This is a genomic window from Methylorubrum extorquens, from assembly GCF_024169925.1.
Classification (GTDB): Bacteria; Pseudomonadota; Alphaproteobacteria; order Rhizobiales; family Beijerinckiaceae; genus Methylobacterium; species Methylobacterium extorquens_A.
The window spans coordinates 3,894,082-3,948,957 of the sequence record NZ_JALJXF010000001.1 but is presented as its reverse complement, the minus strand read 5'-3'; the positions used below and the strand labels follow the sequence as shown (position 1 = coordinate 3,948,957).

Below are 54,876 nucleotides of genomic sequence, written 5' to 3'. Positions count from 1 at the left end.
CGTCCTGTTGTGGCGGTCCGACGAGAGCGGGCAGCACAACTCCCTCAACGAGGCTTGGCTCGCCTATACCGGCCAGACCCTGCAGCAATCGCAGGTCGGCGGCTGGCTCGAAGCGGTCCACCCCGACGACCGCGACGCGGCGCGCGAGGCCTTCCGCTCAGGACGCGAGCAGCAGCGGTTGATCGAGGTGCAGCAGCGCATCCGCCATCACGACGGGCGGTACCGCTGGTTCCTCGTGCGGCAGGCGCCGATCCTCGACACAGAGGGGCAGGTTACGCAGTGGATCGGTGCCGCCATGGACATCCACGATCTGCACGATCTGCAGGAGCGCCAGACCGTTCTCGTCGCCGAGCTGCAGCACCGCACCCGCAACCTGCTCGGCGTCGTGCGCTCCATCGCCCACCAGACCATGGCGCAGACCGGCCCGACGGAGCGCTTCCGCGAGCAGTTCAACGACCGGCTCGCCGCCCTGTCGCGGGTCCAGGGGTTGCTGTCGCGCTCGGAGCAGGAGCCGATCACCCTGCGCAGCCTGATCCAGACCGAGTTGGACGCTCTCGGGGGCGGCGACGACGCCGACCGGATCCATGTCGCCGGCCCGCCGGTGCGCCTGCATAAGGCGTCGGTGCAGACCCTGGCGCTTGCCGTGCACGAGCTGGCCACCAATGCCCGCAAGTATGGTGCTCTGACGACCGAGCACGGCCGCCTCTCGGTGACATGGCGCGCCGACCGGGACGACCAGGGCGGAGGAAACCTGCTGATCGAGTGGATCGAAGAGGGCATCCGCCGGCCGCGCGAGGAACAGCGCCCGACGCGGCGCGGCTATGGACGCGAGTTGATCGAGCAGGCGATGCCCTACGCGCTCAACGCCAAGACCCGCTACGAACTCGGGGAGACGCGGCTGCGCTGCGCCATCGAACTGCCGCTGGACGAGCGATTCGGGCAGATAAGTACGGCCTAACGCTCTAAGGTCAGGCGGCGAGCGCCGTCAGCACCGCGCTGCCTGCCGGGCTTGCCTCGTAACGGGTGCGCTGGGTGCGGCCGTCACGGGCGGTCACGGTTAGGAGCGCTTCACCGGTCAGAACCTCCACCGCGCGCAGCACCAGGGCGTGCTCAACGCCGAAGATGCGGGCAAAGCTCCGGCTGTCGGCCGCCAGCCCGAGATGGAGGCCGGCGAGGAGGCCGGCTTCCAGGAGGCTCAGTTCGGGACGCAGGGCCGCGATCGTGTCGGTCGCGGCGAGAAAGGTCTCGGCGTCGGCGGCGGGTTCGCTCACGCGGCCGTTCTCCCTGCTCACGCGGCTTTGCCCACGGCGTTCGCGGCACGGGCCCGCACTTGAACCAGCACCGACTTCGAGGTCGGGGTGTCCGAGAACTCGCCGAAGGCCGAGAGCGGCACCAGCACGTTGAGTTCCGGATAGTAGCCGGCGAGCGCGCCGCGCGGCATGTCGAAGGGCACGAGGCGGAAATCCTCCGCCACCCGCTCGACGCCGTCCTCGGCATGGACGCAGATCAGATCGACCCGCTCGCCCGCCCGCGCCTTCAACTCGGCGAGGTCGTCCGGGTTGGCAAACACGACGCGGCGCTCGCCGTAGACGCCGCGGTAGCGGTCATCGAGCCCGTAGATCGTGGTGTTGTACTGGTCGTGGCTGCGGAAGGTCTGCAGCACGAACGTGTCGCCCTGCGCGCGCGCGCGCTGGTGCTCGGTCGCTACCGGCAGCGGGCCGCTGGAGAAACCCGCCCGACCGGTCGCGGTCTCGAACACCCGCTCGGCCGCGAGATTGCGCAGCATGAAGCCGCGGGGCCGGCGCACCCGGGTGTTGAAGCCGGAGAACCCCGGAATCGTCCGCTCGATGCGATCGCGGATGAGATCGTAATCGTCGGCGAGCGCGGCCCAATCGATCCGCTCCGAACCCACGGTGGCCGCGGCCATGCCGGCGATGATGCCGATCTCCGAGCGGAGGTGCGGGGAAGCCGGCTTGTTGATGCCGCCCGAGCCGTGGACCATGCTCATCGAATCCTCGACGGTCACGATCTGAACCTTGGCCCGGCTGTTGCGGTCGATCTCGGTGCGCCCGAGGCAGGGTAGCAGGTAGGAGACCCGGCCCGGCACGAGATGCGAGTGGTTGAGCTTCGTCGCGATGTGGACGGTGAGTTCGCAACCGGCGAGCGCCCTCTCCACCAGACGCGTGTCCGGCGTCGCGCGCACGAAGTTGCCGCCGAGCCCGATGAAGGCATTGGCCGAGCCGTCGAGCATCGCGCCGATGGCGCCGAGCACGTTGTGGCCGTGCTTGCGTGGCACGGCGAGGCCGAACTCTCTGTCCAGGGCTTCGAGCAGGGCCAGCGGCGGCTTCTCGTTGATGCCGACGGTGCGGTCGCCCTGCACGTTGGAATGGCCGCGCACTGGGCACAAGCCTGCGCCGGGCCGACCGATATGGCCGCGCAGGAACAGGAGGTTGGCGATCTCGCGGATCGTCGCGACCGAGTGGCGGTGCTGGGTCACGCCCATCGCCCAGGTCGCGATCACCTTGTCGGCGCCGAGATAGACGTCGGCCGCGGTCTCGATCTCCTCGCGGGTCAGGCCGGACTGGTCGAGGATCGCATCCCACTCCGTTGCCTCGACCGCAGCGCGGTAATCGGCGAAGGCGCTGGTATGGGCGGCGAGGAAGGCGTGGTCGAGGAGCGAAGCCTTGCCCGCCTCGATCGCCGCCGCATCACGGGCGAAGACGACCTTGGCGATGCCGCGGAAGGCGGCCATGTCGCCGCCGGGCTTCGGCTGGTAGTAGTGGCTGGCGATCGGGCGGCTGGCGCCGCGCAGCATCTCGACGCTGTTCTGCGGGTCGGCGAAGCGCTCCAGCCCGCGCTCGCGCACGGGGTTGAGCACGACCACCCGCGCGCCGCGCTCGGCGGCCCGGCGCAGGTCGCCCAGCATGCGCGGATGGTTGGTGCCGGGGTTCTGGCCGACGACGAAGATCGCGTCCGCCTTCTCGAAGTCTTCCAGCAGCACCGTGCCCTTGCCGATGCCGATGGCCTGGACGAGGGCGATGCCGCTCGCCTCATGGCACATGTTCGAGCAATCGGGGAAGTTGTTGGTGCCGTAGGCGCGGGCGAAGAGCTGGTAGAGGTAGGCCGCCTCGTTGGAGGCGCGGCCGGAGGTGTAGAACTCGACGCGGTCGGGATGGTCGAGGCCGCGCAGGGTCGCGCCGATCTCGGCGAACGCCTCCTCCCACTCCACGGCGCGGTAGGTGTCGCTCTGCGCATCGTAGCGCATCGGATGGGTAAGGCGGCCCTCGCTCTCCAGCGCGTAATCGGTCCAGCCGCGCAGCTCCGAGACCGGATGCTTGGCAAAGAAACGCGGCGTCGCGCGCTTGTCGGTGGCCTCCCAGGAGACCGCCTTCACGCCATTCTCGCAGAACTCGAACGACGAACCGTGAGCCGGGTCACCCCAGGCGCAGCCGGGGCAGTCGAAGCCGTCGGGCTGGTTGGCGCTGAGCAGGGCGCGCGCGCCGGAGAGCGGCGCGCGACTCCCCAACAGGAACTTGCCGCAGCTCTTCAGCGCACCCCACCCACCCGCGGCGGAAGAACGCTTGGGTAAGCCTTGCGAACGATCCATCCGAGAGCCCGGTCTTCGCGATGTGGGAGATGTGTTCGACGATCCCCGCCCGTCACTTCGCCCCCTGGCGGGTGAGCGGTCTCAGATGTCGTGACCGGGAAATAACATCTCGCAGATGCGAGTTGATGAGTGGTCGATGATGGGGGAGGCATTCGTCGCACGCAGGGCAGTTTAATCCGATTCCAGAAGGTGCCTGTTTCTGGAATGGCTCGAAGCTAAATCAGCACGGGAGCTAAGGCTGACCAGCGGAACTTTGATGCATTGCATCAAAGTTCTCATTGTATGAAATTGCGCTGCCAGCCGGTTCATCCAAACGGCTGGCTCCCTTGTAGATCAGATCCGATTTCGCGGTGCGGGCCGAATGGAAGGCGAGACCGGCAGCCGTCGCGAGGTCGGATCACGTCACGGACGCGTGCGGTGACAGTCGGAACTGGACCCGCTCCATCATGGCAAGGCGGGGCCAACTCAATCAAAGCGCCGAGCCCATCGAACACGCCGCGCGATTGCGTGGCGTTAAGTCAGGCGTTCCGAGCGAGGGCGGCCGCGTCCCGCCCGACGACCGGGGCGAGGCTCGTCAGACCCTCCGCCCGCAGCCGTTGGCTCAAGCCGCGCTTGATCGTGCCGACCAGCCCCGGCCCCTCGTAGACGAGGGCGGAGTAGAGCTGGACGAGGCGCGCACCCGCGCGGATCTTGGTCCAAGCGGCCTCCGCCGAATCGATGCCGCCGACGCCGATCAGCGGGATCCGGTCGCCGACGCGCAGGTAGGTCTCGGCCAGGAGCCGCGTCGACGGGCCGAACAGTGGCCGTCCGGACAGGCCGCCGGTCTCCTTCGCGACGGAGGAGTCCGTGAGTGATGCCGGCCGCGCGATCGTGGTGTTCGAGACGACGAGGCCCTGGATGCCGCGCCGAAGCGCCGTCGCCGTCATGGCGTCGAGTCCTTCGAGGGCGATGTCGGGCGCGATCTTGAGCAGCACGGCTGCGCTCGATCCGCTGGCATCGCGGGCGGCGACGACGCGGGCGAGCAGGTCGTCGAGGAAGGCCTCACCCTGAAGGTCGCGCAGGCCCGGCGTGTTGGGCGAGGAGACGTTGACGGTGATGAAGGCGACATGCGGCGCGAGCCGCGCGGTGCAGGCGACGTAGTCGGCGAGCCGGTCCGCCGATTCCTTGTTGGCCCCGATGTTGACGCCGACGATCCCCTCGCGTCCGGCGCGGGCCTTGAGTCGGTCGGCCACCGCGTCGAGCCCCTCGCTGTTGAGGCCGAAGCGGTTGATCACCGCCCGGTCGCCGGGAAGCCGGAACACCCGCGGGCGCGGATTGCCGGGCTGCGGCTGCGGCACGACTCCGCCGACCTCGACGAAACCGAAGCCGAGACCCAGCAGCGCGTCGGCCACCCGCGCGCCCTTGTCGAAGCCGGCGGCGAGGCCGACGGGGTTGGGAAAGCGTTGCCCGAACATCTCGACGGCAAGCGACGCGTCGTCGGCCGGCGGCCGGCGCGGCGGCAGCAGCGAGAGGCCGCGAATCGTCAGGTCGTGCGCCGTCTCGGCGTCGAGCCCGTGCAGCAGCGGCCGGGCGAGGGGAAAGAGCGCGTCGATCATGCCTGCGGGATCTCCGCCGGGAATACGTGCCGCCCGTCCGCCCCCAGGGGGATGACGGTCACGGAGCGCACGGCGCTCAAGGGAAGGTTGCCGTAGAGGTGCGGGAACAGCGCGCCACCCCGCGACGGCTCGAACCGCAGGGCCGGCCCGAGATCGTCGCCCTCGATCGCCACGAGGAGCAGATCGTCCTGACCGGAAAAGTGGCGGGCGGCGGTCTCGGCGACCTGTTCCGCGGTCGAGAAGTGGATGAAGCCGTCGGCGTGGTCGACGGGCGCGCCGGTGAAGCGGCCGAGCGCTTCGGCCTCCTGCCAGAGGCCGCGCGGACAGATCTTGTAGACGAGGGCCATCCGGTCTCCAGGGGTCAATCGTCCGGAGCGATAGAACGCGCGCTTCCCCGCGGCAACCGATGCCGGATACGGGGTGCCACGTCTTCACCGCTTGCCGTTCAGATGCGACACTCGCCTCTCCGGATGCTCCGATTGCGTCCAGGGTCAGCGGGTTCTAGTTTCCTAACTTTAGGCCGTATGTCTCAACGGCACACGCGCCGGTTTGAGGCCGCCATGCTGTCGCACGAGCAGATCTGGACTGCGATCGACCGGTTGGCCGAGCGCCACGGCTTCTCCGCCTCGGGGCTCGCCCGGCGTGCCGGCCTCGATGCCACGAGCTTCAACCGCTCGAAGCGCGTCGGCCCCGACGGGCGCAAGCGCTGGCCCTCCACCGAGTCGATCGCGAAGGTGCTCGCCGCCACCGGCGCCAGCCTCGACGACTTCCTGCGGCTGGTCGATTCCCATCAAGGGCCGGCCCGGACCATGGTGCCGCTGATCGGTCTGACCCAGGCTGGGTCCGGCCGCCTGTTCACGGACGAGGGCATTCCGACCGGCGGGCCTGGCTGGGAGGAGATCGAGTTTCCCGATCTCGGCGGTGACCGCGCCTTCGCGCTGGAGGTGCAGGGCGATTCGATGCTGCCGCTCTACCGCGACGGCGACGTGCTGATCGTCGCCCCGAATGCCAGCATCCGCAAGGGCGACCGGATCGTCGCGCGGCTCAGCAACGGTGAGGTGCTGGCCAAGGAACTGCGCCGCCGCACCGCCCGCACCATCGAACTCGCCTCGCTCAACCCCGACCACGAGGACCGCATGGTGCCGCTCGCCGAGGTCGCCTGGATGGCTCGCGTGATGTGGGTGCGGCAGTAGAAGGCGCCGGCTACAGCCCGGCCAGCCGGTGGGCCATGCCGAGGGCGATCTGGCCCGAGAGCAGGCTCCAGCCGCAGGCGATCATCGTCGCGATCATCACGAAGGGGATCGGCCGGCGCTCGATGCGCCGACCCCGCAGGGTGTTGCGCAGGATGATGAAGGGCGCGACCACTGCGATCATCGGCAGCGCGGCCAAAGCGGTGACGCCGCCGGCTTCCAGCAGGCGAAAGCTCGCCCGCCGGTTCGTGGCGTATTCGAAGGCGCTCGCGAGCAGCCCCGCCAGAGCGAGGCCGACGATGAGCGCCTGGATGGATTCGACGGAAGACGGGCTCACGGTCATGACGCGCTCGACGCTCCTTCTCAGGACATGACGCGCAGTCTGACCGATCGTTTACGTGTTGTTAAGAAAGACGTTTCGTTAACGCTAACGCCGCCCACAGGCGCGACGCCAAAGGTGGGCGCCGAGCTCGGAGCGGCGCTGCCGGCCCAGACGAAGGCCGGCTAGCGACTTCATGCCAAATTCCGTTGATCCCGTCGGGATGGCGGATTTGGTCTTCGCTCAATCGCCGCGCGGGCTGAGCGATTCGCATCCCGCTTTCACCAAGCGGGATCCGTATCAGGCGTCTTCTTCGAGATCGATGTCGAGGATCGCCATGCGGAAGGTGAAGGAATCGTCGCCGTCTTCCTTGTCGTCCGCAAGGACACCGATCGACTCCTCGCCGATGAACACCTCGGCGGAATCACCGGTCTTCATCGCCACGACGCGGATGCTGGCATTGGCGAACTTGCGGCGCAGGTAATCCTGCAGCTTGGCGACTTCGGTCTTGGTCACGCCGTCAACCTTCTTGCGAGGCGGTGCGTGCCGGGACGTGCGGTCCCGGCGGCAGCGCTGAGGGGCTTGTGATGGTGGCCGGCGGCTTGCCACGTCGGGGGAGGGCAGGCAACCCGCCGGGCGCGGAGAGCGGCTTCAGATCCCGCCGGCGATATCGATGAACTCGCTCATCGCCACGAGCTGGTCCATCGATCGGGCGGGCTCGGCGCAGCCGGCCGCACCGACGACGCGTGCCGGCACGCCGACGACGGTGGTGTGGGCCGGCACCGACCGGAGCACGACCGAGCCGGCTGCGACCCGGGCACAGGCCCCGACCTCGATGTTGCCGAGGATCTTGGCGCCCGCGCCGATCATCACGCCACGGCGGATCTTGGGGTGGCGGTCGCCGCCATGCTTGCCCGTGCCGCCGAGCGTCACCGCGTGCAGGATCGACACATCGTCCTCGATCACCGCGGTGGAGCCGATCACGACCCCAGTGGCGTGGTCGAAGAACACCCCGCGCCCGATCCGGGCGGCCGGGTGGATGTCGGTCTGGAACACCTCCGACGACCGGCTCTGGAGGTAGAGCGCGAGGTCGCGCCGGCCCTGGCCCCAGTACCAGTGGGCAAGCCGATGCGCCTGGATCGCGTGGAAACCCTTGAAGTAGAGCAGCGGCTCGAGCGCCCGGGTCGTCGCCGGGTCGCGGTCCATCACCGCGAGGATGTCGGCGCGCATGCTTTGGCCGATGCGGGCATCGTCCTGAAGCGCTTCGTGGAAGCCGTGGGCGACGAGTTCGGACGAGAGCGAGGCATGGCCGAGGCGTGTGGCGACGCGGTGCGCCACCGCCGCCTCCAGGGTCGGATGGTTGAGGATGGTCGCAACGAAGAACGAGGCGAGCTGCGGCTCGTCGCGCACTACCGTTTCCGCCTCGGAGCGCACGCGCGTCCAGAGCGGATCGACGATGCCGGCGATGCCTTCGCGCCCGGAGGCCGGACTGAGCGACGGACTGGCGGACATGCATTCCTCCTCGACAGCACGGGCTGTCCATCCGGCTTGCGGTCACAACGGGCCCGCTTCCGGGAGCGTGTTCGCGCCGCCCCGCATGCCTTGCCGAGGCGGCCCGCGAGACGGGTTGTACCGCCGCGTGGGGCCTGAGGTTACGACGCGTATCGCGAAAACCGCCCAGGAGAGAAGCGTCTTCGCCCGCGCCGGGTCAAGCCCTACAGCTTGGGGCGATCCCGCGGCGCATCAAGAGGTCGTGTGTCACCCTGCGGCAGATGGCGCCGCGCAAGCCGCAGTCACGCGGCCGGGCGTCGGCCGCCGGTGTCGTTGCCGCTGAAGCGGGACTCGATCACTTCGATCAGACGCTCGGACATGGTCTCGACCGGTACGTCGGAGGTGTCCACGACGGCGGAGGCGCGGGCGTAGAGAGGCTCGCGGCTGAGCAGCACCGCGCGCAGATCCTCCAGCACCGAGGCCGGATCGCCCTTGCCTTCGACATGGCCCTGGTCACGCACCCGCTGCAGGTGCTCCTCGGGCCGGGCCTGAAGCCAGATCGTGTAGAAGGAGGAGAGCAGCAGGTCGTAGGTCAGCGGCTCGGCGACGATGCTGCCGCCCGTGGCGAGCACCATCGGCCCCGGCTGCTCGGCGAGGCCGCGTAGGGCCTTCTGCTCCAGCCGGCGGTAGCCTTCCTGACCGTAGATCGCGAAGATCTCGCGCACGGACAGGCCGTTCTCGCGCTCGATTTCCGTGTTGAGCTCCACGAAACGCCAGCCGAGATGGGCCGCCGCCATCCGGCCCAGCGTCGACTTGCCGGCGCCGCGCAGACCCACCAGCGCCACGCGCCGCCGGACCGTGCGCGCTTCCGCGCCGGTCGAGCCTGCGAGCGCCGACTTTGCCAGGGCGATCTGGTCCGGGCTCGCCTGATCGAGCAGGTCGCGGATGACGCGCCAGTCGGACGAAGCTTCCTGGGTCGCGACGAGATCGTCGAGCCGCATCCCCATCGCGTTGGCGACGCGCCGCAGCAGGATGATGGAGACGTTGCCCTGGCCGCTTTCGAGCTGGGCGATGTAGCGCTCGGACAGGCCGGAGGCCTGCGAGAGCAGCTTGCGTGACAGCCCGCGCACCGTCCGCGCGTGGCGAACGCGGCGGCCGAGTTCGTTCAGGAAACCGGCTTCTTGATCGGCCGCGTCGGTCATGGCCCCACTCACCTCATCGTCCTTTCCGACGCCCGCCTCAATCCGAATAAAGGTCGAATAGCTCCGGCGGGGCCTCGCCCGCAGGATACCATCCGCTCGCCCGGAGAGCCGAGCGAGAAACGCCCGCTGCAACGCGCGGGCCAAAGCACGCGGAGACGGCGGGGAAGGCGCACATCTGGCGACTGGCAGGCTGCGGTGCAACCCGTCGCGCGAGCGTGGCATCCATGCGAACTCACCGGTGGATAATATATGATATCTCGCAACGCGAGAGATATGGCGCTGCAAAACACTACTCCGCCAACGTCACCCCCTCGAGCGGGATGCGCCCGAGCGGGTCCGTCCGGAAGCCGCGTACCGTGCGTCGGGCTACCATGTGGATGATGGAGTGGGCGAGCGGCACCCAGGGAACGGCATCGCGGAAGCGGGTCTGCGCCTCCCGCTGCCGCCGCCCGGCAGCCGAGCAGCACGTTCATGACGTTGTCCGGGTCGCCGTTGTCGCGGGTCCAGCCGTAGAGCATCATCGTCGGTGCGCCGCCGCAGGGAGCTGCGCGGTAGGCGTTCCAGTCGCGGGTGGTCGGCCGGGCGCGGATGCCGATGCGGGCGAGGTCGGCGCGGACGAGGCGTCTCATCGTGCCTCCGCCCCGGAGGGCCGGCGCGCTGTGCCCGGTCGCTCGGAGCCGCCGGGCGCCCGGGGGAATTCCAGGCGCACGAGGGTGCCCCGGCCCGGGTCGCTCTCAATGGCGATGCGGCCCTGGAGTTTGGCCGTGACGAGGTTGTGCACGATGTGCATGCCGAGCCCGGTGCTGCCGCGGGAGCGGGCGGTGGTGAAGAACGGGTCGAAGATGCGCCCGAGATGCTCCGGCACGATGCCGCCGCCGTCGTCGCTCACCTCCAACCGAACGAGCGCTCCGGGCGCCGAGACCCGCACCGTGATGGTTCCGGGTCGCTCGGCGCCGGCGAACCCGTGCACGACGGCGTTGGCGACCAGATTGGTGACGACCTGCGCGAGCACGCCGGGATAGGTGTCGACAACGATGCCGGGCGGGACCTCACGCCGAATCCGGTGGCCGCCCTTGCGCAGCATCGGCTGCAGGCTCGCCAGAAGTTCGCCGAGCCAGACATCGAGGTCGAAGCTGCGGCGCTCGTCGCTCGCCCGGTCCACCGCCACCTGCTTGAAGCCGTGGACGAGGTCGGCGGCGCGGGTCAGGTTCGCGCAGAGCAGTTGCGTTCCCTCGCCAACCCGATCGACGAAATGGGTCAGGCGCGAGCGCGAGAGCGTGCCCGCTGCGACCAGGCCCTGGAAGGTCCGCGTCTCGTCGCGCACCAGCGTCGCGGTGGTCAGCGCGATGCCGAGCGGCGTGTTGATCTCGTGGGCGACGCCGGCCACGAGTTGTCCCAGCGAGGCGAGTTTTTCCGCGCGGATCAAGTCGTCCTGGGCTTGGCGGAGATCGTGCAGTGCGGTGTCCGCCTGATCCTTGGCCCGCCGCAGCGCCCGTTCGCGCCGGCCGATCTCCGTCACGAAGAAGTTCGTGGCGCGGGCGATGTCGCCGAGTTCGTCCGTGCGCTGCGTGCCCGAGAGCCCCTCTGCCTTCGGGTCGGCGGCGAGCGCGATCATGTCGCCCTGAAGCTGGCGCAGCGGCACGAGGATCGAGCGGGCCACCGCCAGGGCGACCAGGGCTCCGAGCAGCAGGCCGATGGCCGCCCCGGCGAGGAGGAGCCGGCCGAGGAAGGTGCCGAACCGGTCGGCATCCTCGACCGCGTCGTCATTGAGGGCGCGGGCGGCCTCGCTCAAGGTCGCGGCGAGGCCATCCATCTCGGCGATCATCGCGTTCTGGCGCTTGAGCCCGTCGATGGTGGTAGCAAGCCGCGCGCGCCATCCGTCGATGGCCTCGATCATGTCGGATTGGATCAGCGGCGAGATCGGCAGGGCGGCGGCGCTGGCCGAGAGCCGCTCGCCCTCACCGAGCATGGCGGAGACGGCCTCCGCATCCCGGCGGGCCAGCGCCTCGGCGGTGCGCTGGCCGAGCTTGAGCGTGGCGATACCGATATTCTGCGTCGCCTGCTCGGTCGCGTTGGCCTCGCTCGCGTAGGCGAGGAGCTGCGCCACGGCGTCGTCGAGCGTGCGCTGCTCGGAGGTCACGATCTTGAGCCAGCGCTCACCCCACTCGGTCAGCCGGTCGCCGGGGGGCGGCTCCGAGGCGGTCAGCCTCTCGGCCTCCGTCGCTTCGGTCTCGCGCGAGGTGGCGCGCAGGGCCGCGGCGAGGTCTCGGCCGGCATGGACGAGGCGGGTGCGCTCAGGGCGCGCGGCTTCCTCGCCGCGTTGCCGGGTCAGCCTGTCTTGCCACGCGGCGGCCAGCATGGCGTTGAGCCCTGCCACGACGTCGCGGGTCGCGCGCAGCCGGTTCACCTTTCCCGTCATCGTCCAGGCGAGATCGACGTTGGAGGCCTGCTGGCGCTGGCGTGCCTGCTCGGCAAGGTCGGTCAGGCGGTTCGCGCGCTGGCCCATCTCGGCGGTGAGGCCGTCATTCTCGCGGGCGACCGCCGAGAAATCCTGCATTCGCGCCACGTAGCGGTCGAGGGATCGGCGCGCCGCGCCGGCCCGCTCGGCCTGGCTCCGGGTGCGGGCCTGATTCTGAATCGCCTCCAGACCTTGGCCGGCCCTGCTAGTCAGGTCGAAAAACCGCGTCTCGATCGCAGCGCGCGCGTCGGCGCGGGCGGCGATGGAATCGTCGCGGACCATCCGCGCCAGGATGAGGTCGTGATAGACGCGGGCGGCGAGCAGGGCACCGACCCGGGCCCGCTCTCCTTCCGCGAGCAGGAACCAGCCCGCCGCCGCGATGGCTGCGGCAACGAGGATCGGGACACCGCCGACCAGGGCAATCTTCCGGCCGACCCGCATCCTCGCCCCGTGGCGGGCTCCCTCGGGAGCGTCCTTCGTCGGAGCGGGATCGTCGCCGGAAACGCGTCGCCCGACAAGGGGCTCGCGCCGGTCTCTATGGGGATGGCGGGCCGGGCCGCCCTCACGCACCCGCCGGGGCCGTGTGGCGCCGTTTGCGCACTGGAATCCCCCGGCCGCCGGAGGTGCCGAAGCGCCCTTCCTTGGTCGGCGTCGTTGGGACCGGCCGGCCGTCGCGCCCGCCCAGCTGGCGCCCGTGCAGGATCTCCCGCAGGGTGGCCAGCGTCTCCGCCGACGCGTCCAGGGCGTCCTTCGAGAAATGCGGCATGGCGGCCCTCCTCAACGCCCGGTGAGAGCGATGATGCGGACCTTGCGCCCGTCGTCGGCGCAGGCCGCCGGACGGTAGGGCCACGCGGCGGCACAGGGGGCGGTCGTCGATGGTTCGCCTTTGAGTGCCGTCGCCTCGGGTGTTGCCCCTTTGGGGGGTGCCGCCTTGGGCGCCACGGCGGCGGGCGCCTCGATGGGTGCCGCGGACCGCACCGGCCTCGGGCCGGCGGCGGCATCCGCCGCGGCCAAGCCGGCAACGAGGCCGGCGGACAAAACCGCGCTCGCGGCGATCATCGAGACCAATCCCTGCATGACATCCCCCCTCGCGGCCTTGCCGTCGTCGATGGCGATGGTTGTAGGCAGGGGGCATGTCCGGCATTTTGCGTCGCCGGTCACAGGATCACGGGATCAGAGGGTGATTGTTGCGTCCCGGAGCCGCCGACGAAACATTCGGCGGCGAATGCACCCTCAGTCGCCTTCGGGCCGGAAGATGTAGCCGAGGCCACGCACGGTGCGGATGTAGCGCGGGTTGGCCGGGTCCGGCTCCACCTTCTTGCGGATGCGGTTGATTCGCACGTCGATCGCCCGGTCGAACGCGTCCGGATCGCGGGCGTCGGCGAGGTCGAGCAGCCGCTCGCGCGACAGGGCCCGCTTCGGATGGTCGGCAAAGGCCTTGAGCAGATCGAATTCCGAGCGGGTGAGCGGCTGCTCCACGCCCGCATCGTCGCGCAGGCGCAGGGCATCCAGTTCGAGCCACTTCGTTCCGAACCGGACGGTTCGCGCCGGTGCCGCGACTTCGGGGGCCGGTGCCGATGGAGATGCCGTCGCGCCCTGCGCCCGCCGCAGCACCGAGCGCACCCGGGCGACGAGTTCGCGCAACTCGCAGGGCTTGGGCAGGTAATCGTCCGCGCCGAGTTCGAGCCCCACCACCCGGTCGATCGGGCTGGCGGTCGCCGTCAGCATGATGATCGGGATCGGGCTGCGCGCCTTCAGGTCCCGGACGATGGAGAGGCCGTCCTCCTCGGGCATGTTGAGATCGAGCACGATCAGGTCCGGCGTGCGGATCCGAAGATGCGCCCGCAGCGCCCGTCCGCCCTCGCACAGGGCCACGTCGAAGCCGTGCAGGCGCAGATAGTCCCCGACCATGGCGCGGGCATCCGCCTCGTCATCCACGACGGCAATGTGGGGGCCGGTCGCAGTCATGAGTCGGCGCCTGTGAAGTCCGGCGAAGAGAATTGGATCGGCACCGCGATTGTCCTTCGAATCGAAAGGGCACCCAAAGGCGTCCTCAGCCGGACTCAACAGCTTTCGCCCTCACCATGCCCGATCCGTCCGAGCTTGGCGACGCCGCCGGGCGCGCGATCAACGGATCTTGTCGGGCGATCCGTACCGGATTTGGGCGCGATCATTGAAGCGGACCGACGCGGGGCGGCGGGATATGCGTTGAGACCACGCGCCTTTCGAAAAGATTTCGTCACAGGATTTCGCTAAGCATCGCGGTGTGTGCTTTCGAACGGTGCAACTGCTGGCGCCGCTTCATCAAGGGCGGCGCGGGAGCACGCGTTACGCTGATTCGGTCGGCGGATGCGTGCGGGTGACTTAGAGGACCTCGGGAAGGCCTTCACGCGATGAACGACGCGACCGACGACGACTGGCTCGACCTCATCCCCGACGAAGCGGCGGAGGCGCCGGCCCGAGCCGGCACATGGACCATCGCGGTGGTCGATGACGACCCGGCCGTACACGAGGGCACCCGCTACGCGCTCGCCGGCTACAGCCTCGACGGGCGGGGCCTCGAGATCCTCTCCGCCCATTCGGGCCAGGAGGCGCGGGCGCTGCTCGCCGAGCGGCGCGACGTCGCCATCGTGCTGCTCGACGTGGTGATGGAGACCGACGATGCCGGGCTGAGGCTCGTCGACTACATCCGCCGCGACCTGAAGGAGGAGACCGTCCGCATCATCCTGCGCACCGGCCAGCCGGGTCAGGCGCCGGAGCGGCGCGTCATCGTCGATTACGACATCAACGACTACAAGGCGAAGACCGAACTCACCGCCGACAAGCTCTTCACCAGCCTCACCGCGGCGCTCCGGGCCTACCAGCAGCTCCGGCGGCTCGACGAGACCCGGCGGGGGCTGGAGATCATCATCGACGCCGCGCCGATGCTGCTCGACCACAAGTCGATGCAGCGTCTGGCCGAAGGCGTGCTGACTCAGGTCGCCTCGCTCCTCAACGTCGATTGCGCCGGCATCCTCGTTCTGCGCGAGGATGAGAGTGCCGCCGACCGGCGGGAGGGTGGCTTCTGCGTGCTGGCGGGCTCGGGGCTCTATGGCGGCTATGTCGGGCGCGACCCCGGCTGGCCGCTCGATCCCGGCATCCAGCCGCTGGTCGAGCAGGCCTTCGCGGCACGCCGCCACAGCTTCGGCGACGGCCTCTCCACGCTCTACGTCCAGACCGCGAGCGGCAGCGAGATCGTCGCGCTGATCGACACCGACCGCCCGCTCTCCGACACCGACCGGGCGCTGATCACCCTGTTGGCGGGGCGCCTCTCGGTCGCCTTCGACAATGTGATTCTCTACGAGCGGCTACAGCGCGCCAACGTCACCCTGGAGCAGCGGGTGGTCGAGCGCACCGCCGAGCTGATCCGCGCCAACCGCCGCCTCGACATGCAGCGCTCGGATCTGCGCCGGGCCAACAGCCTCAAGACCGAGATTCTGGGCACCATCGCCCACGACCTGAAGAACCCGCTCTCGGTGATCCTCGGCCGCTCCGAGATGCTGACCGACCTGATCGGCCTCGATCAGGGGGATGCGTCCGGCGCGGAGAAGGCGCGGGCGGCGATGCGGACCCAGGTCGAGCACATCCGTACCTCCGCGACCCGTCTGATCGAGATGATCGACAGCCTCATGGCCGATGCCATGAACGACGCCCTCGACATCACCCTGCGGCGGGAGCCCGTCGATCTCCCTGGCCTCGCTCGCGAGGTCTGCGAGGCCAACCGGCCGCTCGCCGAATCGAAGGGCCAGAGCCTGGTGACGGATCTGCCCGCCCCGCTCTCTCTCTGCGGCGATGCCGAGCGGCTGCGCGAAGCGCTCGACAACCTCGTCTCGAACGCGATCAAGTACTCCTTTCCCGGCGGCGCGATTACGGTGAGCGTGCGGGAGGAGGGGGGAGACCTCATCTGCGCCGTGGCCGACCAGGGCCCCGGTCTGTCGCCGGAAGATGCCGGCCGCCTGTTCGGGCGCTTCCAGCGCCTCTCGGCCAAGCCCACCGGCGGCGAGGGCTCGACGGGGCTGGGCCTTTCCATCGTCAAGCGCATCGCCGAGTTGCACGGCGGCCGTGCCGAGGCGTTTTCCGATGGGCCGGGCCAGGGCGCCGTGTTCGCGATGCGGTTCCCGAAGGAGGCGGTGGTGGGAGCTTGAGGGCGAAACCGGGCAGCTTGACCGGGCGAGGCATGGCTCCTGGCCGCGCGCGGACCTCCACGAGATCCGCGTGACTGCGTCCCACAACACCGCTTGCCATGGCTGACCCGCTTAGAAGCGCCGTTTTGAATCGTTGTTTGGCGTCAAGCGAGCAGAAGAATCCGAATATCTCTGCATTCTTCAATGATGGTGAGTTATTTTCTCTGCGGTGCGCCGACGGTAATTATCATTTCTGCGGCGTGAAGCTGATGCAGTCGTTGTTCATCGACAGCTGTAGCGCCTCGGCGAGTTGCATCGGGCGTCCTGTCAAGTAACCCTGCACCCTCGTCACTCCAAGATCGCGCAGAACCTCATACTCGGTGACGGTCTCGACACCCTCGGCGACAACCTGACAGCCGATGTCGCGGCTGTAGCGCGTGATCGCAGCGGCCAGAGCGCGTCGCGATGTATCGGTGTCGATGCCGTGGATCAGACTCTTGTCGAGCTTGATGAATTCGGGGGCGAGATCGAGCACGTGACGAAACGAGGAATGGCCCGCCCCGACGTCATCGATCGCCAGGCGCAGACCGGCTGCACGCAGCGGGGCCAGTGCGGTACGCAGAGGGGCATAGTCCGCAACGGCGGCGTTCTCCGTCAGCTCCAGGACGAGGCGGTCGAGGGGCACATCTCTGAGCGCCTCTGCCAAGCGCGGGCTCTCGACGTAGGCCGGTGAGAGGTTGGCCGTGAGCTTGATGCCAGGATCGAGTTCGCCCAGTGCCGCCACGGCCAACCGTAAAGCCAGCAGTTCGAGATCCTTACCACGCCCGACGCTGGCGGCTTCGGCAAACCAAGCATCGGGCGGCCGATAAGGCTCACCGGAAAAGCGGGCGAGCGCCTCGAAGGCGGCAAGCCGCCCGTCCGCCGTGCGATAGATCGGCTGGTAGACGACGTGCAGCGACTGACGTTCGATCGCGGTGGCGATACGTGCGCGCCGCGATGCGAGGTCGATATCCCTCTGGCACTCCTTCTGCAGTGCGGCTCCCACCACGTCCGCGCACAACCGGAGCACGCCGAGGTCTCGGGCGGTCAGGCTGTGATCGGGCTTGAAGCTGAAGCAGCACACCGTGCCGAACGACACCCCATCCGGATTGTGGAGCGGTACGCTCAGGTAGGATCCGACTGGTAAGCTTTGTGTCAGGGGAAGCCCTGCCGTCACCGGATGCTGGTTCGCATCGAGTATAAGACCGGGCATCAGCCCCTTGGCAACGTAATGGCAGAAGCTCTTTTCGAGTGGATCCCTCGCGCCGACCGGCAGCGGGTTGCGCATGACCTCGCCGTCCGAGTAACGCACGACACGGTCGCCGTCGATGAACTCAGAAATGAAGCCCACATCCATCGCAAGGTGGCGGCGAACGGCGCGGAGAATACTTTGAACCTGTTCTGCCGTGCCTCCCGTTCGATCCTCGAACAGCGCAGACAGTGACATTACTTGCCCCATTATGCTTATCGTAACGCAAGCTCAGAGCAATGCTAGCCCATTCAGTATCAATGTATCAAGTGTGACGAAGCGACACTCGCCTAATACAAATCGTGATAAAACCCCCAGTTTGAATAAAATATAAGAAATTTTTAAGTGCACTCAGCCTATCTGGTTGTCATTCGCTCGAATGTTCTGGCTTGTCCTGGGTATCGAAACTTGATTCAAAATCGCAGTAGATTTTCTTGAAATCAAATGGTCTGAATTTTGAGGTTGGTTGAGCGATTTATTCGCGTCCGTACAAGAGCGCAATCTGCCAAGGCGTTGCAGGTCGAACCGTCATAGTGTGTTGCACCGGGCAGCCAGTTCTCAAGCTGAAACTGAACAGCGAGGAGAGGCGCACGGCCGCTCTGTGGCAAGCCGACCGAGACGTCCGGGTCGCCTCAGCGAAGGCCGGCAAAGACCTCGAACGAAGCGCGGATGCGGGCCTCCTCGATCCCGTCCACGATGAAGACGAGGCGGGAGGTGCGCGGACCGTCCGGCCAAGCCGCCATATGCGTCGGCGGATGGACGAGGTGCTGCACGCCGTGGACGGCGACCGGCCGTTCCTCTCCGGCGAGGTCGAGGATGCCCTTGACCCTCAGGATGCGGTGGCCGTGGCGGTTGAGCAGCATCGACAGCCAGATGCCAAAACCGGTCCAGTCGATCGGCCGGTCGAGCGTGACGGCAAACGAGCGGATCGTCGCGCCGTGCCGGTTGGGATCGTGTCGGTGATGCGCGTGGCCGGCATGGTCCTCGCCAGCCTCCGCGGGCATGCGAACCGGGGCGAGCCCCGCCGTCTCGACCATCAGCCAAGTCGCATCCCAACCCCCGTCATGGACGTCCACCACGGTCGCCGCCGGGTTCAGCGCGGCAAGGCGGAGGACGAGCGTGTCCCGCGCCTCCGGGCCCACGAGGTCGCCCTTCGTCACGACGATCCGGTCGGCGGCCGCGACCTGCTGGGTCATCTCCGGCCGGCGCGCGATCTGATCGTCGGCGTTCACGGCATCCACCGTCGCCACGATGCTGCCGGGGGCAAGGTGATGGGACAGCACGGGGTCGGCCCGCAGCGTCGAGAGGATCGGGAACGGGTCGGCGAGTCCGGTCGATTCGATCACGAGCCGGTCGAAGGCCGGCACGAGGCCGCGCGCCCGCTTCGACAACAGGTCGCGCAGGGCCTCCGACAACTCGCCCCGGATGGTGCAGCAGACGCAGCCCGATTGCAGCAGCACCATCGTCTCGTCGATGCGCTCGACGAGGTGGTGGTCGAGGCCGACTTCGCCGAACTCGTTGATGAGGACGGCGGCCCCCGCGAGGGCCGGATCGGACAGGAGCCGGCGCAGCAGCGTGGTCTTGCCCGAGCCGAGGAAGCCGGTCAGCAGGTTGACCGGCAGGAGGGCGGGCGCCGTCATGCCGTGCGGTGCATGTGGGCGAGAAGCCCCTCGTCGAGCGGGTCGAAGGCCCGTCCGGAGAGCCGCTCCGCCGTCGGCCAGAGATGGGCGAGGGTGTCGATCATCTCGACCTTCCCGGTCGCCGTGGCGAGCATGTAGGCGCGTCCCTGGAAGTCGGAGAGGGTCAGCCGATGGGCGGACAGGATCCGGTTGGCGAGGCGGATCCGCCTCGTCCGTTCCAGTCGGCGCTCGCGGGCGGTGTCGTTGCGCGAGTAGGTGCCGGGGCGTGCGACCGCATCCGTCCAGTGCGTCTCGATGCCGAGCACGCCGCAAAGCGAGCACATGGCGGTTCCTCGGTCCCCGGTCAGAATTGGCGCGGAAAACGCCGGGCGAAGTCGTCGGCCATCTCGTTCATGGTCACGAACCGCACGCCTTCATGGCCCTTCATGTAGTCGAACAGGCGCTCCAGCATCAGCAGCACCTGCGGCCGGCCGGCGACGTCCGGATGGATCGTCATCGGGAAGACGGCGTAGTCCATCTCGCGGTAGACCCAGTCGAACTGGTCGCGCCACATCTGCTCGATGTCGCGCGGGTTGACGAAGCCGTGGCTGTTGGGCGCCTTCTTGATGAACATCATCGGCGGCAGGTCGTCGAGATACCAGTTGGCCGGGATCTCGATGAGGCCGGTCTCCTGTCCGCGCTTCAGCGGCACCATCCAGTCGGCCGGCTTTCCGGCGTAATCGATCTTCGTCCACTGGTCGCCGACGCGCACGTAGTAGGGCGTGAAGTCGTCGTGCATCAGCGAGTGGTCGTACTTGATGCCGCGTTCGAGCAGGAGTTCGTTGGTGACGTTGGAGAACTCCCACCACGGGGCGACGTAGCCCGTCGGGCGCCGTCCGGAGAGCCGTTCGACGAGGTCGATGCACTTGTCGAGAACCTCGGTCTCCTGCTCGCGCGTCATGGCGATCGGGTTCTCGTGGCTGTAGCCGTGGATGCCGATCTCGTGGCCGGCATCGGCGACCGCCCGCATCTGCTCGGGGAAGGTCTCGATCGAGTGGCCGGGGATGAACCAGGTCGTACGGATGTCGAGGCGCTTGAACAGCTTCACGAGGCGCGGTGCGCCCACCTCACCGGCGAAGAGGCCGCGCGAGATGTCGTCCGGCGAATCCTCGCCGCCGTAGGAGCCGAGCCAGCCCGCGACCGCATCGACGTCGATGCCGAAACCGCACAGAATGTCCTTTGCCATCGTCGCGTGTCCCCATGTCGTTCCGGGCGAGATAAGGCGCCGGGATCGAACGGCGATGGCCGGCGCGTCGCGTCGGACGTCCTCACTCGGGCGATGGGGCCGGGCTCTTCCGGAACGGACCGATCAAGCGCTCGTACGCGGCTTCGGCGGGACCGTAGCTGTTTCCGGCGAGGTCGCACAGCATCCCGCGGTCGCGGACGGTGACCAGAGCCCGCTTGGCCTGGATCGCGCCGTAGCCTTCGAGCGCCTGGATCGCCAGCGTCACGGTCGAGCGCTGCGTCGCCAGCATGATCGACAGGAAATCGTGCGTGAGCGAGAGATCGTTGCCGTCCAGACGGTCGTGTGTCATCAGGATCCAGCGGGCCAGCCGCTCCTCGACGGAGTAGGCGCCGTTCGACATCGCCGTCTGGCTCAGGGTCATCATCACCGTGTGGGTGTAGCGCAGCAGCAGGTCGTGCAGGGCGTGACTGCTCCGGAGCGCCTCGCGGAACGCATCAGCCCCGATCCGCAGCCAGGGGCCGCCGACCTGCACCAGAAGCTCGTGCGGTGCGCGATCCACGTTCAGCACGCTGCCCGTGCTGACCATGCCCTCGTAGCCGAAGCAGCCGACCTCGATCCGCCGCCCGTCACTGGTGACGGCCACGTTCGACGACAGCCCGGCTTCCGGGAAGTAGACGACATCGAGCGGATCCCCGACGGACCAGAGGATGTCGCCCTTGTGGACCTGGACACGCTCGAACTGCGGAAGAAGCGGCTCCAACTCTTCCGGCGGGAGCGCCTGAAGCAGCCGGTTTCGCGTTGAGGGTACGCCCATTTTCGATCCCGGTCCTTCTCACGTCTTTGTGAGAACCGCCGGCTCGGAGCGTCAGTTCGATGGCCGCGCCATCATCCCCGCACAGGGGCCTCGGTCGGACGGGATGCGCGGCCCAAAACCCTCCGCCGCCCGGCCCGGCGGCGCAGCACGTAGAGCGTCAGCCCGGTCGCGAAGAAGCCGGGGAGCGCGAGCGCCGCGAGGCAGAACACCAGGGCGATGGGCGCGCCGAAGAAGCGCCCGCGATGCACCTCCAGCATGTTGTCGGCGATGCGCGGGCCGAGCGCGGAGTCCGTGGCGCGCTTGTCGGTGAGTTGGGCGCCGGTGCGGGCGTCGTAGGTGGCCTCGTTGCGAAGGTTCGAATCCGGGGCGTGCCAGCGGATGCGGATCGCTGCGGCCTCCGGCCCCGGCAGGGTCAGGGTCGCGAGGGCTGGCGTGTGCGTGGCTGAAAACTCCGCCCAGGCGGCGTCGATGGCCGATGTGCCATCCGGAATCTTTCCGTCCGGCGACTTGCCGTCGGGGAGCTTGCCTCCGGGCGGTCGGTCGGCAGTTCGCGCTGGGGGTGTTTGGCCCGTCAGAAGCCATGTCGCGCCCGCACGGTACGATTCGTAGGACCACCACAGGCCCGACAGGGCGGCCACCGCATAGATCGGCAGCAGCCACGTCCCGGCGACCGCGTGCAGCGACCACCAGCGGGCCCGGCCGGGCCGGGCGAGGTGCGGCCGGAGCCAGACCCGCCAGCCGTGCCGGCCGGGCCAGCGCAGGTACAGCCCGCTGCCAAGGAAGATGAGCAGCGCGATGGCGCAGGCCCCGGTGATCGTGCGACCCCAGCCTTTGCCCTCACCGGGAAGCAGCAGCCAGCGGTGCAACTCCCGCACGGTGCCGAAGAAGCCCTCAAGCCGCACGGGGCCGAGCACGGTCCCCTCAGTGGGGTCGGCGTAGACGGGCGAGGGCCGCCCGCCCGCCCGGTCGCGGGCAAAACGCGCCACGGCGCTCTGAACGGGATCGCCCGACAGGGTCAGTGCGGCGACCCGCTGCCCCTGCAACTGCGCCTCGATCCGTCCCGCCAGGGCCGAGGGGGTGAGCGGCGGCCGGTCCTGCGCCGCCGAGACCTGTATCCGGTCACGGTTGGCAAAGGCCGTGATCGCCTCCTCGTAGCTCATCAGCGCACCCGTCAGTCCCACCAGCGCGAGCACGAGCCCGGCGGTGAGGCCGAGTGCCCAGTGCAGGCGAAACAGAACGGTGCGGGCGGGAGAAAAGGCTGACGGCATGAGGCTCCGAGAAAGGCGGGTCGGTTCGGTGTCCTGTTCCCGGACGGCGCGTCCCTTAGTAGCGCGCCGTCAGGCTGGCGAGCACCGTCAGGGGCGCGCCCGGCTGATTGTTGAATTGGTTGAACGGCTGCTCGATGTAGCGCCGGTCGGTCAGGTTGCGGCCGTTCAAGGCGAAGCGCCAGGTCGGATCGATCTCGTAGAACACGGTCGCATCGAGCCGGGCATAGGCGCCGACCTTGTAGGTGTTGGTGATGTCGCCGAAGCGCTCGCCGACATAGGTGAGGCCGCCGCCGAAGCCCCAGCCGTGCAGGGGGCCGCCCTGGAACTGATAGGTCGACCAGACGCTGGCGCTGAAGACCGGTGCCGCGGGCAAGCGGTTGCCGATGGCGATGGTCGCATCCTTCGTGACCTCCGCATCGAGGTAGCCGATGCCGCCGATGACCTTCCAGCCCGGCAGAATCTCGCCGACGATGTCGCCCTCGAACCCCTGCGAGCGCTGCTCGCCGGTGATGATCGAGAAGCCGGTATTGACCGGATCGGAGGCGGCGACGTTCGCGCGCAGGATGCGGAAGGCGGCCGCACTCACCGTGAGCCGGTCGGGGATCAGGTCGAAGCGGGCGCCGACCTCCACCTGCTCGCCGGTCTCCGGCGGCGGGCTCGCGACGTTGAGGACGTTGGCGGTCTGCGGCACGAAGGAGGTGGTGTAGCTGCCGTAGAGCGTGAGCGGCTCGATTGGCCGCCAGACGAGGCCGACCCGCGGCGAGACCCCGGTGAGGTTCTGTTCCGGCGGGATCGTCCGGGTGGTGGGCGTGCGCTGGAAATAGAGCTGGTCGGCCGTATCGAACCGCACGCCGAGCACGAGCTGCAGGCCGGGGAAGAACTCGATCTGGTCCTGCATGTAGAGGCCGAACAGGCTGAGCTTCTGCCGCAGGTCGCTCTGCAGGGCCAGCGTGCCGATCTGCGGCACCGAACCCCGGATCGGGTTGAGGAAGGAGACCGAGGTCGCGGTCCCTTGCGTCGTGAACGGATGGCGGAAGCCGTCCACGATCTCGAAGCCGGCCAGAGCGGTGTGGCGGAAGCCGAACGGATCGATGAAGCGTCCGACCGCCTCGGTCCGGCTGTCGATGGAGTGATAGATCGATTCGCCCTCGGTGAGGCGCCGCGTCACCGTGGTGCCGGCGGCGTTCACGCCCGTCGCACGGGTCGCCAGGAGATTGAACGATCCCCACTGGCCGTTGATCGCCTGCCGCAGGGTCAGGTTCTCGTTGACGTCGTGCTCGGCCAGCAGAGTGATCGCGTTCGACTCGCCGTAGTAGCGCGACCACGGCTCGCCGTAGAACCGGCGGACGTTGTCGAGCGGCACCCGGCCGCGAAAGGCGATCAGGCCCTCGTCGTACTGGCTGTGCTGACGGGTGAACTCGGCGTTGAGGTAGACGCGCGTCGAAGGATCGGGCGTCCAGACGAAGGCCGGCGCGAAGAAGTGCCGGGAGTTCTCCGGGCCGCCGAAATCGCGGAAGGTCGCCTCGTTCTGCGTGCCGAAGCTGAAGCGCGCGGCGAGCCCCTCCACGCTCGGGATCGCACCCGAGACCGAGCCCTGCACCCGGCGGAAGCCGAACGAGCCGCCCTGGACGGTCAGGTCGGCGGACGGCGCCAGGGTCGGCTGGCGCGTGACGATGTTGATCAGGCCGCCGGGGTCGCCCTGGCCGTAGAGCACGGAGGCCGGGCCCTTGAGCACCTCGATCCGCTCGACGTTGGCGAGGTCGCGCTGCGTCGGCTGAAAGGTGTTGGCCGGGTTCAGCACCAGCCCGTCGATGGCGTATGTCTGGGTGCGGAAGCCGCGCAGGATGTAGGTGTCGGAGCGGCCCTGGATGGTGCCCCCCGGCTGGACGTTGCTGACATTGGTGAGCGCGTCGGTCAGGCGGACATTCTGCTGATCGACCAGAACCTCGCGCGGGACCACCTGAATCGATTGCGGCGTATCGCGAAGCGCCGTGTCCGTCCGCGTCGCGGTGGCCGAGCGCGTGGCGCGGTATCCGACGACGGGACCGCTCGCCCGCTCGCCGATGCCCGTGACCGAGAGTTCGGACAAAACGGCCTCGCCACCCTCCGGGGGGACGGTTTGGGCGTGGACGCTCAGCGGCCAGAACAGGGCGAGGCCGAGCAGGGCGCCCGACCCGGTGACGAGCGCGGCCGACCCCCGTGTGACGGGATGGTTTCTTCCCTGCGCTGCATTGCTCATGGCCGTTCCGATTCGAGAGCCGGCTCCACGGAACCAACACCGCGCGTTTACATATGCAGCTTTACGGGCCGCAAGTGTGTGCTTGTCTATTTTGCGGGATTTGTCGGAGAGGGAGCATGTCGTTGCGGCAGAACAACAATTTATTACAAGTCTAAAGTAGAAACCGATTTGCGTCTGCCGCAGTGCAGGGAAGTCTTGGTTCGAACACGCGCCTCCACCGCCGGTGTCCGAGCCGTTCGTGGGCAGCGTTGCCCCGGCGGCGCGCCGCTCGCGCCGCGTTCGCTTTCGTGTCTACAATCGTGTCTTGAATCCTTGTGCGATTGCCGCGGCCGGGGCGCACCGACATGCGACGCCTTCTCAAGTCCCTGCTGAAGTTCCTGCACACGATGGGGGCGGTCGGGCTGATGGGGGCGATGGCCTGCCTCGTCATCCTCCTGAGCCACACCCCGCCCCCCGCCTCGCTTGCCGGCTACGCCCTGATGCGCGGCGCGATGGGCTCGGTCGCGACATGGATCTTCCTGCCCTCGCTCGGCCTGACGCTGATCTCCGGGCTGCTGGCGGTCGCGCTGCATCCGGGCTTTCGCGAGGCGGGGTGGGCCTGGGTCAAGCTCGCCACCGGTATTCTGGTGTTCGAGGGTGGCTTCGTCGGCATCCAGGGGCCGATGCAGGAGGAAGCCCGGCGCAGCGCCGCCGCTCTCCGGGGCGAGATCGATCCCGCCACCCTCACGGGCGCGCTGGCGGCCGAGAGCAACACCCTCTGGGTGATCCTCGCCGTCGCGGTCATCAACGTCGTGCTCGGCATCTGGCGGCCGCGCATCCTGCGGCTTCCGCGTCCCGACCTGTCACGGCCGGCCTAACGGCGTTTCGGCAAGGCGTTTCGGGGAACATGGGTCGGCGCGGAACGCTTTCGGGCGAAGCTCCGTTGCCGCCTCTGGGGTTCGTATCGGATCAGAAGGGGCCGTGCGCCGGCACGGCACCCTGCAAACGGGACGGCGGAGGAGCGTGATGGCGACGCGAGGCTTTACCGGGCGGCCCCCCGCCGCGGCGATCCGCGAGCGGCTTCCGCCGGGTCAGTACCTCACCGACGATTTCCCCGTGCTCCAGCTTGGACCGACGCCGCGGGTTTCGACCGAGGGCTGGCGCTTCACCCTGCGCCAGGGCTCACGCCCGCTGGCGAGCTGGACGTGGGACGAGTTCGCGCAACTGCCCCGCACCCGCTGGAACGGCGACATCCACTGCGTGACCAAATGGTCGAAGTTCGACACCGCCTGGGAGGGCGTGAGCTTCGACGACATTCTCGCGGCGGCCGGTCTCGAGGCGCCGACGGGCTTCCTTCTGGCGGAAAGCCACGACGAATACACCACCAACCTGCCGGTCGCGGATCTGACCGGCGGCAAGGCGATGGTGGCGACCCATTACGACGGCAAGCCGATCCCGCCCGACCACGGTGGCCCGGCCCGTCTCCTCGTGCCGCATCTCTACTTCTGGAAGAGCGCCAAATGGGTGAAGGGCCTGCGCTTCACCGAACGGGACGAGGCCGGGTTCTGGGAGCTGCGCGGCTACCACATGTACGGCGACCCCTGGCGTGAGCAGCGTTTCAGCGGCGATTGAAGGATTGCCCGACGTGAACGGCATTGCGCCCTCGCCCTCGCCGTCACCCTGGCGGGACGTGACGATCCGGGCGATCACGCCCGTGACGCCGCGGGTAAAGAGCTTTCGCTTCGGCCCGCTGGATCGCCCGCACCGGGCCGGCCAGCACGTCGATGTGCGCCTCACCGCGCCCGACGGCTACCGGGCTCAGCGCAGCTACTCCATTGCCTCGGCGCCGGATGATCCTGCGGGCATCGAACTAATGATCGAGGGGCTGGAGGCGGGCGAGGTCTCGGGCTTCTTCGACACCGTGGCCGAGGTCGGCGACGCGATCGAGCTGCGCGGTCCCCTCGGTGCGTTCTCGTGGAGCCCGGAGGAGGGCGGGCCGGTTCTGCTGATCGGCGGCGGCTCCGGCATCGTGCCGCTGCTGGCCATGGTGCGCGAGCGGACCCGGCACGCACCCGAGGTGCCGATGCTGCTGATCTACTCGGTGCGCAATGTGGCCGAGGCCATCGCCCGGGCGGAACTCACCGCGCTCTCCCGCGACGAAACCGGCTTCGACCTGACCCTGCTCCCGACCCGTGAGGGAGCGACCGCGGGCCGGCGCATCGACCGTGTGATGATCGACACCGCGATCGAGTGCCTAGGCATGCCGCGCCACGCTTTCGTCTGCGGTGGCAACGGCTTCGTCGGCACGGTCGCCGATCTGCTGGTGGATGCGGGCGTGAAGCCGGACGTGGTCCGCACGGAGCGGTTCGGCGGCTGACGTCGTTCCGGTTCGGGTGCCCTGAGAGCGAAGGGCGCAGGAATCGCCCTTCGCAAGCATGGTCGCCCGCCGATCCGAGGCAGCCATGCGAGGGATCCGGTCCGGACCAGAACCCTCGGTTCACGCGAACGCGCCCGTCTCGCCGAACCAGTCTCCCGGTCCGGCGGCGTGGGCTCAGCCTTCCTCGTCGCCGTCCGAATCGTTGTCGATCAGGTCGGAGACGTCGTCGTCGCCATCCTCTTCCTCGAGGAAGGTGTCGTCGTCCGTTCCCCCGGCGGCGTCGTCGCCGCCCTCTTCGTCGTCCACGCTGATATCGGCATCGTCCTCGGTGGCCTCGGCCTCGTCGAGGGAGACGATCTCCGGGCCGCTCTTCTCGTCCTCGTCCTCGTCGTCATCCGTGGTGCGGCTGGCGACGGGCGGGGCGACGCGAGACGTCGCGACCTGATAGATCGTGCCGCATTTCGGGCAGGTCGCCGGATCACGGTCGAGATCGTAGAACTTGGCACCGCAATTCATGCACTGGCGTTTGACGCCGAGTTCCGGTCTAGCCACGGCTGCGCACCTCTGGGGACGGATAACGGAAAGGATCCGGGGGAGGGGCCCCGTTAGTCGCAGCCTCCGCCCATGTCAAACGCCGTGTGGCGTGCCATGCCGCGTTGTGCGCCGAGCATCGTGCCGAGCGGCGAAGCCGGCCGTGCGGCGAGAACGGTTGCGACGAAAGATGGGGTGGTGTCAGGCGCGACGCGCCCACTTGTTCTGCCGCCGCTCGACGGTGAGGCGCAGGAGCCGGCCGAAGGGCGTACCGCCCGCCCGCCCGTCGCGATCGAACTCATGAAGGACGGCTTCGAGGGCGACGATGCGTTCGCTGGGGCGGCGATAGGCGCTCTCCAGCTCGTTCAGGGCTTCGATGATGTAGGTACCAGCCGCCGAGTCGGCGACGGCCGAAGCATGATCAACCTTGCGGAGGCAGTGGCGCACGGGCATCATGTATGGCAGCATAAACATATGTAGGGCTTTGTCGAGCGTTCGATGCTGCATCAAGCCTGCCCTGCCCTGACTTTTCACGGGATCGGGTTAACGAAACTTGGTGAAGTCCCGTGCGGTGCCTGATCGGCCGTAACAGCATTGTCCGCGGCCGGAGGTTTGTGATGAGAAACAGGAGCGCTTCGGCAGAATAGTACGCTATCGATACCGCCGCCGAGCGCGCTGCGGCGTGGTTTCCAGCGGCAGCATCAGACCGTCGCCGGCCTTCCGGATGACGCGGGCCGGCCCGCATGGTAACGGGCGCCCGTCACGCCGGGCCCGTCCGGCGGGCGGCTCTCGGTGCCCTCTCGGTGCCGACACGCCTCAGCGCAGCGCTCGAGCAAGACGCAGATTCCCGTGTCGCACGATTCCGAACCGCAGCCCGTCACCGCGTATCCCGGAGGCCCGTTGAACGGGTCCCTGAAGCCGCCGGGCGACAAGTCGATCTCCCACCGGGCGATGATCCTGGGCCTGCTCGCCATCGGCGAGACGCGGGTCGAGGGGCTTCTGGAGGGGGACGACGTGCTGCGCACGGCCGCCGCCGCCAAGGCGCTCGGGGCGCAGATCACCCGCGAGGGCGAGGGCCGCTGGCGGGTCGTCGGCGTCGGCATCGGCGGGATGCAGGATCCGGACGGCGTGCTCGATTTCGGCAATGCCGGCACCGGCTCGCGGCTGATGATGGGCGTCGTCGGCGGCCAGCCCGTGACCGCGACCTTCGATGGCGACGCGAGCCTCCGCAAGCGGCCGATGCGGCGCATCCTCGATCCGATCCTGAAGATGGGCGCCGAGATCGTGTCCGAGGCCGAGGGCGGGCGCGTGCCGCTGACCCTGAGGGGGCCGCGCGAGGCGATTCCGATCCGCTACGAACTGCCGGTGGCTTCGGCGCAGATCAAGTCGGCGGTATTGCTCGCCGGGCTCAACGCGCCGGGCACCACCACCGTCATCGAGAAAGCCGCCTCCCGCGACCATACCGAGCGGATGCTGCGCCTGTTCGGCGCGGAGGTGTCCGTCACGCCGTCGGGCGAGGGCGGCCATGGCCGCACGGTCACGCTCACCGGCCAACCGACCCTGCGCGGCACCGACGTGGTCGTGCCGGCCGATCCGTCCTCGGCCGCCTTCCCGCTGGTGGCCGCACTGATCGTGCCGGGCTCCGAGGTGATTCTGCGCGGCGTGATGATGAACCCGCTGCGCACCGGCCTCATCACCACGCTGATCGAGATGGGCGCCGACATCGAGCGCCTCGACGAGCGCGAGGAGGGGGGTGAGACGGTGGCCGACCTGCGGGTGCGCGCGAGCCGCCTGAGGGGCGTCGATGTGCCGGCCGAGCGGGCGCCCTCAATGATCGACGAGTATCCGATCCTGGCGGTCGCCGCGGCGTTCGCCGAAGGTACGACCCGGATGAACGGCCTGCACGAATTACGGGTCAAGGAATCCGACCGGCTCGCGGCGGTCGCCGCCGGGCTCGCCGCCAACGGCGTCACCCACGCGATTCAAGGCGACGACCTGATCGTAACCGGGCAAGGGCAGGCGCCCGCGGGCGGCGGCACGGTCGCGACCCATCTCGATCACCGCATCGCCATGGCCTTCCTCGTCCTGGGGCTCGCCGCCGGGAACCCCGTCACCGTGGACGACGGCGCGATGATTGCCACGAGCTTCCCGAGCTTCCGCCCGACCATGCTGGCGCTTGGCGCCCGGATCGAGGACGGGGCCGCCGCATGATCCCGGATGATATCGCCGTGCACCGGGACAACACGCGCCTCGTCATCGCCATCGACGGCCCGGCCGCCTCGGGCAAGGGCACCCTCGCCAAGCGGCTGGCCCTGCATTACGGCCTGCCGCATCTCGATACCGGCCTGCTCTACCGCGCGGTCGCGCTGACCCTGCTCGACGCGGGGGGCGACCTCGACGACACGGGAGCGGCGGCGCGGGCCGCCTCCGCCCTGGCAGCCGAGCGGCTGTCCGACCCGCGCCTGCGGGAGCGGGCGATGGGTGAGGCGGCCTCGCGGGTCTCCTCGGTGCCGGAGGTCCGCGCCGCCCTGCTGTCCTGGCAGCGGCGCTTCGCCGAAGCGGCGGAGGGCGCGGTGCTCGACGGGCGCGACATCGGCACCGTCGTCTGTCCGGACGCGCGGGTGAAGCTGTTCATCACCGCCGCCCCCGAGGAGCGGGCGCGCCGCCGCCATCGCGAGCTACTCGGCCGGGGCGAGGAGACCACGCTCGCCGCGATCCTCGCCGACATCCGCGCCCGCGACGCCCGCGATTCGAGCCGCGCCGCCGCCCCGCTGAAAGCCGCCGAGGATGCGCTGGTGATCGACACGACCGAACTCGACGCCGAGGCCGCCTTCGCCGAGGCGGTCGCCATCGTCGAACGGCTCAACGCTGCCTGAGGGGGCCGTCCGCCTCGCTGCGCCGAGTTTATCCGCCGAGCCGAGCTTCCCCATCGAGCCAAGTCTGCACCCGCGCCGCGAGCATCTGCGGATTGCCGGAAAGATGCAGGCGCTTGGTGCGAGAAGTCTCGCCGGAGACCAGCGTGACTTCCGCCTTCCGCAGCCCCAGACTCTTGGCGACGAAGGCGGTGAGGGCCGCGTTGGCGGCGCCCTCGACCGGTGGAGCCGCCACCCGCAGGGACAGGACCGGCCGCCCGTCCGCTTGCTTTCGAACCCCATCGAGTCCGGTTCGGCCAGCTCGCGGCGTCAGCCTCACCGCCAGGACAAGGCCGTTCGCCTCGAAGGTGAAGGGGCTCTGCGTCATGAAGGTCTCGCGAGGTGCGCTTCCCGACAGGGCGGACATGTTCTCGTGCCGACGCGTATCCGTCCGGCTGACAGGATTTTCATCGGGAAATCGGCGGATCATCGGGTCGGTTTGCGCTTGCCCGCCCCGGCGGCGAGGTCGCGGTAATCCTGAGGCCCACGCGGCGCGCGGCAGCGTCGAAGGTCAATCGGCCGGGATTCAAGGGCACCCGGAAGCAGCCTGAGATCAACCGTCCGCACGCCACGCCTCCGACGGGGCTCCATTCCGTTTCGCCCGTGTCCGCACCTGAACCGGGCGTTCGATCGAGGCTCGTGCGGATGGCCCCACGCCGGCTTGACCCGAATGCTTGAGCTCGTCCCCCCAGACAAGCTCAGTTGTGCGCAATATACAGAGGAGGGATTGAACAAGTGGAATGGGCGGCTGTGGATGCGCTTGCGCCGTTCGGGGCAGGCTGATAGCGGGTTGTACGCTGCCGGTTTAGCTCAGTTGGTAGAGCAACCGCCTTGTAAGCGGTAGGTCGCGAGTTCGAGTCCCGCAACCGGCACCATTTCGCCCGCGATCTTGCAGACATGTCGGGCAGCGCGCGTGAGCACTGTCCTGATCGGCGGCTGGCCTGCCCGGGATGCAGCACGAGGCAAGCTCTTCACCTTCACGTGATGCTGAGACCGAGAGCGCAACATTCGCTCCCTCTGCGCAACTCTCAGATTCGTAACGGATGATGGTGCATTTGGAAAAGGTTTGAGGCTCTTTTCCGCAGGCGGCTCACGCGTTCAGCCAGAGCGTGGGGGCCGTTATCCGGATGGGGGCGTTCGGACATATGCGCAAATCTTTGAGTTTCACGCCGCCGGATCTGCAGGAGGCCCGGCCTGAGCCGGTGCGCCACCGCTACGTCTTCTACATTCCCGGTTACGATCCGGAGGCGCGGACCCGCTACCGGCTGCTCTTCGTGCGGGAATGGGCCCGCTACATCAAACGGTTCGGCGGCGGCCGGCGGGAGATCTCCCGCGCGCAATCGAGCGAGGACGGGCTGGTCCAGAGCTGGACCGTCGGTGCGCCCGAACAGGGCGAAGGGGCCGAGACCCGCTACGACGTCCTCCTCTGGGACGACATCGTCGCCGCGGACTTCGCCCGTTCCCGCTTCGTCAGCGTGGCGCTCCTCGTGACCGGCACCCTTCACATGATCCTGGCCGGCCTGCTGTTTCGCTTCTACCGGCTGAGCTGGAAATACGGCAACGTCATCCTCTACCCCTTCGTGATGGTGATCCTGCTCACCATCCTGTCCGTCGTCATCGGGGTGGCCGTGCATGCCCATCTCGGCGATTGGTTCGGCCACAGCCTGCACCTGCCGCTCTGGGTCTCGCTGCCTCTGGGCGTGGTCGCGGGCATCGTCTGGATCAAGGCGATCGAAGCCCTCCTGAACCGCGTCTTCTTCTGGCAGCTCCTGAACGATTGGGTGTTCAACTGGCAGCACGGCCAGGGCTGGCGGCCCGATTACGAGCGCCGCCTCGATGCCTTCGCTTCGCATATCCTATCTTCCCTCGCGGCACGGGCTGCGGCGGGGGAGGCGACCGACGAAGTGATGATCGTCGGCCATTCCTCCGGCGGGCTGACGGCGGTCGAGGTCGCGGCCCGCGTGCTCGCTCGTGACGGGACGATCGGCACCTCCGGCGCCAACCTGTCCCTCGCGACGCTCGGGTCCGGGCTGCCGCTCGTGGCGTTACAGCCGACGGCCACGCGCCTGCGGGCCGAGATCGCGGACCTCGTCACGGAGCGGCGCATCGTCTGGTGCGACTTCCACGCACCTCAGGACTGGATGAACTTTCCCGGCTTCAATCCGCTGCACCACCTCGGTCTCGACCTGCACGGGCAACCGGTCGCCAATCCCCTTGTGCGCTCGGCGCGGTTTCGCGACATCCTCTGTCCCGAGACCTACCGGCGGGTACGCTTCCGGCCCTTCCGGATGCACTTCCAGTTCCTTCTCGCGAACGAGCGGCCCGGCGCCTACGATTTCTTCGCGATGACCTTGGGTCCGCAGCGGCTGCGCGAGCAGGTGCTCGCCCCCGCTGCGTGCCCCGAACCTGAGCCCGCCCTTCCGCTCTGATCCGGCGATGCTGGAGGCTTGTGCCGGGCCCCTATCGAGGTCGAGGCGCGTTTCCATCGTTGTCTTCGGCAGCCACGATCGTCATCGTGGCCCACACCGCCCCAAAAGGTGCGACGCCGCTAGAGTGAGAACCGATCCACCTCCTCCAGCAGCCGCACGAAGGCGTGTGCGCCGTAAGCGAGGGCGGCCTCGCCCGCTTCCGCCGTGCCGAGGCGGGCATCGCCGAGAGCCCCGGATGGGTGGAGGTCTTCCGTTTTCCAGGCAAAGGCTGCCGGACGGCCGGCGCGCAGCAGCGCGAAGTCGCGCTCCATCGCCACCGTGCGGGGCTCGAAATCCCGGATGTGTTCCCGCCTGACGAGATCGGGCCGCAGCGCCAGCATCAAGGCGGTCTCGACGCCGCCGGCATGGATGCCGTGGCGGATCTCACCGGCCGGAAACAGCCCCTCGGGCAGGCCGAGCCGGCTCCACGACGTCGTCACCGCGACCATACCGAGGCGGCCGCGCAGCTCGCCTGCCACGAGGTCGATGAGCGCGCTGTTGCCGCCGTGGGAGGAGACGATCACGAGCTTCGTGCAGCCCGCCCGGTGCAGGCTCGCGCCGATCTCGGTCCAGGCTGCAAGCGCGGTCGGCGCGGTCAGGGTCAGCGTGCCGGGGAAGGAATCGTGCTCATCCGATTTGCCGACGGCCTGGACCGGAAGGAGCAGCACGTCGAGCGACTCCGGCACCTGCTGTGCGACCCGCGCGAGATAGCCTTCCGCGATCAGGGTGTCGGTGCCGAGCGGCAGGTGCGGCCCGTGCTGCTCCACTGCGGCAACCGGAAGGACCGCGATGGTTCGGCTCATGTCGCGGGTGCGGATCTCCGCCGTCGTCAGGTCGAGCCAGGATCGCGCCGGCATGCTGTCATCTCCGTTGTCGCGGGTCGAGCGCCGCGCCAGCGCACTCGGACGCTCCCGGCTTCGATCAAGCGGAAACCGCATCAACCGCGCGTTAGTCAAGTTGGCTCAGGAGTTTCCGGATTACGTCCATTGCCATTGCCGAATCGCCATGAACACCTTTCCTCAGAACGGGCTTGGCGCGATGCCCTCCGATACGGATGCGGCAAATGACGACTCGTCCGAGGCGATGCGCCGGGAATTGGCCCGCCTGCGGGAGATGCTGGAGCAGAACTCGGACTGGATCTGGGAGGTCGATGCGCAGGGGCGCTACACCTACGCCTCGCGCCAATGCGTCGCCCTGCTCGGCCGCGAGCCGGAGGAGGTGTTGGGTCTGACACCCTTCGACTTCATGCCGCCCGACGAGGCCGAGCGCGTCGGCCGGATCTTCGGCGCCATCGCCGCCGAGCGGCAGCCGTTCGCCCAGCTTCTCAACCGCAACCTGCGCAAGGACGGCAGCCTCGTCGTGCTGGAAACGAGCGGCGTGCCCCTGCTCGGTCCCGATGGCGCGTTGCGGGGCTATCGCGGCATCGACCGGGATGTGACCGAGCGGGAGGCGGCGAACGAGCGGCTCCGCCACCTCGCCAGACACGACGACCTCACGAGCCTACCGAACCGGATGTATCTGCGTGAGCATCTCGCAGGGCAGTTAGCCGCCGGACGACGCCCCAGCGTGCTCTGTCTCGATCTCGACGGCTTCAAGCCGGTCAACGATCGCCTCGGCCACGCTGCGGGCGATCGCGTCCTGACGGAGATCGGCCGCCGGCTCGCTGAACTGGCGGCCTCGGACGGGCTGTTCGCAGCACGGCCCGGCGGCGACGAATTCGTTCTGATCGTGCCGGACGGCGTGATCGTGACGCCAGAGACCGTTCGTGCGGTCATCGCCGTACCCATCGCCATCGATGCCGAGACGGTGCGGATCGGCGCCAGCCTCGGCCTCGCTTCGGCCATGGGACCCGATGACACGGTCGACGCCCTGCTCGCGCGGGCCGACCGTGTCCTCTACGAGGCCAAAGAAGCAACCAAGCGAACTGCCGTCAGCGACGGCGGCTGAGCAGCCAGCCGAGGCCGAAGGCTGCCGCGGCGACAAGTGCCAGGGTCGTGCCGCGATTCTCGTCGGCCTGTGCCGCAAGGGCGCGACCGCGCCGGTTCGCCTCGTCGCGAAGATGCCGTCCACGGGCATGGGCCTCGTCGTGCAAGTGGCGACCCCGTTGTGCCGCCTCGTCCCGGAGGTGCCGGCCGCGGGAGACCGCCTCGTCGGCGATACGGTAGCCGTCCTCGTAGAGGTCCTCGGCCCGCTCGCGGGTTCGGCCATACGCCGCCTGCGCCACGCCCGCGACCTGTTCGTAGGCACCCTCGACCTGCGGACGGGCCCGGCCAGACACGGCGCCGAGCACGCTGCGGCCACGACCCTTGATGTTGCGGAAGCCGCCCTCGATCTGGTCCCTGTTCATGATGAAGTCCTGCTGATCAAATTGGTTTTGGCCGACCCGCGCGACGGCGGGTTTCGAAACGAAGAAGCCGCACCCGGTCGGGTGCGGCTCCGGCCGTCGGGTCTTGGTGGGAAAGTCCTACCGTCCTCGAGCCTTAGAGCTTGCTCTTCACCGCGTCGGCGGCGTTCTTCACGCCCTCCTTGGCCTCGCCGACGGTGCGCTGGGTCTTGCCCTCGACTTCCTGCGCCTTGCCCTCGGCCTGCAGCTTGTCGTTGCCGGTCAGGTTGCCAACGCCCTGCTTGACGTTGCCGGCGACTTCGTTGGCGGCGCCCTTGATCTTGTCGGTCGTGCTGCTCATGGCGTCTCTCCGTTCGTTGGTCTTGCGCCGCGTCGCGACGCTCTCGGCAAACTGAACGGGAGCCCCGAGCCCTTGGTTCCACTCCTATGATGTGGAGTGCATCGCCGCACACGCGCCGACGAAAGGCATTCATGGATGCCGCGGTCGCAGCGGCGTTCAAAAAATATCTGCGCGGCGGCCAAATATTTTCCTGTCAGCGCATGGGTCACGAGCGGTTACGTATGCGGTATCCAAAATTCCAATATGGCTAAGCCGGGCACCTGTTCCGGTCCGCCAAGAAGACGTGAGTTCGAGGGACCGCTCCATGGCCGTTCAAGCCGCCGATCCATTGCCCGGCGCTAGCGCTTATTCCGCCTCGCGCGCCGATTCGCCTCTGGGCGGGCGCTGGGGACAGCTCATCCTCGGCGTGCTGTGCATGTCGATGATCGCCAACCTGCAGTACGGCTGGACGCTTTTCGTCAATCCGATCAACGACAAGTATCACTGGGGCAAGCCGGCGATCCAGGTCGCCTTCACGATCTTCGTCCTCACCGAGACCTGGCTCGTGCCGATCGAGGGCTGGTTCGTCGACAAGTACGGTCCGAAGGTCGTCACGCTGTTCGGCGGCGCGCTCTGCGCCATCGGCTGGGCGATGAACTCGGTCGCCGACTCGCTGTGGTTCCTGTATCTGGCCGCCGCCGTCAGCGGCATCGGTGCGGGCGCGGTCTACGGCACCTGCGTCGGCAACGCCCTCAAGTGGTTCCCGGATCGCCGCGGGCTCGCCGCCGGCCTCACCGCCGCGGGCTTCGGTGCCGGCTCGGCCCTCACCGTCATCCCGATCGCCGCGATGATCCGCGATAGCGGCTACGAGCAGACCTTCCTCGCCTTCGGTCTCGGCCAGGGCATCGTCGTGATGATCGCCGCCCTGCTGCTCTCCTCGCCGAGCGCCGCCTACAAGGAGCGGATGCTCGCCGGCCGCACCTCCCCCAACGCGACGAGCCGCCGCCAGTACTCGTCGGCCGAGATGGTGCGCACCCCAGTTTTCTGGCTCATGTACGCGATGTTCGTGATGATGGCCGCGGGCGGCCTGATGGCGACGGCCTCGCTCGCGCCCATCGCCAAGGACTTCCAGGTCGATTCGATCCCCGTCTCCCTCATGGGCCTGACCCTGCCGGCGCTCACCTTCGCGCTCACCATCGACCGCGTGCTCAACGGCGTGACCCGGCCGGTCTTCGGCTGGATCTCCGACCGGATCGGGCGTGAGAACACCATGTTCGTCGCCTTCATGATCGAGGGCGCGGGCATCCTGGCGCTCGGCATGTTCGCCCACTCGCCGCTTGCCTTCGTGCTGCTCACCGGCCTCGTGTTCTTCGCCTGGGGCGAGATCTACTCTCTGTTCCCCTCGACCTGCGCCGACACCTACGGCGACAAGAACGCCACCGCCAATGCCGGCCTGCTCTACACCGCCAAGGGCACGGCCTCGCTGATGCTGCCGGCCTTCCTGGCGATCCAGACCGCCACCGGCTCCTGGCAGAACGTGTTCTATCTCGCCTCCGGCATGGCCTTCATCGCCGGCTTCCTCGCGCTCTTCGTCCTGAAGCCGATGCGCGCCCGCTTCGTGGCCCGCAACCAGTGACGGAGGCGAGCGTGACGCGCTGGATCGGCTTCGTCCACGCTGGCGAGCCCGGCTTCGGCCGGCTCGAGGCCGAGCGGATCGCGGTCTGCGAAGGCGACCTGTTCGGTGAGAACCGGCCGACGGGTGAGGTGCTGGCTCTCGCGGAGGTGAGCCTCGGCCTGCCCTGCCGCCCCTCGAAGATGATCGCCCTGTGGAACAACTTCGGGGCGCTCATGGAGAAGCAGGGCCTGTCGCGGCCCGAGGCGCCGCTGTTCCTGATCAAGCCCGCCAACACCTTCCGGCCCACCGGCGCAACCGTGGCGGTGCCGGAGGCGGCGGGCCGGGCGCTATACGAGGGCGAACTCGGTATCGTGATCGGCAAGCGGGCCCGGGATCTCACCGAGGAAGAGGCCGCCGACCACGTCTTCGGCTTCACCTGCGTGAACGACGTCACCGCCTCGGCGATCCTCAAGGCGGATGCGAGCTTCACGCAATGGACCCGCGCCAAGGGCCTCGACGGCTTCGGCCCGTTCGGGCCCGTCATCGCCACCGGGCTCGATCCCGCGGCGCTGACCGTGCGGACCTTGGTGAACGGGCGTGAACGTCAGAACTTTCCGGTCGGCGACATGCTGATCCCAGTGCCCCGGCTCGTAGCCCAGCTCTCGCAGGGCATGACGCTGGAGCCGGGGGACGTGATCGCCTGCGGGACCTCGGTGGGGTCGGGGCCGATCCCCAAGGGCGCTACGGTCGAAGTGGTGATCGAGGGCATCGGAACGCTCTCGAACCGGTTCGATTAAAGTCACGCTCAAGCAAAAGTGGTCTCCGCGGCCGGACGGAACCGGCCTCGAACGGCGTTTCAGAACAAAGCCGGCGGAGCGGAAACGGCAGCACGGGTGAGAACATGAGCATCGCGATCGTCGGCGCCGGCGCCATCGGCGGATATCTCGGAGTCAGGCTGGCGGAGGCCGGCGAGGACGTGACCTTCATCGCCCGCTCCAACGCGGCGGCGATCCAGGCGGACGGCATGCGCCTGATCGAGGAAGATGGCACCGAGATCCACTCGAAAACCGTCAAGGCGACCCGCTCCATGCAGGAGGCGGGCGTGCACGAGGTCGTGCTACTGACGGTGAAGGCGCATCAGGTCGGGCCGATCGCTGCCGACCTGCACCACCTGATCGGCCCCGACACCGTCGTGGTGACGATGCAGAACGGGATCCCGTGGTGGTACTTCATGGGCGGCCATGGCGGCGACCATGCCGGCACACGGCTGGAAAGCGCCGATCCGGGCGGGCTGATCGCCGAAGGTCTCGACCCCAAGCACGTCATCGGCTCGGTGGTCTATCCGGCGACCGTGCTCACCGATCCCGGCACCGTGAAGGTGATCGAGGGCAACCGCTTCGGTCTGGGTGAACTCGACGGCTCGAAGTCGGAGCGGGTGCTCGCCCTCTCGCAGCGCCTCGCCAAGGCCGGCTTCCGCGCGCCCGTCACCAGCGATATCCGCGCCGAGATCTGGCTCAAGCTGTGGGGCAATCTCAGCTTCAACCCGATCTCCGCGCTCACCCACGCGACATTGGAAGATATCTGCCGCTTCCCCGACACCCGGGCGATCGCCGCCGAGATGATGCGCGAGGCGGAGGTCATCGCGAACAAGCTCGGCGTCACCTTCCGCCTCGGCATCGACAAGCGCATTGCGGGCGCCGAGAAGGTCGGGCCCCACAAGACCTCGATGCTTCAGGACGTCGAGGCCGGCCGGCCGATCGAGCTGGAAGCCCTCGTCGGCTCGGTGATCGAACTGGGCCGCCTCACCGGCACGCCGACCCCGCATATCGACACCGTCTTCGCCCTGATGCGGCTCCTGGCCCAGAGCCTGGAGCGTGCCAACGGCCGCCTCGCGATCCAGGGAGCATGACGATGCTTCTGCCCGAACCTTCCGCCCTTCACCCCACCGACTCCAAGGAGGCCAGCGTGGCCGCGACGACTCTTCACGAGCTGATCCAGGCCGGCGCCGATGCGGCCCCCGCCCTGTCGAGCCCCGGCGGCGTGCCGCTGACCTTTCAGGCCCTGCGGGCGCTGACCGAGCGCACGGTCGCCGACCTCAATGCCCGCGGCATCGGCCGCGGCGACCGCGTCGCGATCGTGCTGCCGAACGGCCCGGAGATGGCCGCCGCCTTCATCGCGGTGGCCGCCGGCACCACCTCGGCCCCACTCAACCCGAGCTACAAGGCCGACGAGTTCGAGTTCTACATGAGCGACCTCGGAGCCAAGCTCCTGCTGGTCGCCGAAGGCTCCGAGTCGCCGGCCGTCGCCATCGCCGAGAAGCTCGGCGTGTCGGTGGCCCGCCTGCGGCCGACCCCGGAAGAGGGCGCCGGCAGCTTCACGCTGCATTTCGCCGACGACGCCACGAGCGAACCCGCCCGCGGCGGCCGGGCGGAGGCGGATGAGATCGCGCTGGTGCTGCACACCTCCGGCACCACCTCGCGGCCGAAGATCGTGCCGCTGACGCAGGCCAATGTCTGCGCCTCGGCGCGCAACATCCGCACCGCGCTCGCCTTCGGAGCGCAGGATCGCGGCCTCAACATCATGCCGCTGTTCCACATCCACGGCCTGATCGCCGGCATCCTCGCCCCGCTCTCCGCGGGCGGCCAGGTCTCCTGCACGCCGGGCTTCAACGCGTTGAAGTTCTTCGGCTGGATGGATGAGGTGAACCCCACTTGGTACACCGGCGTGCCGACCATGCATCAGGCGATTCTGGGCCGGGCCGCGCGCAACAAGGAGATCATCGCGAAGAACCCGCTGCGCTTCATCCGCTCTTCGTCCTCGTCCCTGCCGCCGCAGGTGATGAAGGAACTGGAGGACACCTTCGGCGCGCCCGTCATCGAAGCCTACGGCATGACCGAGGCCGCGCATCAGATGGCCTCGAACCCGCTGCCGCCCAAGCCCCACCATGCGGGCTCGGTTGGCCTCGCGGCGGGCCCGGAAATCGCGGTGGTCGATCTCGACGGCGAGCCGTTGCCCGCGGGCGAGACCGGCGAGATCGTCATCCGCGGCGACAACGTGATGAAGGGCTACGAGAACAACGAGCGGGCCAATGCCGAGGCCTTCACGCGGCAGGGCTGGTTCCGCACCGGCGACCAGGGCGTGCTGAGCCCCGAGGGCTACCTCTCGATCACCGGGCGCCTCAAAGAGATCATCAACCGCGGCGGCGAGAAGATCAGCCCGCGCGAGGTCGACGAGATCCTGATGGACCACCCGGCGGTGTCGCAATGCGTCACCTTCGCGGTGCCGCATGACAAGCTCGGCGAGGATGTCGCCGCCGCGATCGTCCTGCGCGAGGGCGTCGAGGCGGTGGAGAAGGACATCCGCAGCTTCGCCTCGGAGCGTCTGGCCCCCTTCAAGGTGCCGGCCAAGATCCTGATCCTCGACGAGATCCCCAAGGGCGCCACCGGCAAGCTCCAGCGCATCGGGCTGGCGCAGAAGCTCGGGCTGGTCTGAGGCCTTCGAGCGATTCGGGGACTGTGCCCGGATCGCTTCGCCGACTGAAACCTGGGGCAGGATCAAATGGAAAGGGCCGGCGGATGAACCGCCGGCCCTTTCTTCGTTCTCGCCGAGTGCGAAAAACTCAGTTCCGCGCGGCCATCATGTCGTGGGACAGGACGGTGAGCTTGCCGATCAGGCTCGCCACGTCGCCGTGCGCGCAGGACCACTGCGTGCCGATGGCGCTGCCGTCGTTCGAGACCGAGACCACGGCGACCGAGCGCAGCTTGCCCTCGCGGGCGAGCTTGAGCTGGTCCTGAAGCACCTCGATGATCGAGGCGACGTTCTCGTCGGCCACGGCCTCGGCGGCGGCGGCGGGGAAGGGGACTACGGCGGCGTCGTTGAGGGCGCGATCGAACTTGGACATTCAGGCAACTCGACGATGCTTGAGGGAGGTGTGGCCGAGGGGGCCGGCCTGGAGACGATCCACGAGGGAGGCGAGGCGATCGGGCAGGGCGCCATCCTTATCGACGGACAGGCGCTTGCCGATGGCGGAGGCGACACCTTTGGTCACCCGGCTGACGACGGGCCGCTCGAGAGGCGGCACCATCTGCAGTCGGTCCGTTCGGTTCGGGTCGGCGCTCGGATCAGCCATCGCTTCCTCGCTCTCGGACGATTGCATGAGGTGATCCTGCGCGCCGCATCGCGTCATGAAAATGGCACCGGACCGGCCACGCTTGCGCATTTCCCTGGCTGTGACGTGAAAGCGACACCTGCCACGGCCGGCCCGGAGACGCTCAATGCGGATCCTGCCAGCCGGAACGGACCGGCGCGGCGGCGCCCGCGCCACTAGTGGTCATCGCCCGTGGCGCCTCGGAGCGGGCGACCGCCGGCTCGGCCATCGCCGCACGGCGAGGCGGACGGACCGAACGGCGCAGGGCGGCGCGGCGCTTGCGAGTGGAGCGGGGACGGGCCGTGCTGTTCGAACCGATGAAGCCGCCGGCCACCGCGCCCACGACGGCGCCGACCGGCCCGGCGACGAGGGCGCCGGCCACGGCCCCGGCTCCGACACTCATCGCCGTCCGGTTTTCGGCCTGCGCGGGTGCGGACAATCCTGCGAGCAGCACGAGGCCGGCACAGGCGCCGAGGCAGGTTCTACGCATCCGGTCGTCCCTTCGAAAACCAATTCGAGAACGCCCTTGGCCTTCGATCTTGACGAAAGGTTGACCTGATTTCGTTTCGTGACTTGGCCGTATAGCCGAAGATAACTCCTGATACGGTTGCCGCTTGATCAGAGCGGCAACCGTATCAGCAAGCCGGCGCGGCGCTCGCGCGAGGCCCAAATTCGCTATCCCGAAGGGATCAACCGGATTTGGTGTGAATTCGCGTTTGTTCTTGCTCAAGCCTGGCCGCTGGCCGCGAGCGGCCGGCGCAATCGAAGCACCAGCGGAACGATTACGAGCGCCGTGGCGGCGGCGGCCAGGAGGCCGACGGCCGGCCCGGCGGTGTCGCCGAGCGCCCCGTAGGCGATCGGCGCGAGGCCGCCCGATCCGATGACCGCGGTGTAGAACAGCGCGAACGCCCGGCCGACATCGCCACGCGGCGCGAGATCCGGCACCGTCCCGTAAAGCACCGAGGACGTGCCGTTGAGGACGACGCCGATCAGCGGCAGCAGGGCCAGAGCCGGCCCGAGCGGCAGGACGAGGAGCGCGGCGACCCCCAGAGCCGTGGCGGTCTCGGTCGCGACGACGCAGGCCACGACGCCGATGCGCGCGCCGAGCCAGCCGCACACGGCCTTGCCGAAGGCCCCGCCGGAAAAGACCAGGGCGAGGGCGAGCCCGGTCGTCGTGGCCGTGCCGCCCTTCGCTTCCAGAAGAAAGGGCAGGAACAGCAGAGTGCCCATCCGCGTGGCGGTGTCAAAGGCACCGACCGTCATCAGGAGGGTGAAGCCCCGGCCCTCGCCACTGCTCCGGCCGGTGCGCGGGGGTGCGGCGGCCAGCGATCCCCGCGGCAGGACAAGGACGAGTGCCAGCCCTGCCGCGAGGCCGACCCCCGCCATCAGCCCGGTGATCGGACGCCACGCCATCACCCCGAGCAGCCCTGCGACGGCGACCGGGAACACCGCCTTCCCGAGATCGCCGGCGAAATTGTAGATCCCGAGCGGCCCGCGCGCGGCACTGCCATAGGCCTGCGCGACGAGGAGCGAGGCGCGGGGATGCTGGAGGCTCGCGCCGATCCCGGCGAGCACCAGCCCGGCGCAAAGCCCGAACAGGCTGCCGCTCAGCGCCATCACGCCGAAGCCCGCCGCGGCGACGAGGGTCGAGACGGCGAGGCTGACGCGGATCGGCCATCGCGCCGCCAGCCGGTCGGCGGGTATCTGCAGCCCGCCCATGGTTGCGTAGTAGAGGCTGCGCAGGACCGCGAGCCCGGCATAGCCGAGGCCGAACTCCGACTGCCAGACCGGCAGCAGCACGTAGAGCAGGTCGGTGTAGCCGTCATGCAGAGCGTGGGCGAGGCAGGCCCCGCCGAGGCTGCGCCGCTTGAGGTCGAGGCTCGCGGTGTCGCCCTGGCGGAATTCTTCGAGGCGGATGGCCTGGCTCACACGAAAATCCTCGGCTGCAATTGCGCGGCGATCCTAGACTTGTGAGTTTTGCGCGATGAGAGGTGTCCTCCTCACAGGTTCTGTGCGGTTTCCTCACGGATTGAGTGGGCAAGGGAATCGAGAGGGCAGGGGATATGCGCCGGCTGCCGCCGCTGCACGCGTTGCAGGTGTTCGAAGTCGCGGCCAGGGCCGGCAGCTATGCGCAGGCCGGGCTCGAACTCGGGCTCACCCACGGCGCGGTGAGCCGGCAGGTCGCCGCCCTGGAGACGTGGCTCGGCCAGCGGCTGTTCGTGCGGGTCGGGCGGCGGATGGTGGCGACCCCGGCGGCGCGCGTCTTCGCCGAGGAGATCAGCCTCTCCTTCGACCGGCTCACGGCGGCGGCGGAAGCGTGCGGACGGCCCCAGGCGCCGCGCGTCCTGCGGGTCAGCGCGCCCGCCACCTTCGCCATGCGCTGGCTGATCCCGCGCCTGGACGACTTCCACGCGGTTCGGCCCGGCACGGAGGTCAGGGTCACCACGACGACGACCTTGCAGGACGCACTGCGCGGCGGGTTCGACCTAGCGATCCGGCGCGGCCCCGAGCCCTGGCCGCAGCACCGCGCCGTGCCCTTCCTGACGGAGACCGACACGCTGGTCGCAAGCCCCGCCCTCTTGCGGGACAAACCGCTCGCGGCTTTGCGCGGCCTCGACGGTCACATCCTCCTCGGCACCGAGACCCGGCCGGGTGATTGGAGCGATTGGCTCGCCGCCGCCGACGTGACGCTCCCCGGCGGCGTGCGCCGCCGGGTGTTCGACCACTTCTTCGTGACGCTTCAGGCCCTGGAGGACGAGGCCGGCCTCGGCATCGGACCGTTCCCGGTCCTCGATCGGATGGTCGCCGCGGGTCGGCTCGTCGCGCCGTTCCCGGACATCCGGGTCGAGCGCGCCGCCTACTTCGCCCTGACGCCGTTCGATGCCGACAAGTCGCCCGCGCTCACCGCCTTCGTCGATTGGCTCGTGGCGGAGGGCGAGCGGCCGGGGCTTACAATTCCCCGGTGAGGAACTGCGCCCGGCCGTGCCCGAACGACCAATCCTCGTCGGTATTCTCCACCGTCGAGACCATCACGTCGGCGGGGGCGATGCCGCAGGCGGCCTGCAACTTCTCGGTCAGCAGCCGGTAGAACAGCTCCTTCTTCTCGCGCCCGCGCGGCCGGGTGATCATCTGCACCACCACCACGTTCTGCGTGCGGGGGATGTCGAGGCCGGTATCCTCTACGATCATCCGCGAGGGCTTGTGCTCGGTCACGATCTGGTAGCGGTCGCCCGGCGGCACCTGAAAGGCTTCGAGCATCGCCTCGTGCGCGGCGTCGAGAAGCGCCTTCAGTTCCGCGTCGCTGCGGCCCTCGATCAGGTCGAAACGCATCAAGGGCATGGGACTCTCCAGGATGAAGCCGCATTCTCAGAGGGGAACGAGGCCGAAAGGCGGGTCAGGAGCATCGGCCAGGATCCGAGATCCGGGCTGCGGCACCGCAAGGCGAGGTTGCGCCCTCTGGCGGTTGCCGGGCGCTCGCGGTTAAATAGCTTCGCTTCCGGCCGCTTCCAACCGATCGGGAATGTTCGTATTATGCATTCAAACGAGGGTGGGGAGTGGGCGCCGGGCCCCTCACCGACCCCTGGGAGGAGACGAGACATGTCCGATTTGCGGTTGCGCCGCAGCGTTCTCTACATGCCGGGATCGAACCAGCGGGCGCTCGATAAGGCGAAGACGCTGCCCGCCGACTCGCTGATCCTGGATCTCGAGGACGCCGTCTCCATGGAGGAGAAGGAACTGGCGCGCGATCAGGTCTGCGCCGCGGTGAAGGGTGGCGGTTACGGCCATCGCGAACTGGTGATCCGGGTGAACGCCCCGCAGACCCCTTGGGGGGACGGCGACCTGCGGGCGGCAATCCAGGCCAAGCCCGACGCGATCCTGATGCCGAAGGTGTCCTCGCCCGCTGTGCTGGAGAGCGTGGCCGACGCGCTGGAAGCGCTCGACGCCCCCGATTCCATCGCGGTCTGGGCGATGATCGAGACGCCGGCGGCGATCCTTAACATCCACGAGATCGCCAAGGCGCGCCGCGACCGCCGCAACCGGCTCACCGGTTTCGTGCTCGGCACCAACGATCTGGCCAAGGACACCTGGGCGCAACTGGTGCGCGGGCGCGTGCCGATGCTGCCCTGGATGATGCTGACCCTCGCGGCCGCCCGGGCCGAGGGGCTGATCGTCCTCGATGGCGTGTGGAACGACATCGCCGATCCGGAGGGGTGCCGCGAGGAGTGCCGGCAGGCGCGCGACCTCGGCTTCGACGGCAAGACGCTGATCCACCCGAACCAGATCGAGCCCGCCAACACCTCGTTCGCCCCGACCGATGAGGAGGTGCGCCGCGCCCGCCTCGTGATCGAGGCTTTCAACCTGCCGGAGAACGCCAAGCGCGCGACGATCAAGGTCGAGGGCCGCATGTACGAGCGCCAGCATATCGGCATGGCACGCCGCGCCGTGGTGTGGTCAGAGACCATCGCCGCCCGCGACGCCGCCGGCTGACCATGAAAAAGGCCGCGCTCCGAGGAGCGCGGCCTTGCCGTCATGAGAGGCTATGACGGCGCGGGATCTTACCAGCCGTAGCCGTAATCGTAGGCCGGGCCACCGTAGGAGTAACCGCCATAGGCGCGACGCGGGGCGTAGTAGCCGCCGTCGTAGTAGCCGACATTGCGGTAACCGTAGCCGTAGGCGGGACGGGCGTAGCCGTAACCATAACCGGCGACCGGTCGGGCATAGCCGTAATCGTAGCCGTACCCGCCGCCATAACCACCGTAGCCGTAGCTGTTCGAGGCGGCCGCACCCACGAGCGCGCCAGCCGCGAGGCCACCGATCACGCCGGCTGCGATCGCGCCGCCGCCACCACGGCCGCGCCAGCGGGCTTCGGCATCCGTCGAGGACAGGGCGCCCACGCCGAGGACAGCCACGGCGGACAGAATCGCAAGCTTCTTCATCAAGTCTCTCCGATCGAGTTGGATCGCCGATCCATTGGCACCCCAACGAACAGGCCTTGGATTCGGTTCACTCTCAATGTGCCGATGCTCACGTTGCATCCTGTCGCATGAACGAAGGTGCAAGGCGCCGTTCATCCAGTTGTCAGGATCGCGTCGCGTGCTCCGAGAGCGGGTTAGGCGCGGCGGTTCGGCGATCTGAGCTTGGCCATACGGGCGCCGTTACGCTCAGCGACGGCCGCCGACTTCGCCGAGGTGTTCCAAGAGCATGGCCGGGTCGTCGTAGACCCGGACGGCCCCGGAGCGTTCCAGCTCCTCCGTGCCGTATCCGCCCGAAAGCAGGCCGACGCCGAGCCCGCGGCAGCGGCGGGCAGCCAGCATGTCCCAGATCGAATCGCCGACGATCACCGCGTGCTCGATCGGCGCATTCAGCCGCTCGGCGGCGGCGAGGAACAGGTCGGGATCGGGCTTGGCGTATTTCACGAGGTCGCGGGTCACCACCGGCACCTGAGCCGGATCGACGCCGAGCGCGACGAGGTTGTGGCCCGCCGTCTCCATCCGCCCGCTGGTGGCGATGGCCCAGGGGATGCGGTTCTCGGTGAGCGTGGCGAGCAGTTCCTTGGCGCCGGGCAGCGGCACGACGCCCTTCGAGAGTCGGCCATAGGCTTCCGCGTGCAGCCGCCGCAGCCGGTCGATCCGCTCCGGGTCGATGTCGAGCCCGGTCTCGCGCAGGAGTTGGTTGGTGAAGAGCCCGCCGCTCATCCCGATTTTGCGGTGGATGCGCCAGACCGAGAGCGGAATGCCTTCCGCGTCGAGTGCCTCCTTCCAGGCGAGCACGTGCTGGTAGACGCTGTCGACCAGCGTGCCGTCGAGATCGAACAGGAAGACGGTTTCGATGCGCATGCTCTGGGACTCCGCTGACGTTTCCATCAACGTGTACCGAACTGCGTCTGTGCCGTGCCGATCGAAGCCAGCACTGCTCGTCCCCCGGATCGATCTGTGCAGACTGATCCTAGAAACTGTCAAGCTTTGCTTGAACCTCGACCCGAAGTTTCTTGCCGACAGCATCTTTATTGAGGCCGGAGTCGAACGGGAGCCTTAATGGATCCCACTTTCCTCTCTGCGTGACGCCCACGTTTTTCTGGACCTCGCCATGTCCAAGTACGGTCGTGGAAGTCACCGGGATTGCGTAGTGTTTGCAGAGCTGAGCAACGATGTCGATCATCGCCTCCCACTGGACCTTCTTCATGGGATATTTCCCGGCGTCGAAAGGGCTTTCCTTGGCGCCGGCCATGCAGCACATCGAGACTCCGATGGAGTAGCGGTTGAGCCCGCGTGTGTGAGCGGCGTAGTCGCCGTCGCTGGTCGATAGATTGTCGGCAATCGTATGCTCGCCGCGATGAATCGTCCCATTGCCGTCGATGATGATATGATAGTGATCGAGGTCATTTTCTGAAGCGTCGTAAGAACCTGCCGTCCAATGGCAAATGACGCGCTTCATGGTGACGTCTGAAAGCCACCCGTTTGGAATCTTGCTCATCGTTCGCTCTCGAATCATTGTGGAACGAGACGAAAATGATTTGCGTGAAAAATTTTAGATTGCAATGGTCTCGCTGGGCTATTGCCCGTCAGAGGTTTTGGTGGCGAAGAGAGCCGTGGTCCTTTGCAAGTTTGGCGCAGGCAATTTTGGTCTGCATGGCGGCCTGCTACGGGGCATTCAGCGGTGGCTTTGATTGATCTTCGATATTTTGCGTCGTGTTGGCGGCGACAGCATTCTTGTTGCTGGCCCAATCCAATCCTGTGCGAGGAAGCGGAGATTCTCGTTCATGCTGAATGAGGCTCGCTTCCGCATGCGGCGGACGTATAATCTGTTAGCCTCATCATGCTGTTCACCCATCTCGCCGACGACCTCTTCCGCCCGCTCGCCTCGCCGAGCCGCGCCTTCAACGCGGCCCTGCTGCTGCACCTGCACGCCCGCGTGTTCGGCGATGCCGCCGAGCCCCTGCGCAAGAGCGAGCTTCTGGCCGCGATCGGCGACTTCTCCGCCGGGTGGAGCCAGGCCGAGATCGCCGACGACGAGGCGACGCCCGTTGATCCCATCGAGCGGCGCTCGGCGGTGTTCCGGCGGCTGATCGAGGCCGGCTGGCTGGTGGAACGGCGCGAGCGCTACGTGCCGGTGGTCGATTTCGATCCCGATGCGCGTCTGCTGATCGAGGAACTGGCCCGGATCGAGCGCGGCGAGACCCGCTCCTACGGCGGCGCGGTGCTCGAAGTCCTGAGCGCCCTGGAAAGCGCCATCGCCAGTCCCGCCGACCGCTCGGAGGCCCTGCGCAATGCGGCGAAAGCCTCGCGCACCTTCCTCGGACACCTGCGGGGCCTCGCCGGGGCAATGCGCAAGCTCGAAGAGCGAATCCTGCGCGAGCCCGACCTCAGCGCCGCCTTCCGGCTCTACTTCGAGGAATTCGTCGAGCGCCACCTCGTCTCCGACTACCGGACGCTGCACACCCGCTTCAATCCGTTCCGCTTCCGCTCCGGCATCGTGCGGGAAGCCGGTCGCGCCTTGCGCGATCCGCTGACGCTCAGGGCGCTGGCCGACGGCAACCTGCGCGAGGGCCGCGCCGCCGACATCACCGCCGCCGAGCGGATGGTGCGCACCGACCTCGTCGAGATCCTCTCGATCTTCGAGGGGCTCGACCCGCATCTCGACGCGGTGGCCGAGGTGGTGACGCGGTTGGAGCGGCGCATCTCGGCCGCGCTCCGCTACCGCGACCCGCGCGATTCCGCCCGGATCGAGCGGGCGGCGGCGGCGTTGCGCGCGGTCGGCGCGAGCGAGGATGACCTCACCGGCCTGCCCCTGCCGCAGGTCTCGCTGCTGCGTCCCCCCATCGGCCCGCCGCAACTCACCAATCCGCGCATGCCGCGCCGGATCATCGAGTACGAGCCGCTGCCGGAGATCGACATCGATCCGGCGATCGAGGCCTTCATCGCCGCCAAGGACGCGTTCCGCCGCCGCATCACGGTGACGCCGGAGCGCATGGTCGCCTATCTCGACGCGCGGCTCGCGGGGGGGAAGGCCCTGCGCGGCTCGGACATCGCGGTCCACGACGTCGATGCCTTCGTCGTCTTTCAGCGCCTGCGCGAGATCGACGTGCTGTTCGACGGCGTGCTGCGTGAGCGCTACCGCGTCGCCCGGATCGAGGGCCGCGTCTCCAACGGCTGGCTCGACTGTCCGGACTTCATGATCGAGCGCATACCGCCCCCCGCCGCCCGGCGTGGAGCCGGCAAAGCAGGCTGAACGGACAGAAGCGATGCTCGAATCCTTCCGCGCCATCCTCGACGGCGAGGAGATGCCGCCGCCCGGCAGTTCCGCGCCGAGCGAGGAGGAGTTGATCCGCGCGCTCCAAGTCATGCTGAAGAGCCAGTGCATCTACGCCGCGACCACCGGCATCGGCCGCTCCTACGAACTCGCGCGGCACTACGCGCCGTTCTTCCGCGACTACTTCGCCTGCCTCGGATACCGCTTCGAGGTCGCCCACCGCGACCAGATGGTGTTTTTGGCCCTGCCGCCCGACGGCGTGCGCCACGATGCGCAGGGCGAGCGCCTGCGCAAGGACGAGACCCTGGTGCTGCTGGCGCTCCGGCTCGCCTACGAGGAGGGCCTGCGCGACCACCGCGTCTCCACCGACGGCACCGTGGAATGCACCACCGACGACATCGCCGACGCGATCCGCTCGGCGGCCCGCACCGAGCCGCCGGACGAGGCGCGTCTGATCGAGATTCTGCGCCTGTTCGCCCGCAAGGGCGCGCTGCGGCTGGGCGAGCGTGACCGCGCCGAGCGGGTGACGCCGCTGATGGTGATGCCGGGCATCACCGTGCTCTCGCCGGATGCCTGGATGGATCAGGTCCGCGCCTGGGCCTCCGCCGGGGAGGGGAGGGGCATCTGACTCTCCTCCTGCGCCCAGGGGGCGGTGGAGAAAGCCCGCTCCAAGAAGGCAATCAGCGCCGAGACCCGCGCCGGCCGCGGCAGGCCTGGCGGCATCACGAGGTTAAGGGCGATCGGCGGCGGCTGCCAGTCCGGCATCACCCGCTCCAGGCGGCCCGATGTCAGATCCTCCCAGATCGTGAAATCTGGCTGCACCGCTAGGCCGAGCCCGGCCCGCAGCGCTGGCGCCAGCGCGTCGGCGTTGTTGGCCCGCAGCGGGCCTTCGGGCACGACCGTCACGGTTTCACCGGCGGCGTTGGTGAAGGGCCAACGGTCCGGCGTCGGCAGGTAGGCGTAGCCGAGGCAGGCGCGGGCCTTCAGATCCTCCGGGTGCTGCGGTGGTCCGTAGCGTTCGAGATAGGCCGGCGTCGCCACGAGTGAGCGGCGCACGCCGCAGAGACGCCGCACACGGAGCGATGAATCGGGCAAAGCCGCGATGCGCAGGCCGAGATCGAACCCGCCGCCGACGAGATCGACCACCGCGTCGGACAGGTGCAGATCGACCGAAACCTCGCGGTATGTGGCCAGGAACTCCGGCAGCACCGGCGCGAGGTGGGCGATCCCGAAGGACATGGGGGCGGCAAGCCGCACCCGCCCGCGTGGCACGCCGTTGGCGTCGAGCGCGCGGGCCTCGGCCGCCTCGCCCGCCGCGAGCAGCCCCGCTGCGTCCTCCCGCGCCAAGCGGCCGGCTTCCGTAAGCGCGAGACGGCGGGAGGTGCGGTGGAACAGCCGTGCGCCGAGTCGGCCCTCCAGCCGCGCCACCGCCTTCGAGACGGTCGCCTTCGACAGCCCGAGTTCGTCGGCCGCGCGGGCGAAGGAGAGGGCGTCGGCCACCACCGCGAACACGGCCCAGGCCTCGAAATCGGGGAGTTTCGCCACTGATCAAATCCAGAAACGATGCGTTTCAATCGTTTCCATTTTCAGGCGGGCAGGCAAGGGCCAGATTGGGCTCACACCGATCGCAGCCCGGACACCGATCCCCGCGGCGATCTTCTCGGACAGGAGACCCGCATCATGAGCGCGCACGGCATCCACCATGTCACGGCCTTCGCCAGCGACACGGCCCGCACCATCGACTTCTACACCCGCGTGCTCGGCCTGCGGCTGGTGAAGAAGACCGTCAACTTCGACGATCCGGGCACCTACCACCTCTATTTCGGCGACGAGGCGGGCGCGCCCGGCACGATCCTCACCTTCTTCCCGATCGCACAGGCGGCCCCCGGCCGGGTCGGCATCGGGCAGGTGTCGGAGACCGCTTTCCGTGTGCCGCGCGCTTCCATCGGTGAATGGACGCACCGCTTCGTTTCGCTGAACGTCGCGCATGAGGCACCGGTCACGGTCTTCGGCGAGACCGTGCTGCGCTTCCGCGATCCCGACGGGATGCCGCTGGCCCTCGTCGGCGTCGAGGGGGCGGAGACCGAGCCGGCCTGGACGTCCGAGGGCATTGCGCCGGAGAACGCGATCCGCGGCTTCCACGGCGCCACCCTGCTCCTGCGCGAGGCGGAGTCGACCGCTGCGATCCTCACCGATGGGCTCGGCTTCGCGGAGGTCGCCCGCGAGGGTAGCCAGATCCGGCTGACGAGCGGGGCGGGCCTCGGCGGGCTCGTGACGCTTAGGGCTGTCGGCGACTTCCTGCCCGGCCGGCAGGGGGCGGGCTCGGTCCACCACATCGCCTTCCGTGCCGCCGACGACGCGGCGCAGGCGGCGATGACGGAACGGCTGAGCGAGCGGCACGGCCTGTCCGTGACAGAGCAGCGCGACCGGCAGTACTTCCGCTCGGTCTACTTCCGCGAGCCCGGCGGCGTGCTGTTCGAGATCGCCACCGACGCGCCGGGCTTTGCCATCGACGAGCCGGCGGCGGAGCTCGGGACCGCACTGAAGCTGCCGCCCTTCCTCGAGCCGCATCGCGGGCGGATCGAGGCGGTGCTGCCGAAGGTCGCCTGAACCGACCGCCCACCGTCGCGGCCGCCCGGATCCTGTCCGGGCGGTCGCACCCTCCCCAGACTGAACGGAGACAGCCATGACGAACGGCGTCACCTTCGACTTCGTCCACCGCTTCGAGCCCGGCACAGATGAGCGCGCGCCGCCACTTCTGCTGCTGCACGGCACGGGCGGGGACGAGAACGACTTGCTATCCCTCGGCCGCACGCTCTCGCCCGGCTCCGCGCTGCTCTCGCCCCGCGGGCCGGTTCTGGAGAACGGGATGCCGCGCTTCTTCCGCCGTCTCGCGGAGGGTGTGTTCGACGAGGCGGACGTCCGCCGCCGGGCCGGCGACCTCGCCGCCTTCGTCGCCCAGGCGCGGGCGGCTTACGAGCTCGCCGCGCCGGTGGCGGTCGGTTTCTCGAACGGGGCCAACATCGCCGCAGCGATCCTGCTCCTGCACCCGGAGGTGTTGGCCGGGGCGGTTCTGCTGCGGGCGATGGTGCCGCTCGCCGAGAGCCCGCCGGCCGACCTCGCCGGCCGCCCGGTGCTGCTGCTCTCGGGTGCTCTCGATCCGATCGTGCCCGCCGAGAATGCCGAACGGCTCGCCGCGCGTCTCCAGCAAACCGGCGCGGCGGTGATGCACACGGTCAACCCGGCCGGTCACGGCCTATCGCAGGCCGATCTTGCCGCATCCGGGGCGTGGCTCGCCAAGAATTTCGGCGGCTAAGCTTACCGCGGGGGTCGGCGACTTTGCCTGACACACTCAGTGTGGCGGGGGCATCGCCCCCGTCACGCGGCCTGCCCCGGTGCCTCCCCCGTCTCGCTCAGGGGCAGCATCCAGGTTTCCCCGTCAACCGGTATGCCGAAGCTGTTATGGGGCGCGGTCTCGACGCAGACGAAGCCATGGTGGGCATAGAGGCGCCGGGCGCCTTCCAGAACCGTATGGGTCCACAGCGTGAGGCGGGCATAGCCCGTCTCAAGGGCAAAGCCGATGCAGGTCTCGACCAGCGTATCGCCGATACCGCGGCGGCGGGCGAAAGGCTCGACATAGAGGAGGCGCAGCCGCGCGGTGCCGTCACCTTCGTCGGTGAGGAAGACGGACCCCGCCAGCACGCCGTCGATCTCCGCGATCCAGCACTGCTCGCGCCCCGGCTTGAAATTCCGCAGGAAGTTGGTGGTGGCCTCACCCTCGATGATCTCCAGGCCGCGGCCCCAACCGTGGCTCTGGGCGTAGAGCATCGATTGCCGGGCCGCAATCAGGCCCATATCCCCCGTGCGGAACGGGCGGATCGCGAAGCCCGGAACGGATTTGGGTTGCAGCAGCAGGCGCACGCGCGCCATCGCCTCTGCCAGATCCGCCCTCTGGACGGTATCGAGGCCGCCGACGAGGCGGGCCACAGCGGCGCGCTGCCGTCCGTCCACCTCTTCGAACGCCCTGCGCCCGGCTTCGGTCAGTTGGATCGGCCGGGCGCGCGCATCTGCGCCGCGGGCACGGGTGATCCAGCCCCGCTGCTCGAAGCGGGCCAGGATCCGGCTGACATAGCCCGCATCCATGCCGAGCGTCGCCTGCACCGCTGAAGCGGTGAGCGGAAATTGGGCCGGGTCGTGCGTCGCGATTTCGAACAGCAGACGTGCATCCGGAAGCGTGACGTCGCAGCCGAGAAACTGCTCGTCGAGCGCACCGACGAGCCCGGTGTAGAACCGGTTGAAGCGGCGGACCGTGTCGATGACGTCGTCGGCGCTGACTTCCTTCATGGCCTCAACGTCAACGAGAAGGTTGACAGAGTCAACTAACTGGCAGGCAGCCTGAGGCGCGGCCTTGGCAAAATCGCGGACGAACGGGCGGTGCCGGGGCACGACGCGTGTCATTGCGATGAAGGTCGAATACGCTGATGCGCGGCTCGATACGCAGCTGCGCCAAGGTGGCGCCTCCTGTCCGGACGTCCCTCCTTAGGGTGAGCGGTTCGTTAACGATGCCCTGGGAAAAACGGGAACCTGCAAAATCCACTTAGCTTTAAGCCAAGTGACCCTTTGCGCGCAGTCGTCCGCAGCGGTAACATAAGGAAAGATTTCCTCAAAAAGGCTCTCAGGTGCCGATCCGGCAGGATAGGGTCATGAACCAGTGCTAGCGATCCCGCTTCTCGTTATTGCCGGACTGTTGATCGGCTTGTTTTACCACTGGGGGATGCTTGCCGTTGCGAGCTTTTTTATCATCGTCGCGCGGGTCATCTATCACTTCCACAGCGGCCAGTTGGTGCTAGCCGATCTGTTGATGATTGCCGCCTCTCTCTGCGCGCTGCAGGGCGGTTATGTTTTGGGAGGCTATATCGCCTGCAGGAAAGATGTCTGAGTCAGGATCAGATCCAGATGATACGACCTGCTATCCACGATGCTGTGCCCCACAGTACAATCGAGGCGACAATAAACAGAACCCCGTAAATCAGGCGCGGACGGCGGGCGGGCATTTCAACGATCGGCGTTCGTGACAGTCGGGGAGCGCATTTCGCCGTATGGCACGAATCGTATTGGGTTTGTGTCAAAATAGGTGGTTCTCGCATGTGTCAAAGTACGCATGATGTGTGGAAAGGCAGTAATCGAACGAATTTCGTAAACCTGCCGTTGTAAGAAGTCTGTCGCAGTTGTTCCGTGCGTCGAGCCGCAGCCGGCACTCCTGTGGTTCTGGTCTCGGATCGACGCGGCTCCGTCAAATCACGGGTCGGTGATTGCTGTATCCATGCCATCGGCCGCTTGGAAAAGTTGTGACTCTGGATAATGGCATCCTCAGATTGTGGTGATCGAGCGACGCCTGCGGCCTGCCGCGCTCCCGCCCTTGCGTGCGTGAGGCG

At 68.4% G+C, this 54,876-nt stretch carries 56 protein-coding genes and 1 tRNA gene (1 of these 57 only partly in view); 22 read left to right on the top strand and 35 right to left on the bottom strand.

The window, feature by feature from the left end:
* A protein-coding gene (locus tag J2W78_RS18515; protein ID WP_253372871.1) for a PAS domain-containing sensor histidine kinase crosses the window boundary here: on the top strand, positions 1-958 show its 3' portion. 1,010 nt of this gene lie to the left of the window's left edge; 958 of the gene's 1,968 nt are visible here — the last part of the coding sequence; its start codon lies off the left edge, out of view; the stop codon is at positions 956-958.
* Positions 959-968: 10 nt separating this feature from the next.
* Here J2W78_RS18515 and J2W78_RS18510 read toward each other — a convergent pair whose 3' ends face one another.
* The 4 genes from J2W78_RS18510 to J2W78_RS18495 form a co-directional block, all read right to left on the bottom strand.
* The gene (locus J2W78_RS18510; RefSeq protein ID WP_253372870.1) at positions 969-1,271 is read right to left on the bottom strand and encodes a hypothetical protein; all 303 of its coding nucleotides are present in this window, start codon (positions 1,269-1,271) and stop codon (positions 969-971) included.
* Between the two features lie 17 nt (positions 1,272-1,288).
* Positions 1,289-3,607, bottom strand: coding sequence for an FdhF/YdeP family oxidoreductase (locus tag J2W78_RS18505; protein ID WP_253372869.1), 2,319 nt, complete (start codon positions 3,605-3,607; stop codon positions 1,289-1,291).
* 518 nt (positions 3,608-4,125) lie between these two features.
* Positions 4,126-5,202 carry a quinone-dependent dihydroorotate dehydrogenase gene (locus tag J2W78_RS18500; RefSeq protein WP_253372868.1) on the bottom strand — a complete coding sequence of 359 codons (1,077 nt, stop codon included), beginning with the start codon at positions 5,200-5,202 and terminating at the stop codon, positions 4,126-4,128.
* Complete coding sequence (locus J2W78_RS18495) at positions 5,199-5,549, bottom strand: DUF952 domain-containing protein (protein ID WP_253372866.1); 351 nt, start codon at positions 5,547-5,549, stop codon at positions 5,199-5,201. Before J2W78_RS18495 ends, J2W78_RS18500 begins: the two co-directional genes overlap by 4 nt.
* Positions 5,550-5,762: 213 nt before the next feature.
* Here J2W78_RS18495 and J2W78_RS18490 point away from each other — a divergent pair, with 213 nt between their 5' ends.
* Entirely contained in the window at positions 5,763-6,395 is a 633-nt protein-coding gene (locus tag J2W78_RS18490; protein WP_253372864.1) for a S24 family peptidase, read from the top strand.
* 10 nt (positions 6,396-6,405) lie between these two features.
* Here the strand turns inward: J2W78_RS18490 and J2W78_RS18485 are convergent, their stop codons facing one another.
* The 8 genes from J2W78_RS18485 to J2W78_RS18450 form a co-directional block, all read right to left on the bottom strand.
* A complete protein-coding gene (locus tag J2W78_RS18485; protein ID WP_012253606.1) occupies positions 6,406-6,735 on the bottom strand; it encodes a DUF6949 family protein in 330 nt (109 codons plus the stop codon).
* Between the two features lie 276 nt (positions 6,736-7,011).
* Complete coding sequence (locus J2W78_RS18480; RefSeq protein WP_056198925.1) at positions 7,012-7,227, bottom strand: DUF3126 family protein; 216 nt, start codon at positions 7,225-7,227, stop codon at positions 7,012-7,014.
* 135 nt (positions 7,228-7,362) lie between these two features.
* Positions 7,363-8,223: a serine O-acetyltransferase gene (cysE, locus tag J2W78_RS18475; RefSeq protein ID WP_253372862.1), complete on the bottom strand. Its 861-nt coding sequence runs from the start codon at positions 8,221-8,223 to the stop codon at positions 7,363-7,365.
* Between the two features lie 281 nt (positions 8,224-8,504).
* Positions 8,505-9,452: a helix-turn-helix transcriptional regulator gene (locus J2W78_RS18470; RefSeq protein ID WP_367399415.1), complete on the bottom strand. Its 948-nt coding sequence runs from the start codon at positions 9,450-9,452 to the stop codon at positions 8,505-8,507.
* A gap of 577 nt (positions 9,453-10,029) precedes the next feature.
* Positions 10,030-12,303, bottom strand: a complete 2,274-nt coding sequence (locus J2W78_RS18465; protein ID WP_253372858.1) for a sensor histidine kinase — start codon at positions 12,301-12,303, stop codon at positions 10,030-10,032.
* Between the two features lie 121 nt (positions 12,304-12,424).
* On the bottom strand, positions 12,425-12,628 hold the full coding sequence (locus J2W78_RS18460; RefSeq protein WP_253372856.1) for a hypothetical protein: 204 nt from the start codon (positions 12,626-12,628) through the stop codon (positions 12,425-12,427).
* 11 nt (positions 12,629-12,639) lie between these two features.
* Complete coding sequence (locus J2W78_RS18455) at positions 12,640-12,939, bottom strand: hypothetical protein (RefSeq protein WP_253372854.1); 300 nt, start codon at positions 12,937-12,939, stop codon at positions 12,640-12,642.
* Positions 12,940-13,095: 156 nt separating this feature from the next.
* A complete protein-coding gene (locus J2W78_RS18450; protein WP_253372852.1) occupies positions 13,096-13,830 on the bottom strand; it encodes a response regulator in 735 nt (244 codons plus the stop codon).
* A 425-nt stretch (positions 13,831-14,255) separates the two neighbouring features.
* Here J2W78_RS18450 and J2W78_RS18445 point away from each other — a divergent pair, with 425 nt between their 5' ends.
* Positions 14,256-16,046, top strand: a complete 1,791-nt coding sequence (locus J2W78_RS18445) for an ATP-binding response regulator (protein ID WP_253372850.1) — start codon at positions 14,256-14,258, stop codon at positions 16,044-16,046.
* Between the two features lie 226 nt (positions 16,047-16,272).
* On the opposite strand, the gene J2W78_RS18440 is transcribed toward J2W78_RS18445, so the two are convergent.
* The 7 genes from J2W78_RS18440 to J2W78_RS18410 all read right to left on the bottom strand — a co-directional run bounded on the left by J2W78_RS18440 (position 16,273) and on the right by J2W78_RS18410 (position 24,499).
* Positions 16,273-17,511, bottom strand: a complete 1,239-nt coding sequence (locus tag J2W78_RS18440) for a sensor domain-containing phosphodiesterase (protein ID WP_253372848.1) — start codon at positions 17,509-17,511, stop codon at positions 16,273-16,275.
* A gap of 434 nt (positions 17,512-17,945) precedes the next feature.
* Positions 17,946-18,953 carry a CobW family GTP-binding protein gene (locus J2W78_RS18435; RefSeq protein ID WP_253372846.1) on the bottom strand — a complete coding sequence of 336 codons (1,008 nt, stop codon included), beginning with the start codon at positions 18,951-18,953 and terminating at the stop codon, positions 17,946-17,948.
* Positions 18,950-19,276, bottom strand: coding sequence for a hypothetical protein (locus tag J2W78_RS18430; protein ID WP_253372844.1), 327 nt, complete (start codon positions 19,274-19,276; stop codon positions 18,950-18,952). Before J2W78_RS18430 ends, J2W78_RS18435 begins: the two co-directional genes overlap by 4 nt.
* Positions 19,277-19,296: 20 nt before the next feature.
* On the bottom strand, positions 19,297-20,178 hold the full coding sequence (locus tag J2W78_RS18425) for a polysaccharide deacetylase family protein (RefSeq protein ID WP_253372841.1): 882 nt from the start codon (positions 20,176-20,178) through the stop codon (positions 19,297-19,299).
* 82 nt (positions 20,179-20,260) lie between these two features.
* Entirely contained in the window at positions 20,261-20,992 is a 732-nt protein-coding gene (locus J2W78_RS18420; RefSeq protein WP_253372840.1) for a Crp/Fnr family transcriptional regulator, read from the bottom strand.
* Positions 20,993-21,063: 71 nt separating this feature from the next.
* On the bottom strand, positions 21,064-22,260 hold the full coding sequence (locus tag J2W78_RS18415) for a PepSY-associated TM helix domain-containing protein (protein WP_253372838.1): 1,197 nt from the start codon (positions 22,258-22,260) through the stop codon (positions 21,064-21,066).
* A gap of 55 nt (positions 22,261-22,315) precedes the next feature.
* Positions 22,316-24,499 carry a TonB-dependent siderophore receptor gene (locus J2W78_RS18410; RefSeq protein WP_253372835.1) on the bottom strand — a complete coding sequence of 728 codons (2,184 nt, stop codon included), beginning with the start codon at positions 24,497-24,499 and terminating at the stop codon, positions 22,316-22,318.
* 344 nt (positions 24,500-24,843) lie between these two features.
* On the opposite strand from J2W78_RS18410, the gene J2W78_RS18405 reads away from it, so the two are divergent.
* The 3 genes from J2W78_RS18405 (at position 24,844) to J2W78_RS18395 (ending at position 26,855) form a co-directional block, all read left to right on the top strand.
* The gene (locus tag J2W78_RS18405; protein WP_253372833.1) at positions 24,844-25,356 is read left to right on the top strand and encodes a hypothetical protein; all 513 of its coding nucleotides are present in this window, start codon (positions 24,844-24,846) and stop codon (positions 25,354-25,356) included.
* Between the two features lie 148 nt (positions 25,357-25,504).
* On the top strand, positions 25,505-26,110 hold the full coding sequence (locus tag J2W78_RS18400; protein ID WP_253372831.1) for a sulfite oxidase-like oxidoreductase: 606 nt from the start codon (positions 25,505-25,507) through the stop codon (positions 26,108-26,110).
* 13 nt (positions 26,111-26,123) lie between these two features.
* A complete protein-coding gene (locus tag J2W78_RS18395) occupies positions 26,124-26,855 on the top strand; it encodes a ferredoxin reductase (protein WP_253372829.1) in 732 nt (243 codons plus the stop codon).
* 174 nt (positions 26,856-27,029) lie between these two features.
* Here J2W78_RS18395 and J2W78_RS18390 read toward each other — a convergent pair whose 3' ends face one another.
* The gene (locus tag J2W78_RS18390) at positions 27,030-27,407 is read right to left on the bottom strand and encodes a TIGR02300 family protein (RefSeq protein WP_253372826.1); all 378 of its coding nucleotides are present in this window, start codon (positions 27,405-27,407) and stop codon (positions 27,030-27,032) included.
* 180 nt (positions 27,408-27,587) lie between these two features.
* Positions 27,588-27,854: a hypothetical protein gene (locus tag J2W78_RS18385; RefSeq protein ID WP_253374083.1), complete on the bottom strand. Its 267-nt coding sequence runs from the start codon at positions 27,852-27,854 to the stop codon at positions 27,588-27,590.
* Between the two features lie 381 nt (positions 27,855-28,235).
* Between J2W78_RS18385 and aroA the strand changes: the two genes are divergently transcribed.
* Together aroA and cmk are read left to right on the top strand one after the other, a co-directional pair.
* Entirely contained in the window at positions 28,236-29,597 is a 1,362-nt protein-coding gene (gene aroA / locus J2W78_RS18380; protein WP_253372825.1) for a 3-phosphoshikimate 1-carboxyvinyltransferase, read from the top strand.
* Positions 29,594-30,262, top strand: a complete 669-nt coding sequence (gene cmk, locus J2W78_RS18375) for a (d)CMP kinase (protein WP_253372822.1) — start codon at positions 29,594-29,596, stop codon at positions 30,260-30,262. Before aroA ends, cmk begins: the two co-directional genes overlap by 4 nt.
* 28 nt (positions 30,263-30,290) lie before the next feature.
* Here the strand turns inward: cmk and J2W78_RS18370 are convergent, their stop codons facing one another.
* Positions 30,291-30,626, bottom strand: coding sequence for a DUF167 family protein (locus J2W78_RS18370; protein WP_253372821.1), 336 nt, complete (start codon positions 30,624-30,626; stop codon positions 30,291-30,293).
* 471 nt (positions 30,627-31,097) lie between these two features.
* Here J2W78_RS18370 and J2W78_RS18365 point away from each other — a divergent pair.
* A tRNA-Thr gene (locus tag J2W78_RS18365) sits at positions 31,098-31,173 on the top strand.
* Between the two features lie 252 nt (positions 31,174-31,425).
* Positions 31,426-32,727: an alpha/beta hydrolase gene (locus tag J2W78_RS18360; RefSeq protein WP_253372819.1), complete on the top strand. Its 1,302-nt coding sequence runs from the start codon at positions 31,426-31,428 to the stop codon at positions 32,725-32,727.
* A 119-nt stretch (positions 32,728-32,846) separates the two neighbouring features.
* On the opposite strand, the gene J2W78_RS18355 is transcribed toward J2W78_RS18360, so the two are convergent.
* The gene (locus J2W78_RS18355; protein WP_253372817.1) at positions 32,847-33,623 is read right to left on the bottom strand and encodes a creatininase family protein; all 777 of its coding nucleotides are present in this window, start codon (positions 33,621-33,623) and stop codon (positions 32,847-32,849) included.
* 148 nt (positions 33,624-33,771) lie between these two features.
* Here J2W78_RS18355 and J2W78_RS18350 point away from each other — a divergent pair, with 148 nt between their 5' ends.
* Positions 33,772-34,713, top strand: coding sequence for a sensor domain-containing diguanylate cyclase (locus J2W78_RS18350; protein ID WP_253372815.1), 942 nt, complete (start codon positions 33,772-33,774; stop codon positions 34,711-34,713).
* On the opposite strand, the gene J2W78_RS18345 is transcribed toward J2W78_RS18350, so the two are convergent.
* A complete protein-coding gene (locus J2W78_RS18345; protein WP_253372813.1) occupies positions 34,697-35,113 on the bottom strand; it encodes a CsbD family protein in 417 nt (138 codons plus the stop codon). The genes J2W78_RS18350 and J2W78_RS18345 overlap by 17 nt on opposite strands.
* Before the next feature lie 133 nt (positions 35,114-35,246).
* The gene (locus J2W78_RS18340) at positions 35,247-35,450 is read right to left on the bottom strand and encodes a CsbD family protein (protein WP_253372811.1); all 204 of its coding nucleotides are present in this window, start codon (positions 35,448-35,450) and stop codon (positions 35,247-35,249) included.
* Positions 35,451-35,754: 304 nt separating this feature from the next.
* Between J2W78_RS18340 and oxlT the strand changes: the two genes are divergently transcribed.
* From oxlT to J2W78_RS18320, 4 genes are all read left to right on the top strand, one after another.
* Positions 35,755-37,065, top strand: coding sequence for an oxalate/formate MFS antiporter (gene oxlT / locus J2W78_RS18335; protein ID WP_253372810.1), 1,311 nt, complete (start codon positions 35,755-35,757; stop codon positions 37,063-37,065).
* Positions 37,066-37,076: 11 nt separating this feature from the next.
* The gene (locus tag J2W78_RS18330; protein WP_253372808.1) at positions 37,077-37,841 is read left to right on the top strand and encodes a fumarylacetoacetate hydrolase family protein; all 765 of its coding nucleotides are present in this window, start codon (positions 37,077-37,079) and stop codon (positions 37,839-37,841) included.
* A gap of 104 nt (positions 37,842-37,945) precedes the next feature.
* Complete coding sequence (locus J2W78_RS18325; RefSeq protein WP_253372806.1) at positions 37,946-38,953, top strand: 2-dehydropantoate 2-reductase; 1,008 nt, start codon at positions 37,946-37,948, stop codon at positions 38,951-38,953.
* A gap of 2 nt (positions 38,954-38,955) precedes the next feature.
* On the top strand, positions 38,956-40,536 hold the full coding sequence (locus J2W78_RS18320) for an acyl--CoA ligase (RefSeq protein ID WP_253374082.1): 1,581 nt from the start codon (positions 38,956-38,958) through the stop codon (positions 40,534-40,536).
* A 127-nt stretch (positions 40,537-40,663) separates the two neighbouring features.
* Here the strand turns inward: J2W78_RS18320 and J2W78_RS18315 are convergent, their stop codons facing one another.
* From J2W78_RS18315 to J2W78_RS18300, 4 genes are all read right to left on the bottom strand, one after another.
* On the bottom strand, positions 40,664-40,945 hold the full coding sequence (locus tag J2W78_RS18315) for a hypothetical protein (RefSeq protein ID WP_003600059.1): 282 nt from the start codon (positions 40,943-40,945) through the stop codon (positions 40,664-40,666).
* Positions 40,946-41,200, bottom strand: a complete 255-nt coding sequence (locus tag J2W78_RS18310) for a hypothetical protein (RefSeq protein ID WP_253372804.1) — start codon at positions 41,198-41,200, stop codon at positions 40,946-40,948.
* 115 nt (positions 41,201-41,315) lie between these two features.
* On the bottom strand, positions 41,316-41,681 hold the full coding sequence (locus J2W78_RS18305) for a hypothetical protein (RefSeq protein ID WP_253372802.1): 366 nt from the start codon (positions 41,679-41,681) through the stop codon (positions 41,316-41,318).
* Positions 41,682-41,917: 236 nt separating this feature from the next.
* Entirely contained in the window at positions 41,918-43,120 is a 1,203-nt protein-coding gene (locus J2W78_RS18300) for an MFS transporter (protein ID WP_253372800.1), read from the bottom strand.
* A 134-nt stretch (positions 43,121-43,254) separates the two neighbouring features.
* On the opposite strand from J2W78_RS18300, the gene J2W78_RS18295 reads away from it, so the two are divergent.
* Complete coding sequence (locus tag J2W78_RS18295) at positions 43,255-44,157, top strand: LysR substrate-binding domain-containing protein (RefSeq protein WP_253372798.1); 903 nt, start codon at positions 43,255-43,257, stop codon at positions 44,155-44,157.
* Here the strand turns inward: J2W78_RS18295 and J2W78_RS18290 are convergent.
* Positions 44,141-44,530: a tautomerase family protein gene (locus J2W78_RS18290; protein WP_012253634.1), complete on the bottom strand. Its 390-nt coding sequence runs from the start codon at positions 44,528-44,530 to the stop codon at positions 44,141-44,143. The two genes, J2W78_RS18295 and J2W78_RS18290, sit on opposite strands and share 17 nt — an antisense overlap.
* A 258-nt stretch (positions 44,531-44,788) precedes the next feature.
* Between J2W78_RS18290 and J2W78_RS18285 the strand changes: the two genes are divergently transcribed.
* Positions 44,789-45,679, top strand: coding sequence for an HpcH/HpaI aldolase/citrate lyase family protein (locus tag J2W78_RS18285; protein ID WP_253372796.1), 891 nt, complete (start codon positions 44,789-44,791; stop codon positions 45,677-45,679).
* Between the two features lie 68 nt (positions 45,680-45,747).
* Here the strand turns inward: J2W78_RS18285 and J2W78_RS18280 are convergent, their stop codons facing one another.
* The 3 genes from J2W78_RS18280 to J2W78_RS18270 all read right to left on the bottom strand — a co-directional run bounded on the left by J2W78_RS18280 (position 45,748) and on the right by J2W78_RS18270 (position 47,665).
* Positions 45,748-46,128 (bottom strand): hypothetical protein, encoded by a 381-nt coding sequence (locus tag J2W78_RS18280; RefSeq protein WP_253372794.1) that lies wholly within the window; start codon positions 46,126-46,128, stop codon positions 45,748-45,750.
* 225 nt (positions 46,129-46,353) lie between these two features.
* Positions 46,354-47,028 carry an HAD family hydrolase gene (locus J2W78_RS18275; RefSeq protein ID WP_253372793.1) on the bottom strand — a complete coding sequence of 225 codons (675 nt, stop codon included), beginning with the start codon at positions 47,026-47,028 and terminating at the stop codon, positions 46,354-46,356.
* A 109-nt stretch (positions 47,029-47,137) separates the two neighbouring features.
* Positions 47,138-47,665, bottom strand: coding sequence for a peptidoglycan recognition protein family protein (locus J2W78_RS18270; RefSeq protein ID WP_253372791.1), 528 nt, complete (start codon positions 47,663-47,665; stop codon positions 47,138-47,140).
* A gap of 342 nt (positions 47,666-48,007) precedes the next feature.
* Here J2W78_RS18270 and J2W78_RS18265 point away from each other — a divergent pair, with 342 nt between their 5' ends.
* Together J2W78_RS18265 and J2W78_RS18260 are read left to right on the top strand one after the other, a co-directional pair.
* The gene (locus J2W78_RS18265) at positions 48,008-49,420 is read left to right on the top strand and encodes a Wadjet anti-phage system protein JetA family protein (RefSeq protein ID WP_253372789.1); all 1,413 of its coding nucleotides are present in this window, start codon (positions 48,008-48,010) and stop codon (positions 49,418-49,420) included.
* A 13-nt stretch (positions 49,421-49,433) separates the two neighbouring features.
* Entirely contained in the window at positions 49,434-50,069 is a 636-nt protein-coding gene (locus J2W78_RS18260) for a DUF4194 domain-containing protein (protein ID WP_253372787.1), read from the top strand.
* Here J2W78_RS18260 and J2W78_RS18255 read toward each other — a convergent pair.
* On the bottom strand, positions 50,024-50,986 hold the full coding sequence (locus J2W78_RS18255; RefSeq protein WP_253372785.1) for a LysR family transcriptional regulator: 963 nt from the start codon (positions 50,984-50,986) through the stop codon (positions 50,024-50,026). The two genes, J2W78_RS18260 and J2W78_RS18255, sit on opposite strands and share 46 nt — an antisense overlap.
* A 135-nt stretch (positions 50,987-51,121) precedes the next feature.
* Between J2W78_RS18255 and J2W78_RS18250 the strand changes: the two genes are divergently transcribed.
* Together J2W78_RS18250 and J2W78_RS18245 are read left to right on the top strand one after the other, a co-directional pair.
* Positions 51,122-52,051, top strand: coding sequence for a ring-cleaving dioxygenase (locus tag J2W78_RS18250; protein ID WP_253372784.1), 930 nt, complete (start codon positions 51,122-51,124; stop codon positions 52,049-52,051).
* Positions 52,052-52,127: 76 nt separating this feature from the next.
* On the top strand, positions 52,128-52,757 hold the full coding sequence (locus J2W78_RS18245) for an alpha/beta hydrolase (protein WP_253372781.1): 630 nt from the start codon (positions 52,128-52,130) through the stop codon (positions 52,755-52,757).
* A 62-nt stretch (positions 52,758-52,819) separates the two neighbouring features.
* On the opposite strand, the gene J2W78_RS18240 is transcribed toward J2W78_RS18245, so the two are convergent.
* Complete coding sequence (locus tag J2W78_RS18240; RefSeq protein WP_253372779.1) at positions 52,820-53,785, bottom strand: bifunctional helix-turn-helix transcriptional regulator/GNAT family N-acetyltransferase; 966 nt, start codon at positions 53,783-53,785, stop codon at positions 52,820-52,822.
* A gap of 367 nt (positions 53,786-54,152) precedes the next feature.
* On the opposite strand from J2W78_RS18240, the gene J2W78_RS18235 reads away from it, so the two are divergent.
* Positions 54,153-54,380, top strand: a complete 228-nt coding sequence (locus tag J2W78_RS18235) for a hypothetical protein (protein ID WP_253372777.1) — start codon at positions 54,153-54,155, stop codon at positions 54,378-54,380.
* Positions 54,381-54,876: the final 496 nt, after the last annotated feature.

Excerpts from the sequence above, each read along its gene's own strand:
- J2W78_RS18505 (WP_253372869.1), bottom strand. The coding sequence starts at position 3,607 with ATGGATCGTTCGCAAGGCTTACCCAAGCGTTCTTCCGCCGCGGGTGGG.
- J2W78_RS18500 (WP_253372868.1), bottom strand. The coding sequence starts at position 5,202 with ATGATCGACGCGCTCTTTCCCCTCGCCCGGCCGCTGCTGCACGGGCTC.
- J2W78_RS18495 (WP_253372866.1), bottom strand. The coding sequence starts at position 5,549 with ATGGCCCTCGTCTACAAGATCTGTCCGCGCGGCCTCTGGCAGGAGGCC.
- J2W78_RS18490 (WP_253372864.1), top strand. The coding sequence starts at position 5,763 with ATGCTGTCGCACGAGCAGATCTGGACTGCGATCGACCGGTTGGCCGAG.
- J2W78_RS18485 (WP_012253606.1), bottom strand. The coding sequence starts at position 6,735 with ATGACCGTGAGCCCGTCTTCCGTCGAATCCATCCAGGCGCTCATCGTC.
- cysE (WP_253372862.1), bottom strand. The coding sequence starts at position 8,223 with ATGTCCGCCAGTCCGTCGCTCAGTCCGGCCTCCGGGCGCGAAGGCATC.
- J2W78_RS18465 (WP_253372858.1), bottom strand. The coding sequence starts at position 12,303 with ATGCGGGTCGGCCGGAAGATTGCCCTGGTCGGCGGTGTCCCGATCCTC.
- J2W78_RS18460 (WP_253372856.1), bottom strand. The coding sequence starts at position 12,628 with ATGCCGCATTTCTCGAAGGACGCCCTGGACGCGTCGGCGGAGACGCTG.
- J2W78_RS18455 (WP_253372854.1), bottom strand. The coding sequence starts at position 12,939 with ATGCAGGGATTGGTCTCGATGATCGCCGCGAGCGCGGTTTTGTCCGCC.
- J2W78_RS18450 (WP_253372852.1), bottom strand. The coding sequence starts at position 13,830 with ATGACTGCGACCGGCCCCCACATTGCCGTCGTGGATGACGAGGCGGAT.
- J2W78_RS18445 (WP_253372850.1), top strand. The coding sequence starts at position 14,256 with ATGAACGACGCGACCGACGACGACTGGCTCGACCTCATCCCCGACGAA.
- J2W78_RS18440 (WP_253372848.1), bottom strand. The coding sequence starts at position 17,511 with ATGTCACTGTCTGCGCTGTTCGAGGATCGAACGGGAGGCACGGCAGAA.
- J2W78_RS18435 (WP_253372846.1), bottom strand. The coding sequence starts at position 18,953 with ATGACGGCGCCCGCCCTCCTGCCGGTCAACCTGCTGACCGGCTTCCTC.
- J2W78_RS18430 (WP_253372844.1), bottom strand. The coding sequence starts at position 19,276 with ATGTGCTCGCTTTGCGGCGTGCTCGGCATCGAGACGCACTGGACGGAT.
- J2W78_RS18425 (WP_253372841.1), bottom strand. The coding sequence starts at position 20,178 with ATGGCAAAGGACATTCTGTGCGGTTTCGGCATCGACGTCGATGCGGTC.
- J2W78_RS18420 (WP_253372840.1), bottom strand. The coding sequence starts at position 20,992 with ATGGGCGTACCCTCAACGCGAAACCGGCTGCTTCAGGCGCTCCCGCCG.
- J2W78_RS18415 (WP_253372838.1), bottom strand. The coding sequence starts at position 22,260 with ATGCCGTCAGCCTTTTCTCCCGCCCGCACCGTTCTGTTTCGCCTGCAC.
- J2W78_RS18410 (WP_253372835.1), bottom strand. The coding sequence starts at position 24,499 with ATGAGCAATGCAGCGCAGGGAAGAAACCATCCCGTCACACGGGGGTCG.
- J2W78_RS18405 (WP_253372833.1), top strand. The coding sequence starts at position 24,844 with ATGCGACGCCTTCTCAAGTCCCTGCTGAAGTTCCTGCACACGATGGGG.
- J2W78_RS18400 (WP_253372831.1), top strand. The coding sequence starts at position 25,505 with ATGGCGACGCGAGGCTTTACCGGGCGGCCCCCCGCCGCGGCGATCCGC.
- J2W78_RS18385 (WP_253374083.1), bottom strand. The coding sequence starts at position 27,854 with ATGCTGCCATACATGATGCCCGTGCGCCACTGCCTCCGCAAGGTTGAT.
- cmk (WP_253372822.1), top strand. The coding sequence starts at position 29,594 with ATGATCCCGGATGATATCGCCGTGCACCGGGACAACACGCGCCTCGTC.
- J2W78_RS18370 (WP_253372821.1), bottom strand. The coding sequence starts at position 30,626 with ATGACGCAGAGCCCCTTCACCTTCGAGGCGAACGGCCTTGTCCTGGCG.
- J2W78_RS18360 (WP_253372819.1), top strand. The coding sequence starts at position 31,426 with ATGGGGGCGTTCGGACATATGCGCAAATCTTTGAGTTTCACGCCGCCG.
- J2W78_RS18355 (WP_253372817.1), bottom strand. The coding sequence starts at position 33,623 with ATGCCGGCGCGATCCTGGCTCGACCTGACGACGGCGGAGATCCGCACC.
- J2W78_RS18350 (WP_253372815.1), top strand. The coding sequence starts at position 33,772 with ATGAACACCTTTCCTCAGAACGGGCTTGGCGCGATGCCCTCCGATACG.
- J2W78_RS18345 (WP_253372813.1), bottom strand. The coding sequence starts at position 35,113 with ATGAACAGGGACCAGATCGAGGGCGGCTTCCGCAACATCAAGGGTCGT.
- J2W78_RS18340 (WP_253372811.1), bottom strand. The coding sequence starts at position 35,450 with ATGAGCAGCACGACCGACAAGATCAAGGGCGCCGCCAACGAAGTCGCC.
- oxlT (WP_253372810.1), top strand. The coding sequence starts at position 35,755 with ATGGCCGTTCAAGCCGCCGATCCATTGCCCGGCGCTAGCGCTTATTCC.
- J2W78_RS18325 (WP_253372806.1), top strand. The coding sequence starts at position 37,946 with ATGAGCATCGCGATCGTCGGCGCCGGCGCCATCGGCGGATATCTCGGA.
- J2W78_RS18320 (WP_253374082.1), top strand. The coding sequence starts at position 38,956 with ATGCTTCTGCCCGAACCTTCCGCCCTTCACCCCACCGACTCCAAGGAG.
- J2W78_RS18315 (WP_003600059.1), bottom strand. The coding sequence starts at position 40,945 with ATGTCCAAGTTCGATCGCGCCCTCAACGACGCCGCCGTAGTCCCCTTC.
- J2W78_RS18310 (WP_253372804.1), bottom strand. The coding sequence starts at position 41,200 with ATGCAATCGTCCGAGAGCGAGGAAGCGATGGCTGATCCGAGCGCCGAC.
- J2W78_RS18305 (WP_253372802.1), bottom strand. The coding sequence starts at position 41,681 with ATGCGTAGAACCTGCCTCGGCGCCTGTGCCGGCCTCGTGCTGCTCGCA.
- J2W78_RS18295 (WP_253372798.1), top strand. The coding sequence starts at position 43,255 with ATGCGCCGGCTGCCGCCGCTGCACGCGTTGCAGGTGTTCGAAGTCGCG.
- J2W78_RS18290 (WP_012253634.1), bottom strand. The coding sequence starts at position 44,530 with ATGCCCTTGATGCGTTTCGACCTGATCGAGGGCCGCAGCGACGCGGAA.
- J2W78_RS18285 (WP_253372796.1), top strand. The coding sequence starts at position 44,789 with ATGTCCGATTTGCGGTTGCGCCGCAGCGTTCTCTACATGCCGGGATCG.
- J2W78_RS18280 (WP_253372794.1), bottom strand. The coding sequence starts at position 46,128 with ATGAAGAAGCTTGCGATTCTGTCCGCCGTGGCTGTCCTCGGCGTGGGC.
- J2W78_RS18275 (WP_253372793.1), bottom strand. The coding sequence starts at position 47,028 with ATGCGCATCGAAACCGTCTTCCTGTTCGATCTCGACGGCACGCTGGTC.
- J2W78_RS18270 (WP_253372791.1), bottom strand. The coding sequence starts at position 47,665 with ATGAGCAAGATTCCAAACGGGTGGCTTTCAGACGTCACCATGAAGCGC.
- J2W78_RS18265 (WP_253372789.1), top strand. The coding sequence starts at position 48,008 with ATGCTGTTCACCCATCTCGCCGACGACCTCTTCCGCCCGCTCGCCTCG.
- J2W78_RS18260 (WP_253372787.1), top strand. The coding sequence starts at position 49,434 with ATGCTCGAATCCTTCCGCGCCATCCTCGACGGCGAGGAGATGCCGCCG.
- J2W78_RS18250 (WP_253372784.1), top strand. The coding sequence starts at position 51,122 with ATGAGCGCGCACGGCATCCACCATGTCACGGCCTTCGCCAGCGACACG.
- J2W78_RS18245 (WP_253372781.1), top strand. The coding sequence starts at position 52,128 with ATGACGAACGGCGTCACCTTCGACTTCGTCCACCGCTTCGAGCCCGGC.
- J2W78_RS18240 (WP_253372779.1), bottom strand. The coding sequence starts at position 53,785 with ATGAAGGAAGTCAGCGCCGACGACGTCATCGACACGGTCCGCCGCTTC.